This window comes from Corynebacterium sp. NML 120412 (assembly GCF_002285155.1).
Lineage (GTDB): Bacteria > Actinomycetota > Actinomycetes > Mycobacteriales > Mycobacteriaceae > Corynebacterium > Corynebacterium gottingense.
This window is the reverse complement of record NZ_NSGL01000001.1, coordinates 1,391,194-1,448,864: the sequence shown is the minus strand read 5'-3', so window position 1 is coordinate 1,448,864 and position 57,671 is coordinate 1,391,194. Positions and strand designations below refer to the sequence as shown.

43 protein-coding genes, 1 tRNA gene and 3 rRNA genes are annotated in these 57,671 nt (G+C 63.7%); 31 read left to right on the top strand and 16 right to left on the bottom strand.

Annotation, left to right across the window (positions count from 1 at the left end; translation table 11 throughout):
* Positions 1-1,477: 1,477 nt before the first annotated feature.
* From CKJ84_RS06580 to CKJ84_RS06565, 4 genes are all read right to left on the bottom strand, one after another.
* Positions 1,478-2,251, bottom strand: coding sequence for a hypothetical protein (locus CKJ84_RS06580; protein ID WP_095546306.1), 774 nt, complete (start codon positions 2,249-2,251; stop codon positions 1,478-1,480).
* Positions 2,252-2,386: 135 nt separating this feature from the next.
* Entirely contained in the window at positions 2,387-2,866 is a 480-nt protein-coding gene (locus CKJ84_RS06575) for a hypothetical protein (protein ID WP_095546305.1), read from the bottom strand.
* A complete protein-coding gene (locus CKJ84_RS06570; RefSeq protein ID WP_095546304.1) occupies positions 2,860-3,165 on the bottom strand; it encodes a hypothetical protein in 306 nt (101 codons plus the stop codon). The genes CKJ84_RS06575 and CKJ84_RS06570 overlap by 7 nt, the downstream gene beginning before the upstream one ends.
* Before the next feature lie 374 nt (positions 3,166-3,539).
* Positions 3,540-3,613: transfer RNA gene (locus CKJ84_RS06565), tRNA-Leu, on the bottom strand.
* A gap of 75 nt (positions 3,614-3,688) precedes the next feature.
* Between CKJ84_RS06565 and polA the strand changes: the two genes are divergently transcribed.
* On the top strand, positions 3,689-6,331 hold the full coding sequence (gene polA / locus CKJ84_RS06560) for a DNA polymerase I (RefSeq protein ID WP_095546303.1): 2,643 nt from the start codon (positions 3,689-3,691) through the stop codon (positions 6,329-6,331).
* A gap of 573 nt (positions 6,332-6,904) precedes the next feature.
* Here polA and CKJ84_RS06555 read toward each other — a convergent pair.
* On the bottom strand, positions 6,905-7,672 hold the full coding sequence (locus CKJ84_RS06555) for a class I SAM-dependent methyltransferase (RefSeq protein WP_095546302.1): 768 nt from the start codon (positions 7,670-7,672) through the stop codon (positions 6,905-6,907).
* A gap of 211 nt (positions 7,673-7,883) precedes the next feature.
* On the opposite strand from CKJ84_RS06555, the gene rpsA reads away from it, so the two are divergent.
* The 3 genes from rpsA to CKJ84_RS06540 all read left to right on the top strand — a co-directional run bounded on the left by rpsA (position 7,884) and on the right by CKJ84_RS06540 (position 10,472).
* Positions 7,884-9,347, top strand: a complete 1,464-nt coding sequence (gene rpsA, locus CKJ84_RS06550; RefSeq protein WP_095278821.1) for a 30S ribosomal protein S1 — start codon at positions 7,884-7,886, stop codon at positions 9,345-9,347.
* An 84-nt stretch (positions 9,348-9,431) separates the two neighbouring features.
* Complete coding sequence (coaE, locus tag CKJ84_RS06545; protein WP_095546301.1) at positions 9,432-10,040, top strand: dephospho-CoA kinase; 609 nt, start codon at positions 9,432-9,434, stop codon at positions 10,038-10,040.
* Positions 10,041-10,097: 57 nt separating this feature from the next.
* The gene (locus tag CKJ84_RS06540) at positions 10,098-10,472 is read left to right on the top strand and encodes a DUF4259 domain-containing protein (protein WP_095546300.1); all 375 of its coding nucleotides are present in this window, start codon (positions 10,098-10,100) and stop codon (positions 10,470-10,472) included.
* Between the two features lie 16 nt (positions 10,473-10,488).
* On the opposite strand, the gene CKJ84_RS06535 is transcribed toward CKJ84_RS06540, so the two are convergent.
* From CKJ84_RS06535 to CKJ84_RS06505, 7 genes are all read right to left on the bottom strand, one after another.
* Positions 10,489-12,225 (bottom strand): choline/carnitine O-acyltransferase, encoded by a 1,737-nt coding sequence (locus tag CKJ84_RS06535; protein WP_095546299.1) that lies wholly within the window; start codon positions 12,223-12,225, stop codon positions 10,489-10,491.
* A gap of 52 nt (positions 12,226-12,277) precedes the next feature.
* A complete protein-coding gene (locus tag CKJ84_RS06530) occupies positions 12,278-13,933 on the bottom strand; it encodes an ABC transporter ATP-binding protein (protein ID WP_095546298.1) in 1,656 nt (551 codons plus the stop codon).
* Entirely contained in the window at positions 13,930-14,952 is a 1,023-nt protein-coding gene (locus CKJ84_RS06525) for an ABC transporter permease (protein WP_095546297.1), read from the bottom strand. Before CKJ84_RS06525 ends, CKJ84_RS06530 begins: the two co-directional genes overlap by 4 nt.
* A gap of 2 nt (positions 14,953-14,954) precedes the next feature.
* Positions 14,955-15,899: an ABC transporter permease gene (locus CKJ84_RS06520; RefSeq protein WP_095536481.1), complete on the bottom strand. Its 945-nt coding sequence runs from the start codon at positions 15,897-15,899 to the stop codon at positions 14,955-14,957.
* A gap of 4 nt (positions 15,900-15,903) precedes the next feature.
* Positions 15,904-17,457, bottom strand: coding sequence for an ABC transporter substrate-binding protein (locus CKJ84_RS06515; protein WP_095278857.1), 1,554 nt, complete (start codon positions 17,455-17,457; stop codon positions 15,904-15,906).
* Positions 17,458-17,462: 5 nt separating this feature from the next.
* Positions 17,463-18,383, bottom strand: a complete 921-nt coding sequence (locus tag CKJ84_RS06510) for a TetR family transcriptional regulator C-terminal domain-containing protein (protein ID WP_095546296.1) — start codon at positions 18,381-18,383, stop codon at positions 17,463-17,465.
* A 69-nt stretch (positions 18,384-18,452) separates the two neighbouring features.
* Positions 18,453-19,721: an alpha/beta fold hydrolase gene (locus tag CKJ84_RS06505; protein ID WP_158221677.1), complete on the bottom strand. Its 1,269-nt coding sequence runs from the start codon at positions 19,719-19,721 to the stop codon at positions 18,453-18,455.
* Between the two features lie 61 nt (positions 19,722-19,782).
* Here CKJ84_RS06505 and uvrB point away from each other — a divergent pair, with 61 nt between their 5' ends.
* The 3 genes from uvrB to CKJ84_RS06490 all read left to right on the top strand — a co-directional run bounded on the left by uvrB (position 19,783) and on the right by CKJ84_RS06490 (position 22,878).
* The gene (uvrB, locus tag CKJ84_RS06500; RefSeq protein WP_095546294.1) at positions 19,783-21,882 is read left to right on the top strand and encodes an excinuclease ABC subunit UvrB; all 2,100 of its coding nucleotides are present in this window, start codon (positions 19,783-19,785) and stop codon (positions 21,880-21,882) included.
* Between the two features lie 25 nt (positions 21,883-21,907).
* Positions 21,908-22,366 carry a universal stress protein gene (locus tag CKJ84_RS06495; protein ID WP_095536868.1) on the top strand — a complete coding sequence of 153 codons (459 nt, stop codon included), beginning with the start codon at positions 21,908-21,910 and terminating at the stop codon, positions 22,364-22,366.
* A gap of 68 nt (positions 22,367-22,434) precedes the next feature.
* Complete coding sequence (locus CKJ84_RS06490; protein WP_095536867.1) at positions 22,435-22,878, top strand: universal stress protein; 444 nt, start codon at positions 22,435-22,437, stop codon at positions 22,876-22,878.
* 44 nt (positions 22,879-22,922) lie between these two features.
* Here CKJ84_RS06490 and CKJ84_RS06485 read toward each other — a convergent pair whose 3' ends face one another.
* The 3 genes from CKJ84_RS06485 to CKJ84_RS06475 form a co-directional block, all read right to left on the bottom strand.
* Positions 22,923-25,163: an AAA family ATPase gene (locus CKJ84_RS06485; RefSeq protein ID WP_233125524.1), complete on the bottom strand. Its 2,241-nt coding sequence runs from the start codon at positions 25,161-25,163 to the stop codon at positions 22,923-22,925.
* Positions 25,164-25,278: 115 nt separating this feature from the next.
* On the bottom strand, positions 25,279-26,325 hold the full coding sequence (locus tag CKJ84_RS06480) for a DoxX family protein (RefSeq protein WP_095546292.1): 1,047 nt from the start codon (positions 26,323-26,325) through the stop codon (positions 25,279-25,281).
* 131 nt (positions 26,326-26,456) lie between these two features.
* Complete coding sequence (locus CKJ84_RS06475) at positions 26,457-27,053, bottom strand: MBL fold metallo-hydrolase (RefSeq protein WP_095536488.1); 597 nt, start codon at positions 27,051-27,053, stop codon at positions 26,457-26,459.
* Positions 27,054-27,156: 103 nt separating this feature from the next.
* Between CKJ84_RS06475 and uvrA the strand changes: the two genes are divergently transcribed.
* The 21 genes from uvrA to tyrS all read left to right on the top strand — a co-directional run bounded on the left by uvrA (position 27,157) and on the right by tyrS (position 50,481).
* Complete coding sequence (gene uvrA, locus CKJ84_RS06470) at positions 27,157-30,009, top strand: excinuclease ABC subunit UvrA (protein ID WP_095546291.1); 2,853 nt, start codon at positions 27,157-27,159, stop codon at positions 30,007-30,009.
* Between the two features lie 291 nt (positions 30,010-30,300).
* Positions 30,301-30,849, top strand: a complete 549-nt coding sequence (gene infC, locus CKJ84_RS06465; RefSeq protein ID WP_205691350.1) for a translation initiation factor IF-3 — start codon at positions 30,301-30,303, stop codon at positions 30,847-30,849.
* A gap of 31 nt (positions 30,850-30,880) precedes the next feature.
* The gene (rpmI, locus tag CKJ84_RS06460) at positions 30,881-31,075 is read left to right on the top strand and encodes a 50S ribosomal protein L35 (RefSeq protein WP_095278838.1); all 195 of its coding nucleotides are present in this window, start codon (positions 30,881-30,883) and stop codon (positions 31,073-31,075) included.
* Positions 31,076-31,132: 57 nt separating this feature from the next.
* On the top strand, positions 31,133-31,516 hold the full coding sequence (gene rplT, locus CKJ84_RS06455) for a 50S ribosomal protein L20 (RefSeq protein WP_095546290.1): 384 nt from the start codon (positions 31,133-31,135) through the stop codon (positions 31,514-31,516).
* Positions 31,517-31,623: 107 nt separating this feature from the next.
* Positions 31,624-32,127 carry a TM2 domain-containing protein gene (locus CKJ84_RS06450; RefSeq protein ID WP_095546289.1) on the top strand — a complete coding sequence of 168 codons (504 nt, stop codon included), beginning with the start codon at positions 31,624-31,626 and terminating at the stop codon, positions 32,125-32,127.
* 22 nt (positions 32,128-32,149) lie between these two features.
* Positions 32,150-32,962, top strand: a complete 813-nt coding sequence (locus CKJ84_RS06445) for an RNA methyltransferase (RefSeq protein WP_095546288.1) — start codon at positions 32,150-32,152, stop codon at positions 32,960-32,962.
* A 116-nt stretch (positions 32,963-33,078) separates the two neighbouring features.
* Positions 33,079-34,125, top strand: coding sequence for a phenylalanine--tRNA ligase subunit alpha (gene pheS, locus CKJ84_RS06440; protein WP_095278842.1), 1,047 nt, complete (start codon positions 33,079-33,081; stop codon positions 34,123-34,125).
* Positions 34,126-34,158: 33 nt separating this feature from the next.
* Positions 34,159-36,669 carry a phenylalanine--tRNA ligase subunit beta gene (gene pheT / locus CKJ84_RS06435; RefSeq protein ID WP_095546287.1) on the top strand — a complete coding sequence of 837 codons (2,511 nt, stop codon included), beginning with the start codon at positions 34,159-34,161 and terminating at the stop codon, positions 36,667-36,669.
* A 51-nt stretch (positions 36,670-36,720) separates the two neighbouring features.
* A complete protein-coding gene (argC, locus tag CKJ84_RS06430) occupies positions 36,721-37,764 on the top strand; it encodes an N-acetyl-gamma-glutamyl-phosphate reductase (RefSeq protein ID WP_095546286.1) in 1,044 nt (347 codons plus the stop codon).
* 72 nt (positions 37,765-37,836) lie between these two features.
* The gene (gene argJ, locus CKJ84_RS06425; protein WP_095546285.1) at positions 37,837-39,051 is read left to right on the top strand and encodes a bifunctional glutamate N-acetyltransferase/amino-acid acetyltransferase ArgJ; all 1,215 of its coding nucleotides are present in this window, start codon (positions 37,837-37,839) and stop codon (positions 39,049-39,051) included.
* 19 nt (positions 39,052-39,070) lie between these two features.
* Positions 39,071-40,051 carry an acetylglutamate kinase gene (argB, locus tag CKJ84_RS06420; protein WP_095546284.1) on the top strand — a complete coding sequence of 327 codons (981 nt, stop codon included), beginning with the start codon at positions 39,071-39,073 and terminating at the stop codon, positions 40,049-40,051.
* The gene (locus CKJ84_RS06415; RefSeq protein WP_095546283.1) at positions 40,048-41,259 is read left to right on the top strand and encodes an acetylornithine transaminase; all 1,212 of its coding nucleotides are present in this window, start codon (positions 40,048-40,050) and stop codon (positions 41,257-41,259) included. The genes argB and CKJ84_RS06415 overlap by 4 nt, the downstream gene beginning before the upstream one ends.
* A complete protein-coding gene (argF, locus tag CKJ84_RS06410; protein WP_095278848.1) occupies positions 41,256-42,197 on the top strand; it encodes an ornithine carbamoyltransferase in 942 nt (313 codons plus the stop codon). The genes CKJ84_RS06415 and argF overlap by 4 nt, the downstream gene beginning before the upstream one ends.
* The gene (locus tag CKJ84_RS06405; protein WP_095278849.1) at positions 42,194-42,691 is read left to right on the top strand and encodes an arginine repressor; all 498 of its coding nucleotides are present in this window, start codon (positions 42,194-42,196) and stop codon (positions 42,689-42,691) included. Before argF ends, CKJ84_RS06405 begins: the two co-directional genes overlap by 4 nt.
* 109 nt (positions 42,692-42,800) lie before the next feature.
* Positions 42,801-44,021: an argininosuccinate synthase gene (locus tag CKJ84_RS06400; RefSeq protein ID WP_095536499.1), complete on the top strand. Its 1,221-nt coding sequence runs from the start codon at positions 42,801-42,803 to the stop codon at positions 44,019-44,021.
* Between the two features lie 2 nt (positions 44,022-44,023).
* Positions 44,024-45,460 (top strand): argininosuccinate lyase, encoded by a 1,437-nt coding sequence (gene argH / locus CKJ84_RS06395; protein WP_095546282.1) that lies wholly within the window; start codon positions 44,024-44,026, stop codon positions 45,458-45,460.
* A gap of 56 nt (positions 45,461-45,516) precedes the next feature.
* Complete coding sequence (locus CKJ84_RS06390) at positions 45,517-46,683, top strand: hypothetical protein (protein WP_095546281.1); 1,167 nt, start codon at positions 45,517-45,519, stop codon at positions 46,681-46,683.
* Positions 46,680-48,308: a VWA domain-containing protein gene (locus CKJ84_RS06385; RefSeq protein ID WP_095546280.1), complete on the top strand. Its 1,629-nt coding sequence runs from the start codon at positions 46,680-46,682 to the stop codon at positions 48,306-48,308. Before CKJ84_RS06390 ends, CKJ84_RS06385 begins: the two co-directional genes overlap by 4 nt.
* Entirely contained in the window at positions 48,295-48,960 is a 666-nt protein-coding gene (locus tag CKJ84_RS06380) for a hypothetical protein (RefSeq protein ID WP_095546279.1), read from the top strand. Before CKJ84_RS06385 ends, CKJ84_RS06380 begins: the two co-directional genes overlap by 14 nt.
* Before the next feature lie 10 nt (positions 48,961-48,970).
* Positions 48,971-49,147 carry a Trm112 family protein gene (locus tag CKJ84_RS06375; protein ID WP_095278855.1) on the top strand — a complete coding sequence of 59 codons (177 nt, stop codon included), beginning with the start codon at positions 48,971-48,973 and terminating at the stop codon, positions 49,145-49,147.
* 68 nt (positions 49,148-49,215) lie between these two features.
* Positions 49,216-50,481, top strand: a complete 1,266-nt coding sequence (gene tyrS / locus CKJ84_RS06370) for a tyrosine--tRNA ligase (protein WP_095278856.1) — start codon at positions 49,216-49,218, stop codon at positions 50,479-50,481.
* A 13-nt stretch (positions 50,482-50,494) separates the two neighbouring features.
* On the opposite strand, the gene CKJ84_RS12050 is transcribed toward tyrS, so the two are convergent.
* The gene (locus CKJ84_RS12050; protein ID WP_143340323.1) at positions 50,495-51,022 is read right to left on the bottom strand and encodes a hypothetical protein; all 528 of its coding nucleotides are present in this window, start codon (positions 51,020-51,022) and stop codon (positions 50,495-50,497) included.
* A 113-nt stretch (positions 51,023-51,135) separates the two neighbouring features.
* On the opposite strand from CKJ84_RS12050, the gene CKJ84_RS06365 reads away from it, so the two are divergent.
* The 3 genes from CKJ84_RS06365 (at position 51,136) to rrf (ending at position 56,537) form a co-directional block, all read left to right on the top strand.
* A 16S ribosomal RNA gene (locus CKJ84_RS06365) occupies positions 51,136-52,652 on the top strand.
* A gap of 522 nt (positions 52,653-53,174) precedes the next feature.
* Positions 53,175-56,245, top strand: a 23S ribosomal RNA gene (locus tag CKJ84_RS06360).
* A 174-nt stretch (positions 56,246-56,419) separates the two neighbouring features.
* A 5S ribosomal RNA gene (rrf, locus tag CKJ84_RS06355) occupies positions 56,420-56,537 on the top strand.
* The 16S, 23S and 5S rRNA genes sit together here, the layout of an rRNA operon.
* Positions 56,538-57,671: the final 1,134 nt, after the last annotated feature.

Genomic DNA, 57,671 nt, shown 5'->3' with positions numbered 1-57,671 from the left:
CTCACCCATTGATTAGTTGCGACAGGACGATGATGACTCCAATGTCGGGCTGGTTGACACACGCTAGCAGTTCTTGTGAGTAGTACTGGCCCGAGCATGTCGAGCGCTTTAAAGACTTCCGTTAGTTCGAGCCTTAAACAAAGAGGGTGGAACATACTGTCGTCCGAGGCACTATGTCATCTGCAGTACGGGATACTATGAAAAGGGAAGCAAGGTTTTTGGTGCGAGGTTCGATTAGCCTCAAATCACCACTTGTAGTAATCATTGGGATCGAACTCTTGTTCTCTTAGAAAATCGTCAAGTTGTCGCTGCACGTCTTTTCTGCTCCTAATGCTACTTAAAGTGAACTTATCCATATCAGCATCGTCAGGAACACGAAATAGCATTGCGCTTCCAAATGCATGGACGCTAAAGTGTTTAGCCATCCTCAATCTTCTCCTCTGATCTGTGAAGATTAGAATACTTTGGCGGTCATCGTCGCGCAATCTTTAATGATACTTTTTCCTAGAGGAGAAGCCGCTGCTCCGCTGGGTCTGAGAGGGGAGGCAAGGGTGATCACAAAGCATCTTGGTGCTCGAGGGTTATTACGATTTGCTGGTCGGTTAGTCGGTTAAGTTGTGAGACCAGCCGAGTAGCTCGCGGATTTCCCTGAAATGCTGTTGCTCCTAATGCCTTTAGAGGTGGTTCTAGGCGTACGTCGCAATCGATAAGCAGGATCTGAGGGAGGGGCTGTCAAACCCGGCTCCGGTGCTAAGTTCATTGTTGGGCTCAAAATTGTCGTGAGCAGATGCCTGCCTCTCAGCGCATCCATGTCGTTTCAGAGGCCCGATTTTCGGGTTCCTAAGGGAGGCGAGAACTAACAATCGCGGGGAGAGATACCCCGGAACGATGTCTCGAGACTTCATAGCGTGCCCCTGAGAGGCGTGCCCCCGAGAGGGAAGTCGGATAATTCTGAGCCCAGCTGCTTCAAAACCACCCCAGCTAGGTTGCTTCCCATCGTTCTGAGTTTTCTTCTCGTGACCACGTCGCAAAGGTGAACCCCGCCCCCCGATGAGGCCTGGGGTTAGGTCACGGTGTGTGCGACGCCATCCCCCCGGCAGTCCCGCCGTGACCGCCTTAAACTTTTCACCCTGTGAAGCCGGAATCACTTTTCCTCGGGAACGTCGGACGTCTCAGAAATAGATGTACCAGGCCGTAGGCTATATAAGGTTCCCCTGCCGTTAGGCAGTTAAGTAATTACCTCTTCGAGAGGAAATCTTGTGGGGCAAGGAAGTCTAAGCTTTGGTGACTTTGGTTCATTGGTTTGCCACCGACCTCATAGTAGAACGCGCTCAGAATCGATAGTGGGCGGGTGTGAAGATAAGTAAGCCTGAGGCGGGTTATTTGCGCCGTTATTAAGAAGGCGAATTCTGGAAGTCTTTGCCTAACACCGAATTTTCTTCGGTTCTCAGTGGCCTACAGAGCCATGATTTCAGCGTCAGGATTCTTTCTCTTCTGTCCGGTGTCCTGGCTTGGTCAATTCTAAACTTGCGAGGTGCTTTTGTAGACGCTTCGACATCGGGAGGAACGTCCCCAGAGTAAGGCTCCCAGAGAGAACTGCACCGGCGACGGGGATGACCTTAGCTACTCCGTTAGCGAATATTTTCTTAGTCATACTCACCCCGAGATAGCTCGCAACCTTTTTCACGATCGGATAGATCACTCCCTTGGTGAGTGCCTTCTGCGGGAGTTTCCTAGCGACATTGGCTGCGACCATGCCTGCAACTCGCGTCACTCCACCTTGAGCGAGTTGCACCCCAAACATCACACCCACGAACAGGACCAACATGCCCTCGGTCGCTTCGTCCACATCTTCGCCATCATCGGCAAATAAATCAGGCCAGCTGTAGATATAGGCAAGCTTCTGGACAATTCGAAGAATATGCCCCATGTACTGCGCAAGATCTGCCGGCACAGTCCCCGCCATCGCCAGGCCGCCAGGGATGCCTGCGATTGTCGAGAGGCCAGTAACCTTGCTCGTCTCATAGGCAATAGATGTGTTCGCTATCGCAGTAATGACCTTGAGCGGGATGCCTGCCGTTGCCGGGCTGGTATTGATTGCTTCCTCGATTTGCGCCTCAGTGCAGTAACGCTTGAGGGCTTGGCGGAGGTAAGTAGCTCTGTTCATCCTTACCCCAGGGAGCTTCGCTGCAGCTTCCAACACCTGGGTGAAATTCGATCCCGGACTCTCGAGCTCTTGGGGTTGAGTCATGGATTCATTGTACTTATGTTGCCGGTGGCGAAACATTCCGCAAGCCCTACTCGGCCCAGGAGGTTGCAGCCAGTTCGCCAGTTCCTCCATTTTGATGGCCTGAGTGGACAACAGAAAGAGCCCCTAGTCCCAAGGTTATTCTGAAATACGTAACTCTTTCGCAATTGCTAGAACCGAATCGACGGCGAGAACGGCTTCTATACGGTGGACTGGCGTATTAGCCTGGGCCAGCTCCTCGCGAGCATTGGTAAGTCGGCGATATATATCTTCAATGTCACTGTCTTGACCTGCGATTCTCGTGCCTATGCCCCTAGTGTATTTCAGCTTATCCCAGGCGATTAGTTCCTCAGCAATATCAAACGAGGCATCATTGCTAAGCTGCTCAACCTCACCCGAAACTGCTCGAAACACGGCATCTCCCTCCTCGGAGGAACGGAGTATAAGAAATACTCCAACTGCGATCGACCCTAGGGTTACCAAGGAAGCTAAAATGATAAGCGCTATACCATAAAGGCTCATTGCCAAGCCGACAACTATGAATCCGACTAGGCCTAAAAAAGCTTGACGCTCTGTAATGGTTCCGTCATTGGATCCGGAGGAGTTGCTCTTTACCATTCCTCCTCCACGTACTCCATGAAATCTGGCCACAGCAGGTAAGCGCTGTAGAAGAGAAGTGCACCCACAATAATCCCAATAATTAGGATGATGACACCTGCGATCTTCGTGGTCTTTGGGTTTCGCACGGGGGTTGAACGAAGCTCAGCAACTAAATCGCGCATCTGAGAACGTACGTCACTGTACTCTTCTTCGGTTTTCGCAAGTCTTCGTTGACGGCGCACACGTTCAACATCCTCAACGGAAATCGTCGGCTGTGTTTGAGCCGACTTAAGCCGCGCCATGGGGTTCAGGTTCACGCAAGTAAAGATACCATGTCACGAAAGGCCCCAGTGATACATATTTCAGGAGGCAGTAATAAGCTTTATAGATCAGCGACAACGCCCCAGGCGATGAATGTCGCGATAGGGTGCAGCCAAATGAGACGCAGAAAATAGTGCTAGAGAACGTCTCAATAGGGTTGATGAACCTTATAAAATTACACTTATGAAAACATCTATAGAACCTATTGAGACAATCCCCCGCAAGCACTAAAGACAGTTACGGAGGCGGGGTTCTTGTTACGGCATCAGAACCGCAAAGACTCCCGTTTTGCCTATTTTTCCACCCACTATTTTCTATGTAGTAACCCCTGTGACCAGGTTTTACTTAGTCACAGGGGTATGGTTCTTAGTGCCCCAGGTGAGACTCGAACTCACACTGGACGGGTTTTGAATCCGTTGCCTCTGCCAATTGGGCTACTGGGGCTCGCGGAAAAGTGTAGCGGATGCGCACGAGGATCTGGAAATTGCGTGGCGTGGGCGGTCGCTAGACTGGTGCACCGTGACTGATCAAAAACGCCTCCTGCTCATCGACGGCCACTCCATGGCCTTCCGCGCCTTCTACGCCCTGCCTGCGGAGAACTTCTCCACCACGGGCGGGCAGCACACGAACGCGGTGTACGGCTTCCTCTCCATGTTTGCCAACATCCTCGCCGACGAGGCCCCGACGCACGTCGCGGTAGCTTTCGACGTCGGCCGCAAGACGTTCCGCACGGAGCGCTTCCCGGAGTACAAGGCGCAGCGCGAGTCGGCGCCGCCGGAGTTCAAGGGCCAGGTGCCGATTATCGAGGACGTCTTGCACACACTGGGGATTGTCACGCTGTCGAAGGAGAACTTCGAGGCCGACGACATTGTCGCAACGCTGGTCACCCAGGCGCGCGGCGACTACGAAATTGTCATCGTTACCGGTGACCGCGACTATTTGCAGCTTGTCGACGCCCACACCACCGTCCTCTACCCAACCCGGGGCGTCTCCACGCTCACCCGCTTCACCCCGGAAGAGGTGGAGAAGAAGTACGGCCTCACGCCTGAGCAGTACCCGGACTACGCGGCGCTGCGTGGCGACCCGTCGGACAACCTGCCGAGCGTGCCGAAGGTGGGCGAGAAGACGGCGACGAAGTGGATCGTGAAGTACGGCTCGCTCGCGGAGCTCATCGCGCACGCCGAAGAGATCAAGGGCGTGGCGGGGAACAACTTCCGCGAACGCATCGAGCAGGTGCAGCTCAACCGCGAGCTCACCCAGATGGTCACGGACGTCGAGCTGCCGGTCGGCCCGGACGAGCTGGCGCTGACAACCGCGGACGTGGGGGAGGTCTCCAAGGCGTTCGATGACCTGGAGTTCGGCGCCAACCTGCGCGAGCGTGTGCTTAAGGCCGTGCCGACCGCGGGCGATGCGGCCGAGCAACAGGCGCCGGTGGAGCTCGCGGACGTCGAGATTGCGGACGAGCCGCTGGACTCCTGGCTCGAGGCCCGCCGCGGGGAGGGGCTCGCCGTGTACCTGTCTGGTTCCGCTGTGCCGGCGGGTGGTGATGTGACGGGGCTGGGGATCGTCGATAAGCAAAGGCACGGCATCCAGCGAGACACTGCCGAGCTTTCCCCGGCCGAGGACGCGGCGCTCAAAGCCTGGCTGGAGTCGGAGGACCCGAAGTACCTCCACGACGCGAAGGGCGCGTACCACATGCTGCGCGGGCGCGAGATCGAGCTGCGCGGCATCGCGCACGACACGGCGATCGCGGCCTACCTCCTGCGGCCCGGCCAGCGCACGTACGGCCTCGAGGACGTCTACCAGCGTCACCTGCAGCGCCAGCTCACCGTGGGTGGGGACCAGTTGAGTCTGCTCGAGGACACCTCGCTTATCGACGCCGCCGCGGCCGTCCTCGAGCTCGCCGAGGAACTCACCACGCAGCTGCGCGACATCGCGGAGTACGAGCTCTACGCGGACCTGGAACTCCCGCTGGTGCCAATCCTCGCCGAGATGGAACACACCGGCATCGCCGTGGACCGCGACGTGCTCGAGGCGCAGCGCAAGGACTTCGCCGACAAGGTCACCCAGGTGGAGGAGAAGGCGCGCGAGCTTGTCGACGAGCCCGAGCTCAACCTGTCCAGCCCGAAGCAGCTCTCCGTGGTGCTCTTTGACAAGCTCGAGCTGCCGAAGACGAAGAAGACGAAGACGGGGTACTCGACGGCGGCGTCGGAAATCGAGGCGCTGGCGGAGAAGCACCCGCACGAGTTCCTTGACTACCTGCTGCTGCACCGCGAGTACCAAAAGATGAAGTCCACCATCGAGGGCCTCATCAAGGCGGTCGGCGACGATGGCCGGATTCACACGACGTTCAAGCAGACGGTGGCGTCGACAGGCAGGCTCAGCTCCGCGGACCCGAACCTGCAAAACATCCCGGTGCGGACAGACGCGGGCCGCAAAATCCGCTCCGCCTTCAGGGTCGGCGAGGGCTACGAATGCCTGCTGACGGCCGACTACTCGCAGATTGAGATGCGCGTGATGGCGCACCTGTCGCGCGACGAGGGCCTCATCGAGGCGTACAAGGCGGGGGAGGACCTCCACAACTTCGTGGGCTCGCGCGTCTTCGACGTGCCGATCGACCAGGTCACGCCCGAGTTGCGCCGACGCGTGAAGGCGATGAGCTACGGCCTGGTGTACGGGCTGTCGGCCTACGGGCTGTCGAACCAGCTGGGCATCTCAGCGGGCGAAGCGAAGCAGATCATGGAGAGCTACTTCGAGCGCTTCGGCGGTGTGAAGCGCTACCTGGATGAGGTGGTCGAGCAGGCGCGGCGCGACGGCTACACCTCGACCCTGTTCGGCCGCCGCCGCTACCTGCCTGAGCTGAACAGTGATAACCGGGTCGCGCGCGAGAACGCGGAGCGCGCGGCGCTCAACGCGCCGATCCAAGGGACGGCTGCGGACATCATTAAGGTTGCGATGGTCCGCGTCGACAAGGCGCTCGCGGGCTACCAGTCGCGAGTGCTGCTCCAAGTGCACGACGAACTTGTCGTCGAGGTTGCCGCGGGTGAGCTCGACGAGGTGCGCGGGATCGTCGAGCGAGAAATGGATGGGGCGATCTCGCTGCTGGTGCCGCTCGAGGTTTCCGCCGGCACGGGCACGAACTGGAACGAGGCGGCGCACTAAACGCACGGAAAATCGCGGAAACACACGGAAAAGCGCGGGGTGTGCCGTCTCCGTGCAGTTCACCCCGCGCCTTTCACGCTCAGCTGCGGGCAGAGCCGCCGCTGAGGGACGAGGAGGCGGGCACCAGGGCCGTTAATCTCGTGCCCGCCTCTCGCGCAGCATTCCGGGGAATGCTGCATCCCCCTTCCCCCCGATCGCGTGGCGAACCCCCTCCACCACGCTGTGCTTCCCTTTTCACTTAAACCCCCTGTGAGCGGGGAAGGGTTTTCGATGTTTTTCCCGCCTCAGTGGTCTTCCCTTACCAGAGGGGCGAGCTTCGAAAACCAAGAGCGAGTTTAACATGTTGTGAGCGAATTGCCGGGTTCGCCTTACGTGAAACTCAGGTATGAAGAAGCATTTATATTTTATGACGAGTCTCACGATGTGGAAATATCTTGACCTGCAAGTTGGCTGTGTATAGGTCGATTTTCTCGGAAAAGCGGTAAATGGTCATCTCACTTCAAGGAGCGGTGCAAGTGCCCCTATATGGGGGTGTTGGGTTCGGGGAGAAGCTGAGAGTGTGGGAAGTGAAGCTTAGACCGCCTGGGTAGCGAAGATGGCTGTGCCCGGGAAGAGTGCGCCGCGCTCCGGTGACCACTGCCCCCATGTTTCTGTGAGGGTGGGCGGCCAGGTTGGCTCGGTGACGTCGACAAGCGGCAGTCCCGCTGTACGGAGGGCGCGGACCCAGTCGCCGAACGTGCGGTGGTATTCCGCGTAGGTCAATCGGCCCTCGGCGTCGCGCTCCTCGTAAGCGCGGTCGAAGTAGCTGATCTCGGCGGTGGTGGAGACGGGATCGTCGGGGAAGACCCAGCGCATGGGGTGCGTGACGCTGAAGACGAAGCGTGCGCCGGGGCGCAGGACGCGGCGGATCTCGGAGAGGGCCACGTCGAGGTCGGCGACGAACGGCAGCGCGCCGAAGGCGGAGAATGCGACGTCGAAGGCGGCGTCGCGGTACGGGAGGGCGAGCACGTCCGCTTGTGCGAGGGGGAGTCCGGTGGGCGCGCGGCGCAACATGCCCGCGGAAATGTCGAATCCGGTGACAAAACCGGTGCCTTGCTCGGGGCGAGCAAGCCACGCGCTGCACGGGGCGGAGCCGCACCCGATCTCCAGTACGCTGCGCCCGGCGAGGTCGCCGAGGAGGCGTGCCTCCGACTCGTGGAGCATCTCCGGGCACCAGTAGAAACTTGACAGGTACGCCGCGTGATCGGCGTGGTAGCGTGCCGCGTCATCGTCCCAGAATTGGCGGTTTGCCGCGGAGGGGGTGACGGTGGCGTCGATAAGCGAATGATCGGAATTGTGCATGACGGATATTATTTGCTTAAGCAGGTGAAACGGACTACCCTTGCAGGGGCGCATCGACGTATCGGGGCGACACCGGCCGTAATAGGAGGGCCTGGGTCGATCCTCGCGCGAGATCTTTCCCACGTCAAGCCCCCATTGGAAGGTGAACTGGGTGGAGAGATGCGCCCCTGTCCAATTTCGATCTCCTATTCATTTCGGAGCACATATACTTATGCGCACTACTAACGCACCCCAGGTTGCTATCAATGACATCGGTGGCCCTGAGGAATTTCTCGCTGCAGTCGACGCCACCATCAAGTACTTCAACGACGGTGACATCGTCAGCGGCAAGGTTGTCAAGGTTGACCACGACGAGGTCCTCCTTGACATCGGCTACAAGACCGAAGGCGTCATCCCGACGCGCGAGCTGTCCATCAAGCACGACGTCGACCCGGACGAGGTTGTCGAGGTCGGCGACGAGATCGACGCGCTTGTCCTGACCAAGGAGGACAAGGAAGGTCGCCTGATTCTGTCCAAGAAGCGCGCTCAGTACGAGCGTGCTTGGGGCACCATCGAGGAGCTGCAGAACAACGACCAGCCGGTTACCGGTACGGTCATCGAGGTTGTCAAAGGCGGCCTCATCCTGGACATCGGCCTGCGCGGCTTCCTGCCGGCATCGCTGGTTGAGATGCGTCGCGTCCGCGACCTGGAGCCGTACATCGGCCAGGAGCTCGAGGCGAAGATCATCGAGCTGGACAAGCACCGCAACAACGTCGTGCTGTCCCGCCGCGCCTACCTGGAGGAGACCCAGTCCGCGGTCCGCTCCGACTTCCTGCACCAGCTGCAGAAGGGCCAGGTCCGCAAGGGCGTCGTGTCCTCCATCGTGAACTTCGGCGCCTTCGTCGACCTTGGCGGCGTCGACGGCCTGGTCCACGTGTCCGAGCTGTCCTGGAAGCACATCGACCACCCGTCCGAGGTTGTCACCGTGGGCGACGAGGTCACCGTCGAGGTGCTCGACGTGGACCTGGACCGCGAGCGCGTGTCCCTGTCCCTGAAGGCAACCCAGGAGGATCCGTGGCGCGTGTTCGCACGCACCCACGCCGTGGGCCAGATCGTCCCGGGCAAGGTCACCAAGCTCGTCCCGTTCGGTGCGTTCGTTCGCGTCGACGAGGGCATCGAGGGCCTCGTCCACATCTCCGAGCTGGCTCAGCGCCACGTCGAGGTGCCGGACCAGGTTGTCAACGTGGGCGAAGAGGTCATGGTCAAGGTCATCGACATCGACCTGGACCGTCGCCGCATCTCCCTGTCCCTCAAGCAGGCTGACGAGGACTTCACCGAGGAGTTCGATCCGTCCCGCTACGGCATGGCCGACTCCTACGACGAGCAGGGCAACTACATCTTCCCGGAGGGCTTCGACCCGGAGACCAACGAGTGGATGGAAGGCTACGACGAGGCTCGCCAGGAGTGGGAGGCACGCTACGCCGAGGCAGAGCGTCGCCACCAGGCGCACGCCGGTCAGGTGGAGCGTCACCGCGCCGCAGCCGCAGAGGCCGCCGACCAGGCAGCAGACCAGGCAAACTACTCTTCCGACTCCAACGCTGCAGCTCCGGCAGCGGAGCCGGCAGAGTCGTCCATGGGCTCCCTGGCTTCGGATGAGCAGCTCGCCGCACTGCGCGACAAGCTCACCGGCAACTAAATCCTCCATGTGAGGTCGCACGGCGGCCCGCACCCAGTCGCTTATCGACGGGGCGCGGGCCGCTTTGCTCTATCATCGGTGCCCATGTACATGATCGGATTGACCGGCGGCATCGGCAGCGGCAAGTCCACGGTCGCGGCGCTTATGCGCCAGCGTGGCTTTCCCGTCGTTGACGCCGACCAGGTGGCCCGCGACAACATGGAACCCGGCTCGCCCGTCCTCGCCGCAGTGGCGGAGGAGTTCGGCGCCGACCTGCTGGGACCGGACGGCGCGCTGGACCGGGCGGAACTGGCCCGCCGCGCATTCGCCTCGGAGGAGGCGACGCAGCGACTCAACGCCATCACCCACCCAGCGATCCGTGCGGAATCCGCCCGCAGGTTCGCCGTGTTGGAAGCCGCTGGGGAGCGGGCAGCGGTATACGACATGCCGCTGCTCGTGGAGCTCGGCATGGACCAGGACATGGACATGACCGTCGTGGTCGACGTGAATCCGGAGGAACGCGTGCGGCGCCTGGTGGCGCACCGCGGGCTGGACGAGGCCGACGCGCGCAACCGCATCGCGCGGCAAATCCCGGACGTCGAGCGCCGCGCAGCGGCAGACGTGGTGCTGGATAATAACGGCACGGAGGACAAACTTGCACAGCAGGTAGACACGTTGGCAAACCGGATTACCAACATATTGCTTGACGTTTAAGTATTGTTCGCTTTACGGAAAGCAACCTGCAACCAGCCGGTCTTAAGCTAACTGGCCATGGGAACGTGGAACTATGGGCCGTTTGATAATGACCACGCGCGCGACGCCGTGCGTCAGCTTGCCAATGGCACGTTCCGCATGGATAAGTTCCGCTTCGCCTGCCGCGAGCTGCCCCTTGATTCGGGCCAGGCCGAGGTCGTCGTCGCCCTCGTTGCCGTGATGAACGGCAACCTGCCCTCCGAAGACTTCCACGAGGCTCTGGCGTTTGAATTTTCGTTCCGCGACCGACGCTGGCTGGAGCACCAGGTCCGTGAGCTGATGTCCTCGCCCGACTCCGACTTGTACGAGCAATGGCTCGACGCCGGCGAGCTCGAGCAGTGGCTGGCGGCGACGCGCCGCGCCACGGGGTTTACGGGTTTCGCCGGCGCCTAGCCGGCGAGCGGCCCCGCTAGAGGTTCGCGCAGAACTCCAACAGGAGCTCGGCGGCGCGCGTGAGGTTACGGAGAAACTCTTCGGGCCGCTCCGCGGTGTCCGCGTTGAAGGACACGCAGTACTCGGTGGCCTTCGGCAGCGGCGTGTAGGCCACGCCGAAGCCCTCGGGCAGCGTCGGCGCGAAGGCGTACCGCACGATCTGGTCCGCGCCGCCGATCGAGGTGGTTGAGAGGAAGTCCTGGCGCGCCGCGATGGTGGTCTCGTCGGTGAAGAACTCCGCCGGGGGCAACCGTTCGTCGAGGCGCTCGAGCATCTGAATGTGGCGGTCAAACCCGTTACCGGACTTGCAACGCTTCACCCACGCGCGGTGGGCGTCGACAGCGGCCACGAGCTGCTCCTGGGTGGCATCGCCGTCCACCAGGTGGCGGGCGAAGGCGACCGCCTCGGGGGTCGCCGCGCGCAGGCACTCGGTGCGGCCGGCGCGGAACTCGCGCATGTCAACGGCCTCGTACACCGCACGCACGCGGCCGTAGGTGAGCTGCTGCGCGATGGACAGGATGAGCTGTGCGCTCGCGTCGCGGCTGAACTTCAACGGTAGGTCGTCCGGTTGGTTGATGTCTACGGGGACGATCTCGGCGGTGTACGGTTGCGCGTCGTCGCCGGTGATGTTGGTGTACGAGCGCACCTCGCGCGCAATGTCCGAGATGTTGCTGTCTAACTCCCAGCGCAGCTCCTGCGGGGCAAGCGCGGTCAACGACGCGGACTCGGTGACGTCGGCGTTGTGCATCCGCGTAAGCGCCGTGACCAGAGTCGCCCCGTCCTGGCAGCTGTGCTCGACGTGGACTGCGGTCCACGGGCTGTCCACCCCGAACTGGTAGCTCAGCGGCTTGTAGGTCCAAGCGCCGCGCGGGCGGAACGTCAGGTCCGCCAGGAGCGCGGCGTCGCTGCGGCCCGCGGCCTCCACGAGGTCCACGGTGAACAACAGGTCGCGGAGGCGCGCGTAGGTGCCGGGGTTCTGCGTGAAGAGGCCCGAGAGGGCGTCGCCAAGCGGGCCGGACCCGATCAGCGACGCAGCGTTGAAGTCTGCGTTGAAGTCGGCGGCCTCATCGGTGGACAGCAGCTCGTCGAACGCCGCGGAGAGTTGGTCAAGCGGCGCGACGTTGCCGTCAGAGTCGCTGATTGGCAGGGCGAAGAGGCGACCGCGCACGAACACGCCGATTTCCCGATCCGCGACGTCGCGATCGCATACATTGACGTCGTCCACGTCGACGTTCGGGTGGCGGACGCCGCCGTTGTAGACAAACCACTGGTTCATGGTGATGCGGTTGTCGCGCGCGTCAACGTCTTCGGGAACCTGTTGCGCCGCGGCCTGCAGGTGCACAGTGGCGATGCGTTGCACGGCGCTGGCAACCCGGCTCGTGCCTGTGCCGTCGCCGAAGGGCGCGAGCTGGAACCCGACGTTCGTGCTCAGCTGCAGTGGCTCCCGGTTTTCCAGGTACCCCTCGTACCACTCGTCGTGCAGCCAGTTCGTGCCTTCCTTCTCGCGGGCGGCGGCACGGTCGCGCAGGGTGGCGTCGAGAAGCGGCCCATCGCCCTGCGCGAAATCCTCGATGACGCGAGTGGCGTGGGCGAGATCCTCCTCGCTGAGTACCGCGGAGAGTGCGGTGCGGTATGCCCCGAGTGTCTGCCCGAGCGGCGGCAGGGGCAGCGGCTTGAGGTCGACGGTGGCGGGGTGGACTGGCAAGGAGTGCACGGCGGCTCACTTCCTAGGCTGGGGTCAGATCATCCACCAGCCTAGCGGGCCGCTACAGCGAGGGGACGTCCGCGAGCAGGTGCTTGGTGTAGTCGTGCTGCGGGTTCTCCAGGACCTCGTCGACGGTGCCGGCATCCACGATCACGCCCTTGTTCAGCACCGCGATCCGCGTGGCCACGTGGCGGGCAAGCGCGATGTTGTGGGTGACAAAGAGCATGGACAGGCCCCGCTCGCGGCGCAGCTTGGCCAGCAGGCGCAGGATGGAGGCCTGCACGGAAACGTCGAGTGCGGAGGTCACCTCGTCGCACACGAGCACGGACGGGGCGTTGACCAGGGCGCGGCCGATCGCCGCGCGCTGGCGCTCGCCGCCGGAGAGGTCGCCGGGCCGGCGGTCGTAGAAGCTGGGGTCGAGCTGCACGGCCTCGAGTACCTCGTACACCACGTCGCGCTGCTCGCGCTTGGGCAGGCGCTTCGACAGCTGCATCGGCACGCTCAGCGACTCGCCGATCGTGCGCCGCGGGTTCAACGAGGAGAACGGGGACTGGAAGATGTACTGCACCGCCTGGCGCTGGTCCAGTGTGCGCTGGCGGCTACCGTGCGCGAGTTCCTCGCCACCGAGCGCGACCGTGCCGGTGTACCCGGGATTCAGCCCCGCGATGGAGCGCGCGAGGGTGGTTTTGCCCGACCCGGACTCGCCAAGCAGCAGGATCGAGTCGCCCTCGTTGAGCTCGAGGTCGATGCCGTGGAGCACCTTGTTGTCGCCGTAGGACATCTCCAGGTTGCGGACCTGCAGGAGCGGGGCCGGGCCCTTGCTTATCGACGCCCCCGCGCCACCCTTGCCCGCGCCGCCCGCCTCGCGCCCGGCGAGGTTCTTCTTCCCCGCGAGGTCCGGGATGGAGGCGAGCAGCCGCTGGGTGTAGCGGTGCTGCGGGGAGTACAGGACCGATTGGACGGGGCCTTCCTCCACGATGTCGCCGCGAAGCATGACGATGACGCGGTCAACCAGCTCCGCGACGACGGCGAGGTCGTGCGTAATGTAGAGCGAGGCGACGGCGTGGCGGACGGTCATCTTGCGGATCGTTTCCAGCACGTGCGCCTGGGTTGAGACGTCGAGGCCGGTGGTGGGCTCGTCGAGGACGAGCACGTCGGGGTGCATCGCGAACGCCATCGCGATGCCGACGCGCTGTTGCTGGCCGCCGGAGAGCTGGTGGGGCCAGCGCGCGAGGTACGCGTCGTCGTCGGGCAGGTCGACGTCCCGCATGACTTCGCGGACGCGCGCGGTGGCGTCCCCGTCGTAGTTGTGCTGGTCCAGCACCTCGGAGATCTGCTCGCCGATCCGCATGGTGGGGTTGAGGCTCAGTGCGGGGTCTTGGGGGACGTAGGCGACCCGGGCTCCGCGTAGCTGGCGCAAGTCGTCCTCGCCGAGTTCGAGGACGTCGATGGTGTCGCCGTTGCGGGTGTGGAGGGTGACGGTGCCGTCGGTAAGCGAAAGGCCCTCGCGGCAGTGGCCGAGCGCGGCGAGACCCGCCGTGGTCTTGCCGGAGCCGGATTCGCCGACCAAGCCGACAATCTCGCCGCGATGGAGCTCAAAGTCAATGCCGTGCAGAATCTCGGTGCCGTCGTTGGCGCGGATGCGCAGGTCGCGGACGCTCAGTACGGTGCCGGTGGCGTCGGCGGCGTCGGTGGGGGTGGTGATCGCGGTGGTCATCGTTGGGCCTCCTCGGACTCGGTGGCGGTAGGTGCGTCGTGGCGGATGGGCTCGTTCTTCGGCTTCCGCGCGGCGTCGAGCTGCTCGGGCGTGGGGCGCGCGGGCATGGCGGTGGACGCGGTGGCGCGCGCGGTGGCGTCGGCAAGCATGTTGGTGCCGATGGTGAGCAGCGCGATGGCCGCGACCGGCAAGATGACGCCCCAGGGCTGGAGCGAGAGTGCGATGCGGTTCTCGTTGATCATCAAGCCCCAGTCCGCGGCAGGCGGCTGGATGCCTAGACCGAGGAAGGACAGCGAGGCGATGGAGCCGATGGAGTAGGTGAGTCGCAGGCCGGCTTCGACGGCGAGGGGACCGGTGATGTTGGGCAGGATCTCGCGGAGAAGGATGCGCCAGTGCGGCATGGAGTACATCTGGGCGGCGCGGATGTAGTCCTCGTTGGTCACCGACATGGTGGACGCGCGGGCGACGCGGGCGATGCGCGGCGCGTGGGTGAGCCCGATCACCAGCACGAGGACTGTGGCGGAGGGTCCGAAGATGACGATCGCCAGCATGGCGAAGATGAGCTGCGGGAAGGCGAGCACGACGTCGTTGATACGCATGAGGACCGCGTCGACCCAACCGCCCGCGTAGCCGGCGACCATGCCGATGAGCGTGCCGACGAGCATGCCGAGCGCAGTGGCCAAAAACGCGGTGACTAGCAGGACCAAGCCGCCGGCGATGAAGCGGGAGAAGACCGAACGGCCGAGGTTGTCGGTGCCGAATGCGCCCTCGTTGGTGAACGGCAGCCCGAGGAACTCGGTGGAGGAGTAGCCGGTGAGCTGCTCTGCGAAGAGGTAGCCGATGACGGTGCACACGACGATGAGGGAGGTGAGGACGAGCCCGACCTTGCCCTCGGGGATTGCCCAGATGCGGGCGAGCACCGGCGCGGGCTTGGACGCGGATTCCTTGAGCGTCTCGAACTCGTCAGCGGGCTCGTTGCCTGCGGTGCTGTGGGCACCGGTGGTATTCGGTGTGGTCATTGCTAGCTCCTCAGTTTCGGGTTGGCCGTAATGCTGACGATGTCCGCGATGAGGTTCACCACGACGTAGACCGCGGCGATCAGGAGGGACACGGCTTGCACGACTTGGACGTCGCGGTAATTCACGGCGTCGATGAGCGCGACGCCCAAGCCGGGGTAGCGGAACAGGTACTCTACGACGACGATGCCGCCGGCGAGCCACGCAAGCTGGATGGCCACCACCTGCGCGATCGGCCCGACCGCGTGTGGCAGCGCGTGGCGGAAGATGACGCGCCGCTCGGGCACGCCCTTCAGACGCGCCATCTCGACGTAGCCGGAGTCCAGCGTTTCCACCATCGTCGCGCGGGTCATGCGCGCGATGTACGGGCTGACCACCAGCGCGAGCGTGATCGTGGGCAGGATGAGCTGGGACGGGAACTCCCAGACGTGGCTGCCGGGCGGGGACATCGTGACCGCCGGGAGCACCTTGAACACGGAGGTGGCAAACAGCGTGATCAGCGCGATACCGATGACAAACTCCGGCATGGCGGCGAGGATCAGCGTCACCCACGTGATCGCCTGGTCGCGCTTGGTGCCGCGCCACCAGGCGGCGTAGATGCCAACCAGGATGCCAACTGGGATGGCCACGACGGCCGCGAGCACCATGAGCACGAGCGAGTTGGCCAGCGGCTCGCCGAGCAAGTCCGCGACCGGGCCGCCGGTAGACGTCGAGGTCCCCAGGTCCCCGGTGAAGATGCCGCCGAGCCACATGAAGTAGCGCTGCAGCGGTGGCTTGTCCAGGTTCATCTCGGCCTCCAGCGCGGCGATGCGCTCTGGCGTGGCTTGCTGGCCGAGGATCGCCGTGGCGGGGGAGCCCGGCAGCAGCAGCGTGGCACAGAAGATGATGACGGACACGGCGATGAGGATGAAGATGCTCACCGCGAGTCGGCGCAGAATGAATTTGCCCATGATGTTATGCCTCCGCGAGCCAGATTTTGTGGAACATTGCTTGCGACAGCGGCACACCGCTCGGGTGCGGCGTGAGCCCGACCACGTAGTTGTGGTACGCGTCGACCTGGTTGGCAAAGCCCCAGATGATGTAGCCGCCTTCGTCGTAAAGCTCTTGCTGTAGTTCTCGGATGCGTGCCTCGCGCTCGGGCTTATCGACGATCGCGCGTGCCTCATGCACCCGCTGGGTGAAGTCCTCGCGCACCCAATGCGTCTCGTTGAACGGGGAGTCCGCCGTGGCACACTGGTTGACCTGCTGAAGGAAGTTGCGCGTGTACCAGAACGACTGCGCGAGCGGGTATTCCAGGTAGTTTCCGGACGCGTAGAACGTGGAGGAATCCACCTGCTGGATGTTGACGGTGATGCCTGCCTCGCGGGCCTGCTCGGCGAAGACCTGGGCGGTGCGCACGGCGCCAGACTGGATCTCGGAGGTGACCAGGTCCACCTCGATGCCATCCGGGTAACCGGCCTCCGCGAGCAGCTCCTTCGCCTTCTGCACGTCCTGTTCTCGTTGCGGGAAGTCCCGGGGGTAGGCCTCGTCGTAGAGCGCGAACATGTCGTTGCCCAGCTGGCCCTGGCCGGAGTAGACCTGGTCGACCATCTGCTGCCGGTTCACCGCGAGGCGCATTGCCTGACGCACGCGGACGTCGTCAAACGGAGCGACGTCGACGCGCATGGTCAGCGGCAGCCACATGCCGGTTTCAGAGATGAGCGTGCTCAGGCGCGGATCTTCATCGATGACGCGGGCGAGCGCGTGGTTGAGGCTGCCGATCGCATCCACCTGGGAAGACAGCAGCGCGTTGAGCATGGCGTCCTCCTCCTGGAAATCGATGATGCGCACCGCGTCCAGGTGCGCGGGGCCGGCCCAGTAGTTGTCGTTGCGCACGAGTGTGGTGGACTGGCCCGCCGTAAAGTCCTCGAGCGTGAACGGGCCCGCGCCGATTGGGTGTTCCGGGTCGTAGTCTTCGGGGACGATGCCCATCTGGTACTCCGCGAGCGAATCGACCAACGCGGCGTCCGCGACCGCGAGCCGGATGAGCAGCCGCCGGTTGTCCAGCACCTCCATGCTGTCGATGTGGGAGATCGAGGCCGCGCCGGACTTCGGGTCCTGCGGGTCGCGGATGCGGTCGTAGGAGAACATGACGTCCTCGGGCCGGACGGGGCGGCCGTCGGAGAACTGCGCGCCCTCGCGCAGCGTGATCGTCCATTCGGTGGCGTCCGCGTTTGGCTCGATCGCCTCGGCGAGGCGGTACTCCAGGTTGTAGTCGTCGTCGCGGCGCGCCAGCGCGTCGTACAAATTGATCACGCGCGCGGCGTCGCTCGTACTGGTGGGCACGTGCGCGTCCACGGTATCCGTGGACGAGCCGCCGACGAGTCCGATGCGCAGCGTGCCGCCCTGCTTGGGTGGGCCGGAGGTATCAATGTCGTCGACGGGTGCGGTGGAACAGGATGCGAGCGCGAGCGTCGCGCCTCCCATCACCGTGGCCTGCAGCAGCTGCCTGCGGCTCAATTGCAACATGTCGTTCACACCTTGCTTTCGTGTGCTTGGGAATCTCGGGCGGGGGCAACGTCTGGGGGCGAGCTTGCTGGCTCGCGGACTGCGCCGCCGCTATCGCTGTGCGTGATCCAGCCGCGGATGCTGCCGGTGACGACCGCGTGGACGTCGGCCGGGCTGAGGTCGCCCGCGAGCATGCGGATCCCCAGGCCGTCGATGAGCGCGGTCAGCGCCGTGACCATGGTCTGGGGGTCCCCGGCCCGGAAGGTGCCGTTGTCTATGCCCTCTTGCACGACAGGCAGGAGTTCCCGCTGCCAGCGCGAGTACGCGATCTCGGTGGCGTCGTGCGCATCGGTGAAAATGGCGGAGGAGGACCAGAACTGCGCCCAGGTTGCCCACTCGCGATGCGCCTCCGGGGAGCCGTCGAGTTGGACGGCGAAGAGCGCGTTGAGCCGGTCGACCGGGTCTGCGATCGTGTGCGCTGACGCCCGGCGCGCAATGCCCTGCAGCGAACAGGCATCCAAGGTAGCCAGGAAGATCTCGTTCTTGGTGGGGAAGTAGTAGTGCACGGCGGAGGCGGACATGCTCGCGGCGGCGGCGATGTCGGCCACGGTCACTGGCTGGTACCCGTGCGCCGCAAACAGCGGCCACGCGGCGCTGACGATGGCGTGCCGGCGGCTTGATCGCGCCTGGTCGCGCCGTGCCTGGTCGCGCCGTGCGTCGTGCTGGCGCGGCGCGTGCTGCTCACCGCGGACGGCGAGCTCCCGGGCGGGGACGCCGGTGAGGTCGGCCAGCAGGGCCAGTTCCGTTGCAGTGAAGCGCCGCACCCCGGAGAGGGACTTTGAGAGTTTGCTCGCGTCAATACCCAAGTGCTGAGCGACGTCGCGCTGTCGCAAGCCGGAGGCGGCGATGGCGGCACGCGCCGCGTCATATGGGTGGGCTGGAGTCATAACAATGACCGTATAAATAGCTGGAAGGAGTCGCAACTCCCTGACGCAGAGTCAGGGAATCGCTCGCAATTACGTCCTATCCGGGGGCAACGCGTCGCGCACCTGGCGGAACACTTCGTCGCCGTGGAGGTAGATGCCGTCGTGCTGGTACGTCGGGTGCGTGGTGACGGACAGGTTGGGAATCTGCGCCGCTTGGGCGCTGGCGTAGTCAAAGGGGACGAAAAGGTCGTCCTCGTAGAGCAGGACGGCGGCGGGTGTGTCGTTCGCGCGCAGCGCGTCGGCGTCCACGCTGGGCCGCTGGCCGGTGCGCTGCGCAATATCCTCCACCGCCTCGCGGAACGGGCGGAGCGCAGGGTCCTGGTCGAAGTGGAACGGGAAGAAGGCGTTGCCCAGCAGGTAGAAGGGAGCGTTGCTCCGCGGGTCCGCGTGGACCGAAAACCCTTCGGCCTCCTCGTACGTCCGGGCGCCGGGCCAGTTGGTGGGACGCGGGGTCAGGCCGGCGAAAATCTGGTCGTGGACCACGGCCCACAAGGGATTTGGCGCCAGGCTGAGCATCGCGCCCGCCGCAGCGAGGAAGTCGGTGCGCAGCCGCTTGTGCGCGCCGCGGTGGAACGGTGCTTCGAGCAGCATGGCCAGCGTGTCCGCACCAGTTTCCTCGCCGAGCCGCACGCCCACGAAGCGGAAGCGCTCCGGGGTGAGCCGCTCGCCGGTGGGCAGAAGCTCCTCGGTGTCCTCCAGGTGGGCGCACACCTCACGGACACGCTCTTCGGCCCACGGCACCGCGGCGTAGAAGCGCTCGACGCGTTGGGCCATGAGCGCCACCGACTGGCGGTTGAACTCCTCCGGGGTGGTCCCGAACGGCGGGACCACGCCAGTCATCATCGCGCGCCCAATGCCCTCCGGAAAGTAGGAGAGGTAGGCGCCGACACAGATCCCGCCAAATGAGTTGCCCAGGATGTCCCAGGTGTCAAAGCCAAGGTGGCGGCGCAGGTCCTCGGCGTCGGCGGCGATGTCGGGTGGGCGGAGGCGGGAGAGATGCGCGGCGTCGAGAAGCGTGCACTGCGTCGCATCGATCCTGGTGGAACGGCCGGTGCCTCGCTCGTCGATGAGGAAGACGCGGTAGTGCTTGAGTGCCTCGGGGATCCACCCCATGAGCATGCGCGGGCCGGGGTTGCCGGGGCCGCCCTGGAAGTAGGCGAGGGGCGGCGCGTCGGGGTCGGTGTACAGCTCGCGCGCGAAGAGCTCGAGGGTGCCTAGCGACGCGTCAGTGCGGTCCCAGGGGACGCGGATGACGTGCTCGCGGATCTGGAAACCGTGGGGGATCAGCGTAGAAAGCATGTGCCTCATTCTGGCACGGCGGCAGCGGAGCAGTTGGGGAGCGGCGAGTATGCTGACAGCCATGGCTTTCGCTGCAGAACACCCAGTCCTTGCGCACTCCGAGTTCCGCCCCGTCGGCGAGATTGAGCGGCGCGAAAAGCCGTTTGAGGTGGTTTCCGAGTTCGAACCGTCCGGCGACCAGCCCGCCGCGATCGCGGAGCTGGACGAGCGGCTGCGCCGCGGCGAGGAGGACGTCGTGCTCATGGGTGCGACTGGTACGGGTAAGTCCGCGACGGCGGCGTGGCTGATTGAGCAGCAGCAGCGGCCCACGCTGGTGATGGCGCCGAACAAGACGCTGGCCGCGCAGCTGGCAAACGAGCTGCGGCAGCTACTGCCCAACAACGCGGTCGAGTATTTCGTCTCCTACTACGACTACTACCAGCCGGAGGCGTACATCGCGCAGACCGATACCTACATTGAGAAGGACTCGTCCATCAATGATGACGTGGAGCGCTTGCGCCACTCCGCAACCTCCGCGCTGCTGAGCCGCCGCGACGTGGTCGTCGTCTCCTCCGTGTCCTGCATCTACGGCCTGGGCACCCCGCAGTCCTACCTGGACCGCTCGATCGTGCTGCGCGTGGACGAGGAGGTCGAGCGCGATCGGTTCCTGCGCCTGCTCGTGGACGTCCAATACGAGCGCAACGACATCGACTTCAAGCGCGGCACCTTCCGCGTCAAGGGCGACACCGTCGACATCATCCCCGCCTACGAGGAGGTCGCCGTGCGCGTCGAGTTCTTCGGCGACGAGGTCGACTCGCTCTACTACATCCACCCGCTCACGGGCGACGTACTCAGCCAGGAGGACGAGGTGCGCATCTTCCCGGCCACCCACTACGTGGCCACTGAGGAGCGCATGGAAAAGGCGATCCAGGCGATCAAGGAGGAGCTCGCCGACCGGCTCGAGGAACTGGAGAGCAAGGGCAAGCTCCTCGAGGCGCAGCGCCTGCGGATGCGCACCGAGTACGACCTGGAGATGATCCAGCAGGTGGGGTTCTGCTCCGGTATTGAGAACTACTCGCGGCACATGGACGGCCGCGGCCCCGGCTCCGCGCCGGCCACGCTCATTGACTACTTCCCGGAGGACTTCCTCACCATCATTGATGAGTCCCACGTGACCGTGCCCCAGATCGGCGGCATGTTTGAGGGCGACATGTCGCGCAAGCGAAACCTCGTGGAGTTCGGGTTCCGCCTGCCCAGTGCCGTCGATAATCGGCCCCTGACCTTCGACGAGTTCGAGGCGCGCGTAGGGCAGACCGTGTACATGTCGGCGACCCCGGGCGACTACGAGCTCGAGGCCGCGCAGGGCGAGTACGTCGAGCAGGTGATCCGCCCGACCGGACTGGTGGACCCGAAGGTGACCGTCAAGCCGACGAAGGGGCAGATCGACGACCTCATCGACGAGGTGCGCCAGCGCGTGGACAAACAGGAGCGCGTGCTCGTGACCACGCTGACCAAGCGCATGGCCGAGGACCTCACCGACTACTTGCTCGACCACGGCATCAAGGTGCGCTACCTGCACTCCGACATTGATACGCTGCAGCGCGTCGAGCTGCTGCGCCAGCTCCGGCTTGGCGAGTTCGACGTGCTCGTGGGCATCAACCTCCTGCGCGAGGGCCTCGACCTGCCCGAGGTCTCGCTCGTGGCCATCCTGGACGCGGACAAGGAGGGCTTCCTGCGCTCCACGAAGTCGCTCATTCAGACCATCGGCCGCGCGGCCCGCAACGTCTCCGGCGAGGTCATCATGTACGCCGACACAATCACCGAGTCCATGCAGGAGGCAATCGATGAGACCGAGCGCCGCCGCGAGAAGCAGCTGGCCTACAACAAGGAGCACGGCATCGACCCGCAGCCGCTGCGCAAGAAGATCGCCGACATCCTCGACCAGGTCTACGAAAACGGCGATGCCGAGGAGCAGGCGAGCCTGAGCTCGGATGCCGCGGTGGCGGAGAAGCCGGACGTGACCACCATGGCCTCCGACGAGGTGCAGAAGCTTATCGACGACCTCACGAAGCAGATGGGCGACGCAGCCCGCGAGCTGAAGTTTGAGCTCGCCGGCAGACTCCGCGATGAGATTGCAGATCTGCGCAGGGAACTCCGTGGTATGAAAGACACAGGAAACTAGAACGAGAAAGGGCGCAATACCCATCATGCACACTTACACATCCATCGCCGTGGGCACCGACGGTTCGCCGACCTCCCTGGTGGCCGTCCGCGCCGCAGCCAGCCTGGCCCGCGTGTACGACGCCCAGCTCACCGTCATCTGCGCGCACTACACCGCCTCCGGTTCCATGCTGAACTCCACGAACGCCGAGCTGAGCAAGATCGACATCGTGACCGAGACCGGTGCCCAGGAGATCCTGACCCGCGCCCGCGCGATCGCGGAGGAGGAGCAGGCCCCGAAGGTCAACGTCGTGTCCAAGGCAGGCCAGCCGGCGAACGTGCTGCTTGAGTCCGTCTCGGAGTACGAGGTCGACCTGCTCGTGGTGGGCAATAAGGGGATGCGCTCGCTGGCTGGCCGGGTATTTGGCAACATCCCCGGGAGCGTGGCAAAGAAGGCTCCGGTGGACGTTATGCTGGTAGATACCAGGGCCGAGGGGCATAACTAACCTCCCCGGAGTACCCGGAGTACCATGTCCACAGATTCCTAAACTCAATGAAAGGTCACCCAGACACTATGGCTGAGTACTACAACACCATCGTCGTCGGCTCCGACGGCTCCAAGTCCTCCCTCCTCGCTGTGGAGCGGGCGGCACGGATGGCAGCGGCCTTCGGGGCAACGCTGGTCATCGGCACGGCGTACTACCGCACCGAAGAGGACGCCTCCAAGGCCTTGCGCCAAGACTCGGTAACCATTCTGGGCGACGAGCAGGCGCTGAAGAACCTCGAGGAGGCCGCTGAGCACGCTCGCTCCTTCGGCGTCGAGGACGTGCAGACCGCGACCCGCCCGGGCACCCCGGTCGAGGCGCTCATGGCGATCGTGAACGACAACAAGGCTGAGCTGCTGGTCGTGGGCAACCGCGGCATCAACTCGCTGACCGGCCGCCTGCTGGGCTCCGTGCCGGCTGACGTTGCACGTCAGTCCGACTGCGACGTGATGATCGTCCACACCGTTAAGTAACGGTGACCCCGCCGCGCTGCGCGGCGGGGCGCTGACGGTGGCGCTTAGCCGATCACCGTCAGGCTTTGAGTCGCCCGCGTAGCGGCAACGTAGAGGTCTTGCCACCCCTGTGGCGAGGCCTCTACTACTTTGTCCGGATCGACCACGATGACGTGGTCGAACTCCAACCCCTTCATCTGCGCCACGTTCGCGGCATCGATCACGGCAACGGTGCGTTGTTCCCCTTGATCCGCGCCATCATCGTGGTGCAGCTGCCCGCGCACGCCCTCGGGGTCCGTACCGGCGGGCAGGCGCCGCACCGGAACACCGGTCTGGCGGATTGCCACAGAGGCTTGCGCCTCCGGGTCGATCTGCGCCAGGACGTCGCCCGCGTACTCCATGATTTCCGCGGGGGTGCGGTAGTTTACCGTGAGCTCGTGGGTGACAAACCGCTCGCCGACGAACGGCGCGAGTGACGCGGCCCAGTCGTCCGTGCCGGCGGGCGCCGACGTCTGCGCGGGGTCGCCCACCAGCGTCATCCACCTTGACGGGCACCGGCGGAACACCATTCGCCACTCCATGGGGGAGAGCTCCTGCGCTTCGTCGACGATCACGTGGCCGTAGGCCCAGGTGTGATCCGCCCGCGCGCGCTGCGCGGTGGAGCGGATGTCGGTGACGCGCTGGCGGCTTGCCAGGGTCTCCGCGTCGATGACGTCGGCAGCGGAAAGGATTTCCGCTTCGAACTGGTCGTCGTCGTTGTCCGTGGACTCGGAGGACGCGAGCACGTCAAGGGCGTCGGCGGCCTCCTCGACCTGCTGGCGCCACTGCGCGTCCTCCTTCGCGCGCTGGTCCTCGGGCGCGACGACGCCGATGAGGACGGACAGCTCGTCGATAAGCGCGGTGTCCGACGCGAAGAACCCCGAACCCGGCGCGCGGTAGAGCGCGTCTTGGGTGTAGGCGTCGTAGTCCCCGGCGACCTCTGCGATGCGCGCGCGGTCCGTGAGCGTGACGTCGAGGACCTCGGCGGGGTCGAGCTCCGGGAAGTACTCGTCCACCAGGGCGATTACCTGCGGGTCGTCGGCGAGGTCGTCGTGCAGCTGGTCCACGTCTGCGGCGGAGAGGAGGTTGCGGCCGCCGAGCGGGTCCGCGCCGATCTTCTCCGCCAGGGCCTCCGCGAGCGACTGCGTGAGGTGCTCGGCGAAGTACTCGCGGGCCTGGTTGTGCGGCTTGCGCGAACGCCGGGCGCGGGTGCGCGCCGCCTTCACCATCGCCGGGGTGGCCTCGATGTCGACGGAGTCGATCTTCAAGGTGACGGGGCGCTCGGGCACCGTCTCAAAGGCCTGCACGGCACGCTTGAGCACCGTGACCATCTCCTCCGAGCCCTTGACCTCGCGCGCAGCCAGCGGCTCCGCGGCACGCGCCGGTGTGAACCCGGGGACGAGGTCTTCGATGGTGGACAGGACAACGCCGGTTTCGCCCAACTCGGGCAGGACGCGGGAGATGTACTCCAGAAACGTCGGGTTCGGGCCGATGATGAGCACGCCGGTGCGCGAAAGCTGCTCGCGCCAGGTGTACAGCAGGTAAGCCACGCGGTGCAGCGCCACCGCGGTCTTGCCGGTGCCGGGGCCGCCCTGGACGACCATGACGCCGCGAGTGGCGTCACGGATGATCTCGTCCTGCTCGCGCTGGATCGTTTCCACGATGGACTGCATGTGGCCGGTGCGTGCGGTGTTCATGGCGCGGCGCAGCGCGGCCTCGGAGCCGACGTTGCCGCCGTCGGTCGCTGACTCCGCGGCGCCAGGCTGATCGGCATCGGTGCTGTCTCCAGACAGGACCTCGTCATCCACCGCCGTCACCTTGCGGCCGCGCATGCGGATGTTGCGGCGCTGTTCCACGCCCTCGGGGTGCGCCGTGGTTGCTAGGTAAAACGGCCGCGCCAGCGGCGCGCGCCAGTCCAGCAGGAGGGTGCGGTAGTTGTCCGCGCGATCGTCCATCCCCATGCGACCGATGTAACGCCGCTCGAGCCCAGGACGCCCCGGGACCGGATTCTCCACGTCCGTGTCGGCGACGTCGATGCGGCCGAAGACCAGCCCCACCTCGGCGATGTTGAGTGCATCGAGTTTGGCGTTGAGCCCGTGGTACTCCGTTTCGCGGCGCACGAGTGCGTCCGAGTCCGGGTTGTCTGGGTCGACGTCGCGCTGCACCGCAGCCAGCTTCTCTTGGGCTGCGGTGACCTCCGCATCCAGGTGCCGGAAGAGCTCATCGACGTAAGCCTGCTCGGATGCGATGTGTTGGGGATTTCTCACCCGCGTGTACCTCCTCACGATTCTCCGCGGTCAAACCGCGCCGTGTAAGCAACAAACGGCCCCGCCGCCCGGATTATTCCGGGGTGGCGGGGCCGCGGTGCGCGAAAGCGGGGGATTAGCCCAGCTTCTTCTGCAGCTTCTTCACCGACTTCTTGGCGCGCTTCTCGGCCTTTTTCGCCTTGCGCTTCCACTTCAGCTTCTGAATCCAAGACGGGTCAGCGTCGAGCTTGTCAAACGCAGCCTGCAGCTTATCGACGGAACCCTGTGCCTTCTTTTCCAGCTTCGCATGGTTCTTCTTCACCTTGTGCTTTGCGGAGAGCTTCTCCAGGGTGCTCGGGCGAAGGTCATCGATGGAGCCCTGCAGGTCGCCGACAATGCCGTGGACCTTGCGCTTGGCCTGGAAATGCTCGAGCTTGGACGGGGTAGACTGCTCGATCAGCTTCTCCGCGTCGAAGTCCTTGTACGCGTCCTGCGCGCGGTCGGAGGTCTCAGCGAGGAACTTCGAGGTCTGCTTCTTTGCGTCCTCGAACCAGTCGCCGGCTACCTCGGTGGCGTGGGAAGCAGCCTTCTTCCAGTCGTCCTTGTTGTCATCGACGTAGCTGGTGACCTGGCTGGTGACCTGGTCGGTGGTGTCGGACAACCAGTCGCTGGCCTTGCTCATGGTCTTCTCGGTCTCGGACTGAGTGGGCAGCGCCTGCTGGACGTTCTTGCGCGCAACCTTTGCGGCATTCTGCGCGCGCCACTGCAGGCCCGGCTTGCCGGCCGTGTCGACGGTAGCCAGCAGGACGCCGCCTGCGAGTGCGACATCGGTCAGCGCGCCGGTGCGGCGGCGGGCCTTGTCGTCCGCATCATCTGCCTCCCAGAACGCGTTGCGCCCGATTAGGGACGGGACGGTGGAGAGGGCGAGCAGGGACGCGGAGGTGCGCGGCATCTTGCCGATGGCGAAGAGGCTACCGGCACCGGCCTTGACGCCACCCACGATCTGGGCGGCGGTCTCCGGGTCCTTCGGCAGGAAGCTGCGGTACTGACGCGGCAGTACGGAGCGCACCTTCTTCAGTGCGGAGTCCGCAGCGTCCTTGTGCGACGCCGGGTTCAGCGCGGTCTCAACGCCGTCAATGATGTAAACGGACGCCAACATCGGGCGAGCGATCTTACGGATCATCTTGCAAACCAGTCCTTTTCATTTGATCGTGGTTTATTCAGGTTCATGCTGGAGCCCACAGCGGGACTCTTCTGGGCACAACTGTACTTACGTTCCGGTCTCATCGGGGAAACTCGGTGAAAAACGCTCGGCTACCAGCGACGCTGCCACCACTCATCCAGGTGGGGTCGTTCCTCGCCCAGCGTCGTCGGCTTCCCGTGGCCTGGGCGGACGATGGTGTCGTCCGCGTAGGCGTCGAACAGCTTGGTTTTCACCTCGTTGAACAGGCGGACAAAATCGCCCTCGGAGGCCGTCTTGCCCAGGCCGCCGGGGAAGAGGGAGTCGCCGACGAAGAGGTTCGTCGCGCCGTCGATCTCCGCCGCGAGCGCCGCGCCGCCGGGGGTGTGGCCGCGCAGGATCATGACGGGGAACTGCTGGCCGTCGAACTCGAGGGTGTCGCCGTCCTTGAGCTCGCGGTCCACCGGCGCCGGCAGTGCGGGCGCGTCCAGGAACGGCGCCCAGTGCGTCGCGCCGGTCGCTTCGAGGACCTCCTTGAGCGCGCGGACGTGGTCGTGGTGGCGGTGCGTGGTGAGCACGTCGGTGATCTCTACGCCTGCGTCGCTGGCGAGGGAGAGGAGTGCGGCGGGGTCGGCGGCGGCGTCGATAAGCAGCCCCTTGCCCTGGGAAGCGATGAGGTAGCAGTTGTTGTCCATCTCGGAGACGGAAATCTGGTGCAATGAAAGCGTCATGGCGCCCCAGCGTAGCCGGGCGGGAATAGCTCGGGGGTGGCCCGAGTTGGTAGTTTCTAGGACTGAACCCCACAGAGAACCGCTAGGGAAGGGACGTGGTGACGTGGCTGAATGGCTGACCGTGCGCGGCGCGCGCGAACACAACCTCAAGGGCGTCGACATTTCGCTACCGCGAGACAAGATGGCCGTGTTTACCGGGCTCTCCGGCTCGGGCAAGTCTTCCCTGGCGTTCGACACGATCTTTGCGGAAGGCCAGCGCCGGTACGTGGAGTCCCTGTCCTCGTACGCCCGCATGTTTCTGGGGCAGATGGACAAGCCGGACGTGGACTACATCGACGGGCTCAGCCCCGCGGTGTCCATCGACCAAAAGTCCACGAACCGCAACCCGCGCTCGACCGTGGGCACGATCACGGAAATCTATGACTACCTGCGTCTGCTGTACTCGCGCGCGGGGACGCCACACTGCCCGGTGTGCGACGCGGTGATCCAGCGGCAGACGCCTCAGCAGATCGTCGACCAGGTCCTTGAGTACGAGGAGCGCACGAAGTTCCAGGTGCTCGCGCCGATCGTGCGCAAGCGCAAGGGCGAATTCCAGGACCTGTTCGCAGACCTGGCCTCCCAGGGCTATTCTCGCGTGAACGTGGACGGGGAGACCTACCAGCTCTCCGAACCGCCGAAGCTGGAGAAGCAGATCAAGCACACGATCGACGTCGTCGTGGACCGCCTGCAGGTGAAGGAGAGTCAGAAGCAGCGCCTCACCGACTCCGTCGAGACCGCGCTGAAGCTGGCCGACGGGCTCGTCGGGTTCGACTTCGTCGGCCTGGACGCGGACGACCCGGATCGCGTGCAGATCTTCTCGGAGAAGATGGCCTGCCCGAACGGACACAAGCTGGACGTGGAGGAGTACGAGCCCCGCGCATTCTCGTTCAACTCCCCGTTCGGCGCGTGCCCGGCCTGCGACGGACTGGGGATGCGCAAGGAGATTGACACCGACCTGGTCATCCCGGACCCGGACGCCCCCGCGGTCGACGCGTTCCAGCCGTGGAACTCGAGCCCGAACAAGAAGTACTTCGTGCGGCTCATCGAGGCGCTGGCCAAGGAAGAAGGCTTCGACGCGCACGTCCCGTTCTCCTCGCTGACCAAGACGCAGCAGAAGCACCTGGTCAACGGTTCGAAGACCAAGGTGAGCGTGCGGTATAAGAACCGCTACGGCAGGCAGCGCTCCTTCAGCGCCGCGTACGAAGGCGTGATTGGCTACCTGGAGCGCAAGCTCGAGCAGGCGGAGACGGACACGCAGAAGGAGCGGCTGCTCGCTTACACCCGCGAGGTCCCGTGCCCGACGTGTAAGGGGGCGCGCCTGAAGCCGGAGATCCTGGCGGTGCGCTTGGACTCCACGACGCACGGCGAGCGCTCGATTGCCGGGCTGACCGAGCTGTCCATCGAGGACGCGTCGGAATACCTGGACCACCTGGTGCTGGGGTACCGCGAGGAGATGATCGCCGGTGCCGTGCTGCGCGAGATCCAGGCAAGGATCCACTTCCTGCTGGACGTGGGCCTGAACTACCTCACGCTGTCGCGTTCCGCCGGGACGCTCTCCGGCGGCGAGGCGCAGCGTATCCGCCTGGCCACGCAGATCGGCTCGGGACTTGCTGGCGTGCTGTACGTGCTGGATGAGCCCTCCATCGGCCTGCACCAGCGCGACAACAACAGGCTCATCGCCACGCTGAAGAAGCTGCGTGACCTTGGCAACACACTCGTGGTGGTGGAGCACGACGAGGACACGATCCGCGAGGCGGACTGGCTCATCGACATCGGCCCGCGCGCCGGTGAGTACGGCGGCGAGGTGGTCTACCAGGGCGAGCCCGACGGACTCGTCGAGGCGGAAGGCTCGCTCACCGGCGACTACATCGCCGGCCGCAAGAAGATCGAGGTGCCTGCGCAGCGGCGACCGCTGGATAAGGACCGGAAGATCAAGGTGGTCGGGGCCCGCGAGAACAACCTGAATAACGTCAGCGTGGAGATTCCGCTCGGCCTGCTCGTCGCGGTGACGGGCGTGTCCGGCTCCGGCAAGTCCACCCTGGTCAACGAGATCCTGGCCAAGACTCTGCAGAACGAACTGAACGGCGCCCGCCAGGTTCCCGGCCGCGTCAAGCGCGTGGAGGGGCTGGACTCGTTGGACAAGCTGGTCCAGGTAGATCAGAGCCCGATCGGGCGCACGCCGCGCTCGAACCCGGCGACGTACACGGGCGTGTTTGACAAGATTCGCAACCTGTTCGCCGAAACGCAGGAGGCGAAGGTGCGCGGGTACAAGGCGGGCCGCTTCTCCTTCAACGTCAAGGGTGGCCGGTGCGAGGCCTGCCGCGGCGACGGCACCATCAAGATCGAGATGAACTTCCTGCCCGATGTGTACGTGCCCTGCGAGGTGTGTGGCGGCGCGCGCTACAACAGGGAGACCCTCGAGGTCCGCTACAAGGGGAAGACGATCGCGGAGGTGCTGGAGATGCCGATCTCCGAGGCCGCCGAGTTCTTCGAACCGATTTCTTCCATTCACCGGTACCTCGCCACGCTTGTCGACGTCGGCCTCGGCTACGTCCGCCTGGGACAGTCCGCGACGACCCTGTCCGGCGGCGAGGCGCAGCGCGTGAAGCTGGCAACCGAGCTACAAAAGCGATCCAACGGCCGCACCATCTACATCCTGGACGAGCCGACGACCGGCCTGCACTTCGAGGACATTCGCAAGCTGATGCTCGTGCTCAACGGCCTGGTGGAGAAGGGCAACACCGTCCTGGTTATCGAGCACAACCTCGACGTTGTAAAGTCCGCCGACTGGATCATCGACATGGGCCCGGAGGGCGGCTCCGGCGGCGGCACCGTGGTTGCGCAGGGAACGCCCGAGGACGTGGCAGCGGTGGAAGGTTCGTTTACGGGCGAGTACCTGCAAAAGGTCCTGCACTAGCTGCCGGGGCGGGGTGCGGAGAATCGAAATAGCCCGTCTCGGCGTGCGATTTGGTGTCTCTCGCAACGGCTGCTAGCATATGCACCACTACCGCCCAGTGCTCCTGATTCAGGTGTACGGGCCGCAAGTGGAGTTACTCCCACCCCACGCCGCGCAGCAGCGCAGGATACGGGTCAACGGTATGGCGCACGCGAGACGTGTGTTGTGCTGAACGGATGAACTCCCGCTGGCGTAAACGCTAGCGGGTTTTTCGTGTGGGATGACGTCGCTTGGGGCTTGGTAGCGATCACATTGTCATTCTCGTCTTTAGGAGTTCTCATCAGCGCTGAAGCTCGGATCAACGAACGAATCCGCGTACCGGAAGTTCGCCTCGTCGGCCCGTCCGGCGAGCAGGTGGGCATTGTCCGCACGGATGATGCCCGCAAGTTGGCGTACGACGCGGACCTCGACCTGGTCGAGGTCGCGCCGAAGGCCAAGCCGCCCGTGGCCAAGATCATGGATTACGGCAAGTACAAGTACGAGCAGGATCAGAAGGCCCGCGAGGCTCGCAAGAACCAGCAGCAGACCGTGGTGAAGGAACAGAAGTTCCGCCCGAAGATCGATGAGCACGATTACCAGACGAAGAAGGGCAATGTCGAGCGCTTCCTGGAGAAGGGCAACAAGGTCAAGGTGACCATCATGTTCCGTGGCCGCGAGCAGTCGCGTCCGGAACTCGGCTACCGCCTCCTCGAGCGTCTTGCAGACGACATCGGTGAGCTGGGCGTGGTCGAGTCTCGTCCGAAGCAGGACGGTCGCAACATGACGATGGTCTTCGGGCCGGCTCGCAAGGGCAAGAAGTAGCACACATTTTCAACTCTGAAGGGCTTTTACCATGAAGCAGAAGACCCACAAGGGCACCGCAAAGCGCATCAAGGTCAACGGCAAGGGCAAGCTGCGCCGCGAGCAGGCCGGCAAGCGCCACCTCAACGAGTCGCTGTCCTCCAAGCGTCGCCGCAAGCTGTCCGGCACCACCGACGTCGCACGGGCAGATCAGAAGCGCATGAAGCGCCTTCTTGGCCGCGCATAGTTCAACCAGCGCCCCGTAACCAGCACAAATACCGAATAAGTAAAGGAAGTTTGACTCATGGCACGTGTGAAGCGTTCAGTCAACGCCAAGAAGAAGCGCCGCGCAATCCTCAAGTCCGCGAAGGGCTACCGCGGCCAGCGCTCCCGCCTGTACCGCAAGGCCAAGGAGCAGTGGCTGCACTCCCAGACCTACGCGTACCGCGACCGTCGTAAGCGCAAGGGTGAGTTCCGCAAGCTGTGGATCCAGCGCATCAACGCCGCTGCTCGTCTCAACGACATCACCTACAACCGCCTCATCCACGGCCTGAAGCTGGCCGAGGTCGAGGTCGACCGCAAGATCCTCGCCGAGCTTGCCGTCAACGACTTCGCTGCGTTCACCGCGATCTGCGAGATTGCCAAGAACGCCCTCCCAGAGGACGTGAACGCTCCGAAGGCTGCGTAAGCACCCTTCGCTTATCGACGCCCACCTTACCCTCGCACTTGCGAACGGGTCGGGGTGGGCGTTTCGCGTGCCCGGGCGTGTTCGGGTGCCTGAGTAAGGTGTGAGACATGACGAACCCCTATGACAACGGCACCAACAACAACACCGGTGGACCCTACGGGAGCGGGTACCCCAGTGGACACGGCAATGGTGCAGATGACTGGTACTGGGACGAGCAGGGCGCGGCTGCCAACGAGTGGGCGCGCACCCGGCAGTTCTACGGCGGCAGACCCGGTAGCGCGAGCGCTCCCGCGCTGTCGGATCACTTCGAAACACTTCGCTCCTCAACCGCATCCGTGCAGCCTGTGAGGCAGCCCCGCGCATGGCCCCTTGCTGTCCTGCTGTGCCTTTTCTTTGGGCTTTTCGGTGTGCACAATTTTTACTTGGGGTACACCAAGCGGGGGCTTGTCCAATTGGGGCTCCACTTCTTCGGCTGGTTGACGACGTTCTTCTTGGTTGGCTTTGTCGTGTTGGGGGTGCTGGGGATCTGGGTGCTGTGCGACCTCGTCAGAATTTGCACGCGCAGCGGCTTCTACTCCACGGACGCGGACGGCGTGCCGTTGTTGCGGTAGCACGCCGGTAGAATCTAAGGCCATGAGCCTTGATTTCACGCAACCCTTTACTGAGCGCACCCCCCGAGTCGTCAACGCGGCGAAGCTGCACCGGGCGCAGGCCCGAAAGAAGGCGAACCGCTTCTTGGTGGAAGGCGCAAACTCAGTGGAGGCGGCCGTGGCGACGGGCGCGGCCACCGATCTTTTTGCCACAGAGCGTGCCGCAGACGAGTTCGCGGACATCATCACCACGGCGGACTACATGGACGTGTTCACCCACGCCATTACTGATCAGGCGGCGAAGCACATGTCTGATACGGTCCACACCACCGGGCTCTTCGCCGTGTGCAAGCCGTCGCTGTGGACTGTCGGAGCGGCGCTGCGCGGGACCCCAGAGTTCGTCGCCGTAGGCGTGGAAACGAACGACCCAGGCAACGCGGGCACCATCATCCGCATCGCTGACGCTACCGGCGCGAACGCCGTCATCTTCGCCGGCGAGACGGTGGACTCGGAATCTTCCAAGGTTGTGCGCGCTTCCGCAGGCTCGCTGTTCCACCTCCCCGTGGCCCGCGAACGAAACATCAAGGACGTCCTGGGACAGTTGCGTGCCAAAGGCCTGCAAATCGTCGCAACGGCCATGGACGGCGAAGTCTCCCTCGACGCAGCGGGGGAGGTGCTCGCGAAACCCACTGCGTGGCTCTTCGGCAACGAAGCGCACGGGCTCCCCGACGAAATCCTGGAACTGGCTGACCACCGGGTAGCAATTCCAATCAAGGGAAGCGCGGAGTCATTGAACCTCGCCACCGCTGCGGCAATGTGCATGTGGGAGTCGTCCAAGGTGCTCGGCCAGGAATAGGCATTGCGGCCGGTGGTGGTGGCTCGCTTGGCTTTGGGGCGCGTCAGGGGTCGTCGGGTGCGCCCGGGTATGCTTGTGTGCGCTGAAATATCACCAGACAAGTGGAAGGGACGAGCGTGTCCGAGACCCCGGAGATTCAACTGACCGAGGAGGCGCTAGACAGCGCTGCCGCGGCGGCGATCGAAGCGTTTGAGAACGCGGCAGACTTGCCGGCGCTGGAAGAGGCGCATAGGCAGCATCTGGGGGAGAAGGCCTTTATCCCGCAGGCGCGGCGGGCCCTGGGCACCCTTCCGAAGGACCAGCGCAAGGACGCTGGTCGGATGGTGAATATGGCGCGCGGGCGCGTAGAGAAGCGCTTTGCGCAGCTGCGCGAGCTGCGCGAGGCCGAGTACCGTGCGCAGCAGCTCAAGGAAGAAGCGGTGGATGTCACGCTGCCGACGACTCGCGGTCAGGTCGGGGCGATGCACCCGATCACCACGCTGAGCGAGCAGATCGCGGACATCTTTGTCGGCATGGGCTGGGAAATCGCCGAGGGACCGGAGGTTGAGGCGGAATACTTCAACTTCGACGCGCTCAACTTCATCCCGGATCACCCCGCGCGCACCCTGCAGGACACCTTCTACATTGGTGAGCCGGGCTCCAAGCAGGTCATGCGTACGCACACCTCGCCGGTGCAGGTGCGCTCCATGCTGGATCGTGACGTTCCGCTGTACATCGCGTGCCCGGGTCGCGTCTTCCGTACCGACGAGCTTGACGCCACGCACACCCCGGTGTTCCACCAGATTGAGGGCCTGGCCGTGGATAAGGGGCTGACCATGGCGCACCTTCGCGGCACCCTGGACCACCTGGCCAAGACGCTGTTCGGGCCGGCGGCGAAAACCCGCATGCGTACGAACTACTTCCCGTTCACGGAGCCGAGCGCTGAGGTGGACGTGTGGTTTGAAAACAAGAAGGGCGGCGCAGGTTGGATCGAGTGGGGCGGCTGCGGCATGGTCAACCCGAACGTGCTGCGCGCTGTCGGCGTGGATCCGGAGGAGTACCAGGGCTTCGCCTTTGGCATGGGCCTGGAGCGCACCCTGCAGTTCCGCAACGGGCTGACGGACATGCGCGACATGGTCGAGGGCGACGTGCGTTTCACCCTGCCGTTCGGCGTGCAGGCGTAAGCAGGCAATAGGAGAGAAGGGACAAGGACAACAATGCTGATTTCCAAGAACTGGATCACTCGCCTGCTGCGCAACGCGGGCAACGAGGGCTGGACCGTCACCGACGAGGAGCTGGACGCAGGCTTCGTCCGCGTGGGCTTCGAAACGGAGGGCTACGCGCCGATCGAGGAGACTACCGGCCCGCTCGTGCTGGGACGCGTCGCCGAGATTGAGGAGCTCACCGGGTTCAAGAAGCCGATCCGCTACTGCCAGGTCGACGTCGGCGACGCGAACGGCACCGGCGAGCTGCAGGGCATCATCTGCGGTGCGCGGAACTTCGCGCTCGGCGACTACGTCGTAGTGTCGCTGCCGGGCGCGGTCCTGCCGGGTGGCTTTGCCATCTCCGCGCGCAAGACCTACGACCACATCTCCAACGGCATGATGGCGTCCGCCGCGGAGCTCGGCATGACCACGAAGAGCGACGGCATCATCACCCTGCCCGAGGGCATGGGCAAGCCGGGCGATGATGCCCGCGAGATCCTCCAGCTCGATGACACGATCTTTGACGTCAACATCACCCCAGACCGTGGCTACGCGCTTTCCGCGCGCGGCCTGACCCGCGAGATCGCCTCCGCCTTTGACCTCACGTTCACCGATCCCGCCGCAGACCCGCAGGTCGCAGCCGTGGACACCTCGCAGGTCCCCGCAGCGCAGGGTTCGCTTATCGACGTCACCGTGGACGACTCCACCCGCGCTCGCCGCTTCGGGCTGGCCAAGGTCGAGGGCATTGACCCGGCAGCGAAGGCCCCGTTCTGGATGCAGCGCGAGCTCATGCTCTCCGGCATCCGCTCCGTCAACGCGGCGACTGACGTGACCAACTACGTCATGCTGCTCCTCGGCCAGCCGATGCACGCCTTTGACGCGGACAAGATCTCCGGCAACCTGCACGTGCGCAACGCGTCGGTGGGCGAGGAATTTGAGACGCTGGACCACACGAAGCGCACCCTGCTGGACTCCGACGTGGTCATCACCGACGACGCGGGCATCCAGTCCCTCGCGGGCGTGATGGGTGGCGTCACTTCTGAGATCTCGGACGAGACGGTAAACGTGTACTTCGAGGTCGCCAGCTGGGACGAGCTCACGGTGGCGAAGACGGCGCGCCACCACAAGCTGAGCTCGGAGGCGTCGCGCCGGTTCGAGCGTGGCGTCGACCCGGCCATCGTGGAGGTAGCCCTGGACGTTGCGTGCGCGCTGCTGACCAGCATCGCTGGCGGCGAGATCGCGTCCGGACGCACCCTCGTCGGCGCGGTCCCGCAGCGCGAGGCCATTGAACTGCCGGTGGCCGCGCCGTCCAAGCTCATCGGCGTCGAGTACGCCGAGGAGACGGTCGTGCGCCGCTTGGAGGAGGTCGGCTGCGTCGTGGAGAAGGCGGCCGAGGGCATCCTGGCTGTCACCCCGCCCACCTGGCGCGGCGACCTCACCGTCCCGGTCGAGCTGATCGAGGAAATCGTGCGCCTGGAAGGGTTGGACGACATCCCGTCTCTCCTGCCCACCCCGCGCGGTGGCCGCGGTCTGACTCCGGCGCAGCAGCGCCGCCGCGCCGTGACGCACGCGCTGGCCTATGCCGGTTACGCCGAGATTATCCCCACCCCGTTCATGGCAAACGGCACCTTCGACACCTGGGGCCTGGACGAGGACGACCCGCGCCGCAATACCGTGAAGGTGCAGAACCCGTTGGATACTGACTACGGAGTGCTCGCCACGACGCTGCTGCCGGCGATGCTCGAGGCCGTAGGGAAGAACGTGGCACGCGGTCGCGCTGACATCGCGATCTACTCGGTGGCGCAAACGGCGTTCAGGCGCGCGGAGGCCTCGCCGCTGCCCAGCGTGGAAGCTCGCCCCGACGAGGCGACCATCTCGGGCATCCTGGATTCGGTGCCGCATCAGCCGCTGCATGTGGCAACCGTCGCGCTGGGCAACGCCGAGGAGGCAGGCCCATTCGGCCAAGCCCGCGCCTACACCTGGGCAGACGCGCTCGAGTCAGCGCAGGTCGTGGCCCGCGCCGCAGGCGTTGAGCTCACGGTTGCCTCTGCGGAGTACCTGCCGTGGCACCCCGGCCGCTGCGCCGAGCTGCGCGTCGGCGAGACCGTCGTGGGGCACGCCGGCGAGCTCCACCCGCAGATCTTGGAGGCGCTCGAGCTGCCGCCGCGCGTGTGCGCGATGGAGCTCGACCTCTCCGCACTGCCGTTTGCGGAGGTCCTCCCGGCACCCATCCTCTCCGTCTACCCGGCACTGCACCAGGACATCGCGCTCGTCGTCGACGAGGCAGTGCCGGCCGAGGAGGTCCGCAGGGTCCTCGAAGAGGGGGCAGGTGAGCTGCTCGAGGGCGTCACGCTTTTCGACGTCTACCGCTCCGAACAGCTCGGCGAAGCCAAGAAGTCCCTGGCCTTTGGCCTGGTGTTCCGCGCACCGGACCGCACGCTCACCGAGGACGAGGCTTCCGAGGCCCGCCTCGCGGCGGCGGAGGCAGCCAAGGATCGCTTCGGCGCCGAGATGCGTGGCTAAACCAAGAATGAATAATTTGCAGCCGACTGCATAAAAGCGTAGGGTGTCTGTATGACACTGAACGTAGCAGTCGCCGGGGCGACGGGGTACGCAGGCGGAGAAATCCTCCGCCTGCTCCTGCGCCACCCCCTGTACGAGTCGGGCGACCTCACCATCGGCGCACTGACCGGAAACTCCACGGCGGGGCAGTCCGTCGCGGAGCTGATGCCACACCTGCCGCAGTTGGCGGATCGGGTCATCGAGCCGACCTCTGTGGAGGTGCTCGGCGGGCACGACGTCGTCTTCCTCGGGCTGCCCCACGGGTTCTCAGCCGAAATTGGCGCGAAGCTGCCGGACACAACGATCGTGATCGATTGCGCGGCGGATTTCCGTCTCCGTGATGCCGGCGCGTGGCAGCGCTACTACGGCTGCGCGCACGCGGGCAGCTGGCCCTACGGTATTCCGGAGATGCCCGGCCACCGCGACCAGCTGCGCGGCGCGACCCGCGTCGCTGTACCCGGCTGCTTCCCAACGGGTGCGACCCTCGCCGCCTACCCGGCCGTTGCAGCGGGGTTGGCGGCGCCCGACCTCCGCGTTGTGGCTATCACCGGGGTCTCGGGCGGCGGCAAGAAAGCGTCCGTCGCCATGCTTGGCGCAGAGACGATGGGCTCGCTTAAGACGTACAAGACCGCAGGCGCGCACCGGCACACCCCGGAGATCGCGCAGAACATCGCCGAGGCCACGGATGAGGACGTCACCGTGAGCTTCACCCCGGTCCTCGCACCGCTCCCGCGCGGCATTCTCACCACCGTGACCATGCCGCTGCGAAGCGGGGTCGACGCCGCCACCGCTCGTGCGGCGTACGAGTCAGCGTACGGCGACGAACCGTTCGTGCACGTCCTCCCGGAAGGCGCGCACCCGCAGACGCAGCACGTCGTGGGTGCAAATACGTGCCACGTTCAGGTTGAGGTCGACGAGGGCGCCGGAGTACTGCTCGCCACGTCCGCCATTGACAACCTGACTAAGGGCACCGGCGGCGCGGCAGTGCAGTGCATGAACCTCGCCCTCGGACTGGACGAGACGGCCGGCCTGCCACGACAGGGCGTCGCCCCCTAGCCCAGGCACACCTGGAAGATCATCCCTACAACGCCACCCGCGCGGCGACCTCTACACAGAAAGCGAGACACCATGGAAACCCCACACCCATCACCGAGTACCCACAATGCCGCCGAAGCGCCCCGACTGAGTGTGACCGCCCCGCAGGGGTTCCGCGCCGCGGCGACTGCGGCGGGCATCAAGCCGTCGGGGAAGTCGGACATGGCACTCGTGGTCAACGACGGCCCGAATGACGCCGCGGCCGCGGTATTTACGCGCAATCGCGTGAAGGCGTCGCCGGTCAAGCTGTCGCAGGCGGCGCTGGCAGACGGTGCGCTGCGCGTGGTGCTGTACAACTCCGGGAACGCGAACGCATGCAACGGCGCGCAGGGCGACGCGGACGCTCGCGAGTCCCAGGCGCTCGCCGCAGCGGCGCTCGGCGTCGAGCCCTCGGAGGTGGCCGTGTGCTCGACCGGGCTGATTGGGGAGTTGCTGGACATGGGGAAGGTGCGTGGTGGCGTCGAAAAGCTGCTGCCCCTGCTCGGCGACGACGAGGCGCTGGGCGAGGCGGCGGCTGACGCGATTTTGACGACGGACCTTGTGCGGAAAGAGGCTGGCTACCACGGCGAAGGCTGGACGGTCGGGGCGATGGGCAAGGGCGTGGGCATGATGGCGCCCTCGCTCGCCACGATGCTGGTGTGCATTACTACCGACGCTGCCGCGACACCCCAGGCGCTGGACGCCGCGCTGCGCAAGGCGACGAAGGTGACGTTTGACACCGTCGATATTGACGGCTCGACCTCCACCAACGACACGGTCATCGTGATGGCCAACGGCGCGAGCGGGGTCACACCGAGCCAGGACGAGCTAGATCGCGCGATCCACGCGGTGTGCGATTCGCTGGCGCGCCAGATGCAGGCCGACGCCGAAGGCGTAACCAAGCGCGTCAACATCACGGTGACCGGCACCGCGAGCGATGACGACGCACTCAACGCCGCCCGCACGCTGGGCCGCGACAGCCTGTTCAAGTGCGCCATGTTCGGCTCCGACCCGAACTGGGGCCGCACACTCGCGGCGGTCGGCATGGCGGACGCAGCGATGGACCCCGAGAACATCGCCGTGTACTTCAACGGGCAGCCGGTGTGCGAGCGCTCTACCGGAACGCCCGGCGCGCGCGATGTCGACCTCTCCGGCGTGGACATCGACGTCCGCGTGGACCTGGGGACCGGGGGCCCGGGCACCGCGACGGTCCACACCACCGACCTGTCCCATGACTACGTGGAGATCAACTCCGCGTACAGCTCCTAGTTGGAAGGGCAACGAAGCAATGAGCGAACCAACTCCGGCGCAGCCGCTGAAACCCCTGAAGCATCTCAGCAGCGAGGACCGCGCACACGTCCTCGCGGAGGCCCTCCCGTGGCTGCAGCACTACCGCGACAAGATCGTCGTGGTCAAGTACGGCGGCAACGCCATGATTGATGAGCAGCTGAAGGCCGCGTTCGCCGCGGACATGGTGTTTCTGCGCACGGTTGGCGCAAAACCCGTCGTCGTGCACGGCGGCGGGCCGCAGATTTCGGCGATGCTCAAGCGGCTGGGCCTCGATGGGGGGGAGTTTGTTGGTGGCTTTCGCGTCACCACGCCGGAGATCCTCGACGTGGTTCGCATGGTCCTGTTCGGCCAAGTCGGCCGCGACCTGCTGGGCAAGATCAACTCGCACGGCCCTTACGCGGTGGGGACCTCCGGCGAGGATGCCGGGCTGTTTACCGCGGAGCGCAGGCTTGTCGACGTCGACGGGCACCCCACCGACATCGGTCTGGTCGGCACGATCACGGACGTGAACCCCTCGGCAGTGATGGACATCATTGAGGCCGGCCGGATCCCCGTCGTCTCCGGCATCGCGCCAGGTGAGGGCGGCGACGTGTACAACATCAACGCCGACGAGGCAGCCGGCGCGCTGGCCAAGGCGATCGGCGCGGAGCGCCTGGTTGTGCTCACCAACGTGGAGGGCCTCTACACCGACTGGCCGGACAAAGACTCGCTCCTGTCCAAGATCCAGGTGCGCGAGCTCGAGCGCATGATGCCAGACCTGGATTCCGGCATGATCCCCAAGATGGGGGCCTGCCTGACGGCGGTGAAAGGGGGAGTGCGCGCTGCCCACGTGATTGACGGCCGTATTGCCCACTCCGTGCTGCTGGAGCTGCTCACCGAGGGCGGTATCGGCACCATGGTGTTCCCGGATGCTTTTGACGTGAACAACTACCCAGAGGGCACGGCCACCACTGTGTTCAGGAAGGATGAAAACGCATGACCGAGCAGACGCACTCCACGCAACCAGCGCTCGCGGCCTGGGGCGACACGCTCATGAACACCTACGGCACGCCGCCCGTGGAGCTCGCCCACGGCGAGGGCGCGCGGGTCTTTAGCTCGCAGGGCGCCGAGTTCATCGACATGTTGGCCGGCATCGCGGTCAACTCCTTGGGCCACGCCCACCCGGCGGTGATCGACGCCGTCACCGAACAGATTGGCAAGCTGGGCCACGTCTCCAACCTCTTCGCCTCCGAGCCGGTGGTGCAGGCCGCACAGAAGCTCAAGGCGCGGTGTGGCGACGATGCTGCGCGACTGTTCTTCTGCAACTCGGGCGGCGAGGCGAACGAGGCTGCGTTCAAGCTTGCTCGCTTGACTGGGCGCTCGCGCGTCCTCGCCGCGGTGAACGGTTTCCACGGCCGCACGATGGGTTCGCTCGCGCTTACCGGCCAGCCCGAGAAGCGCGCGCCGTTCGAGCCCCTGCCCTCCGGCGTGGAGTTCTACCCCTACGGCGACATCGACTACCTGCGCAAACTCGTGGCCGTAAACCCGGGTGACACCGCGGCGATCATCCTCGAGCCGGTCCAGGGCGAAACCGGCGTCATCCCCGCGCCCGAGCATTTCCTCACCCAGGTCCGCCAGCTGTGCGACGAGTCCGGGGCGCTCATGCTTATCGACGAAGTCCAGACCGGCGTCGGACGCACCGGAGACTTCTTTGCGTTCCAGCACGAAGGCATCGTCCCGGACGTGGTGACCATGGCTAAGGGGCTCGGCGCCGGCCTGCCCATCGGCGCGGTCCTGGCGCGCGGGAAGGCCGCGGAGCTGTTCACCCCGGGCTCGCACGGCACGACCTTTGGCGGCAACCCCGTCGCGTGCGCTGCGGCGAACGCGGTGCTGGACACTGTTGATGACGCCTTCCTCGCGGAGGTGCGCCGCAAGGGGGAGAAGCTCGCTGCGTCGGTCGCGGCGTTGGACGGCGTGCAGGAGGTGCGCGGCCGCGGCCTTATGCTCGGGGTGGTGCTCGACCGGCCCGTGGCCAAGGACGTGGTGGCGAAGGGGCTGGAGCGGGGAGTGATTGTGAACGCTCCGTCGACAAGCGTGGTGCGACTTACGCCGCCCCTCATCATCACGGACAATGACATTGATGCGGCCGTTGAGCGCATCGCGCTCGCGCTTGCCGACGCCACCGAGAACGAAAGGAACGACTCATGACCAGGCACTTTTTGGCTGATGACGATCTGACGCCGGACGAGCAGGCCGAGGTGCTTGCGCTCGCCGCCGAGATGAAGCGCGACCCGTATGCGAAGCGCCCGCTCGAGGGGCCGAAGTCTGTGGCCGTGCTCTTTGACAAGACGTCCACACGGACCCGCTTCTCCTTCGACGTGGGCATCCACCAGATGGGCGGGAACGCGATCATCACGGACACGTCCAACTCCCAGATGGGGAAGGGGGAGACGCTGCAGGACACGGCGGCGGTGCTGTCCCGGTTTGTTGACGCGATCGTGTGGCGCACCTACGCGCATGACAACTTCCACGCGATGGCCGAGACCGCGACGGTCCCGCTGGTCAACGCGCTGTCGGATGACCTCCACCCCTGCCAGATCCTCGCGGACCTGCAGACTATTCAGGAAAACTTCGGCCGCCTCAAGGGGCTGCGCGCCGCGTACCTGGGCGACGGCGACAACAATATGGCGAATTCCTACATGCTCGGGTTTGCCACCGCGGGTGTGGACATTGCCATCGTCGCGCCCGAGGGGTTCCAGCCTAAGGAGCAGTTTGTGCAGCGGGCGCGCGAGCGCGCCGAACAGACCGGCGCGACGGTCACGGTGAGCGCCGACCTGGCCGCGGTGGACGGCGTGGACGTGGTCATCACCGACACGTGGGTGTCCATGGGCATGGAGGACGACGGGTTGGATCGTCGGACCCCGTTTTTGCCCTACCAGGTCAACGCGGAGGTCATGGCACGCGCGTCGGAGGATGCCGTATTCTTGCACTGCTTACCTGCGTACCGCGGCAACGAGGTCACGGCGGAGGTGATCGACGGCGCGCAATCGCGCGTGTTCGACGAGGCGGAAAACCGGCTGCACGCCCAGAAGGCATTGCTGGCGTGGCTTATGGAACACCAAGACGAGGAGGAACACCAGGTATGACCCAACCCGTATCGCGCACGGCGCGACAGGCCCGCATCCTTGAGATCATCGGGAGCACACGGGTGTCTTCGCAGGCGCAACTCTCCGAATTCTTGCAGGCCGACGGCATCGACATCACCCAGGCGACGCTGTCGCGCGACCTGGACGAGCTTGGGGCGAAAAAGATCCGTCCCCTTGGGGGCGGCCGTGCGTATTACACGGTGACCTCTGACACGGGGTCGCTCTCCGTCGTGCAGACCGGGCCGCGGGACAAGCTGCGCCGCATGATCGAGGAGCTCGTCGTCTCGGTGGACTACACCGGCAACACCACGGTCTTGCGCACGCCTCCCGGCGCCGCGCAGTACCTGGCCAGCTACATCGACCGCGTCGGCCTCGACGAAGTCGTGGGTTGCATCGCGGGCGACGACACGATCTTTGTCCTGGCTCGGGAGCCGCTCAGCGGCAAGGAACTGGGCGAAAAGATCTTCGGCCACGCGCACCCCGCCAACGAATAGCGTGTTCCGCAGCAGCGGGTCACAGGAAACGCACATCCCCGGGTAACCTCAGTAACCGGGTGTGTCACAACTTGAACAACCTCGAACATTATTGAAGGAGCTACTTCTCATGAGCAATCGCGTCGTACTCGCATACTCCGGCGGTCTGGACACCTCCGTCGCCATTTCCTACCTGGGCGAAATGCTTGATGCCGACGTCGTCGCAGTCGCCCTCGACCTGGGCCAGGGCGGCGAGGACATGGAGTCCGTCCGCCAGCGCGCGCTGGATTGCGGCGCCGTCGAGTCCATCGTCGTTGACGCGAAGGACGAGTTCGCTGAGGACTACTGCCTGCCCACCATCAAGGCGAACGGCATGTACCAGGGCGAGTACCCGCTGGTCTCCGCGATTTCGCGCCCGCTGATTGTCAAGCACCTGGTCAAGGCCGCCCAGGAGCACGGCGGCACCCACGTCGCCCACGGCTGCACCGGCAAGGGCAACGACCAGGTCCGCTTCGAGGTCGGTTTCCTCAACCAGGACCCCGACCTGGAGATCGTGGCCCCGGCTCGGGACTTCGCCTGGACGCGCGATAAGGCAATCGAGTACGCCGAGGGCAAGGACCTGCCGATCGAGCAGTCCGCCGCGTCCCCGTTCTCCATCGACCAGAACGTGTGGGGCCGCGCCGTCGAGACCGGCTTCCTCGAGGACCTGTGGAACCCGCCGACAAAGGATCTCTACGCATACACCGAGGATCCGGCGATGGGCAACGCGCCGGACGAGGTCATCATCTCCTTCGAGGGCGGCAAGCCCGTGGCTATCGACGGCCGTAAGGTCACCGTGCTCGAGGCCATCGAGGAGCTCAACCGGCGCGCCGGCGCGCAGGGCATCGGCCGCCTGGACATGGTCGAGGACCGCCTGGTGGGCATCAAGTCCCGCGAGGTCTACGAGGCACCGGGCGCGGTTGCGCTGATCACCGCGCACAAGGCGCTTGAAGACGTCACCGTTGAGCGTGAGCTTGCGCGCTACAAGCGCCTTATCGACGCCCGCTGGTCCGAGGAGGTCTACGACGGCCTTTGGTTCGGCCCGCTGAAGCGCTCGCTCGACGCCTTCATCGACTCCACCCAGGAGCACGTCACCGGCGACATTCGCATGGAGCTGCACGCGGGCAAGGCGACCGTCAACGGCCGCCGCTCCAACCACTCCCTCTACGACTTCAACCTCGCCACCTACGACACCGGCGATACCTTCGACCAGACCCTGGCCAAGGGCTTCGTGCGCCTGCACGGACTGTCCTCCCAGATTGCCAATAAGCGCGACCGCGAGGCCGGCGCCCAGGAGAAGCAGGAAAAGTAGGCATGGAACAGCACAAGACCAACGAAGGCGCGCTGTGGGGCGGCCGCTTCTCCGGCGGCCCCTCGGAAGCGATGTTCGCGCTCTCCGTGTCCACCCACTTTGACTGGGTCCTCGCGCCCTACGACGTGCTCGCGTCCAAGGCGCACGCGAAGGTGCTCAACAAGGCAGGGCTGCTTTCCGACGCTGACCTGCACACCATGCTCGACGGTCTCGACCAGCTCGGACGCGACGTGGCGGACGGCTCCTTCGTCCCGGCCCCGACGGACGAGGACGTCCACGGCGCCATGGAGCGCGGACTGATCGAGCGGGTCGGCCCCGAGGTGGGCGGACGGCTGCGCGCTGGCCGGTCCCGCAACGACCAGGTCGCCGCGATGTTCCGCATGTGGTGCCGTGACGCGCTGCGCGGCGTGGCCGTCGAGGTCAGCGTGCTCATCGATGCGCTCGTCGACCAGGCCGCCGCGCACCCGGACGCGATCATGCCGGGCAAGACCCACTTCCAGGCGGCGCAGCCGATCCTGCTTGCGCACTCGCTGCTGGCGCACGCGCAGCCACTGCTGCGCGATCTCGAGCGTATCCAGGACGCGGACAAGCGCCTCGCTGTCTCGCCCTACGGCTCGGGCGCGCTGGCGGGTTCGTCGCTGCACCTGGACCCTGAAGCGATCGCGGCCGAGCTCGGTTTCGACTCCGCATGCGACAACTCGCTGGACGGCACCGCGTCGCGCGACTTCGCGGCGGAGACCGCCTACGTGCTCACCCAGATTGCCGTGGACATTTCGCGGCTGTCCGAGGAGCTCATCGCGTGGTCGACCCCTGAGTTCGGCTACATCACGCTTGACGACGCCTGGTCCACCGGGTCCTCGATCATGCCGCAGAAGAAGAACCCGGACGTGCCGGAGCTGGCTCGCGGCAAGACGGGCCGTCTTCTGGGCAACCTGACCGGCCTGCTCGCCACGCTGAAAGCGATGCCGTTGGCGTACAACCGCGACCTGCAGGAGGACAAGGAGCCGGTGATCGATTCGGTCAACCAGCTGCGGGTGTTGCTGCCCGCGATGACCGGGCTCGTCTCCACGCTCGTATTCCACGAGGACCGCATGCGCGAGCTCGCGCCCGCCGGCTTCACGCTGGCGACGGACCTCGCGGAGTGGATGGTGCGCCAGGGCGTGCCGTTCCGCGAAGCGCACGAGGCGTCGGGCGCGTGTGTGCGCATCGCCGAGGAGCGTGGTGTGGACCTCATCGATTTGCCGGATGAGGAGCTGGTGGGCGTCGATAAGCGACTGACCCCCGAGGTCCGTGAAGTCCTCACGATCGACGGGGCCGTGGCATCCCGCGATACCCGCGGCGGTACCGCCAAGGTGCGCGTGGACGAGCAGCGGCAGCGCGTTTCCGAGGCGAACGCGGCATTCCGTGCGTGGGCGGAGGCGCCGGTGCGGGGCGCGTAACCTCGGCATTGGCGCAATGACCTGCGCCACAACCGCCCAGCCCTTATGCTGAGTGCATGAGCGACACCAACGGAGGGAAGCGGTCTTTCTCTGCAATAGTCTCGATCATCATCGCGGTTGTGCTCATTGTGATGATCGGGCTTGCGCTGAGCGACGCCCGCGGCGAGAACAACGCGATACGCTGGCTGAACTTCGGAGGCGGCGAAGGTGGTGGCGCCGGAACCACCACCGTAGAGGGCATCATCGGCTCGGAGAAGCGCGACTACTTCGAGGACCCGGAAGTGAAAAGCCGGCTCGCGGAGCTCGGCTACACCGTGAAGTTTTCCACCGCGGGCTCGCGCCAAATCGCGACGAACACTGACCTGGACAAGCAGGACTTTGTCTTCCCGTCGTCCGGACCGGCAGCCCAAAAGGTGAAGAGCCAGGGCGGCAGCTACTCGGTGGACTACCCATTTTTTACCCCGATGGCCATCGCCTCCTGGCAGCCGATCGTGGACCTGCTCGAGCAGGAGGGCGTGGTGCGCAACACGGGCGACGGCTACGCCTTTGACATGGGTGCGTACGTCAAGCTCGCGGAAAGCGGGAAGCGGTGGCGCGACCTCGGCGACACTTTCCCGTCCCCGCGCCAGGTGCAGGTGAGCACGACGGACATTCGCACCTCAAACTCCGCTGCCATGTACCTCTCGCTGCTGACCTGGCAGTTTGAGCAGGAAAAACCGGGGATGAGCACCGAGGAACTGGTGGACAAGATTTCGCCGTTCTTCGTGGGGCAGGGGTACTCGGAATCGTCTTCTTCCGCGCCCTTCCGCGACTACCTGAGCCAGGGCATGGGCTCGACGCCGCTGGTCCTGGTCTACGAGGCCCAGTTCCTTGGCGAGCAGATGAAGGACAACTCGCGCGTTCGCGACGACATGGTCCTCCTGCGCCTCGAGCCGACCGTGGTGGCAAACCACGGCATCGTCGGCATCTCGGACAAGGGCAAGGAGTTCGGCCACCTGCTGAGTACTGATCCGGAACTGCAGCGGCTCGCTGCGAAGCACGGCTTCCGCCCGGCTGAGAGCGGCTCGCTCGCGGACGAGCTCCAAGCGCACGGACTGCCCGCGCCGTCCGACTACGTCAACAGCGTCGACCCACCGACCTTCGATCGCCTCGAGCAGCTTCTCGACGCCGTCGGGCAACGCTACAGCGGACAACCACCAGCCAATGAGGAGGCCACCCTATGAAGAAGTTACTTGCCGTTCTTTCCGCGCTGTTCATGGTGACTGCGACCGCCGGCTGCATGAACCTCGGCGGTGAATCAGGCGGCCTGGGAGGATCGGGTGGGTCCGGTGGGAGTGGTGATGCATCGCTGCGCATTCTCGCCGCGACTGAGCTGAAGGATCTTGAACCGCTGATCCAGCAGGCGGCTGATGACCTAGGTAAGGACATCAGCGTGAGCTACGACGGCGGTACCCTGGAGAACTCACAGGGCCTGAAGGACGGTGGGTACGACGGCACGTACGACGCCACCTGGTTTGCCACCAACCGCTACGCGGACCTGATCGGCGCCTCTGACGCGCTGGCGGACCAGTACCCGTTGGCCAATTCCCCGATCGCGCTAGGAGTTCGCAGCGATCTGGCGCAACAGAAGGGCTGGGTTGACAACCCGCCGACCTGGGACGACCTCGTTGCCGCCGCGGATGCCGGCGAGCTGTCCTTCGGAATGACCGACCCCACGGCGTCGAACTCCGGCTTTTCCACGGTGGTCTCTGCCGCGACGGCGCTGGCCGATACCGGGCTCGCGCTGACGGAGGAGGACATCAACCGGGTCGCCCCGCAGCTGCAAACGTTCTTCTCCTCCCAGACGGTTTCGTCTGGGTCCTCCGGCTGGCTCGCGGACACGTTCGCGCAGGATCCGACGAAGGCGGACGCGATCTTCAACTACGAGTCGACGCTCTTCCAGTTGAAGAAGGCAGGGCAGGACATCGAGGTGGTGGTCCCCGCCGACGGAACCATCACCGCGGACTACCCGCTCAGTGCGCTCAAGCACCCGCAGAATACGGGCTCGGGCGAGGCGGTCCGTGAGCTTGCGGATTGGTTCCAGGAACACCAGCAAGAGGTGGCGGATACGTACCGGCGCCCGGTGCAGGGCGTCGATACTCTGCCCGCTGAGCTCGCGCGGCACACGCCGATCGAGCTGCCGTTCCCGGCCACGGAGAACGTCACGACGCAGCTGCTGGACAAGTACAACGGCGAGTTCCGCATGCCCGGCCAATCGACATTCCTGCTGGACACCTCCGGCTCGATGGAGGGCGAGCGCCTTGCGTCGCTGAAGCGGATCATGCACGAGCTCATCGGCGGCACTGCTGCCACGTCGACCGGTGATGTCTCCTTCCGCGACAGGGAAAGCGTCGAGCTCCTGCCGTTCAATGATGCACTGGAGGAAGGCACCTCGAGCGTCATTGCTGATGCGGACCCCGCGTCCCGCGAAAACCTTGACGCCTTTGTGAACAACCTCGAGCCGGGCGGGTACACCGCGACCTACGCCGCGCTTGAGCAGGTGCTTACCCAGCAAGCTGCGGCGAAGGCGAAGAGCGAGTCGACGCAAAACCAGAACGAGAAGACCCGGACGCCCACGGTCGTGCTCCTGTCCGACGGGCAGGCGACCGCCGAACCGTTCTACGACCAGTTCGTTACGGACTACGGGCAGCACCCCGAATGGTCTGGTATCCCGGTCTTTGTGATCCTGTACGGTGAAGCGAACCGGGGCGAGATGGAGCAGTTGGCTCAGCTCACCGGCGGTAAGGTATTCGACGCCCAGAACGGCGACTTGGCCGAGACGTTTAAGGAGATCCGTGGCTACCAGTAAATGGGACTATTTCGCCTCGCCGAAAAACCAGGTCGGCATGATCGCGGCCGCGGTCACCACCGGGGCGTTCGCCGTCTTCGGCCTGGTGGGGGCGCTCGGAGTGATTCCCTGGGCGGTCGCCGCCGGAGTCGCGTACGGGGCGGGCGCGTTGCTCACGCCGTCGAAAAGCCAGAAGGCGCTCCCGGCGGCTGAGACGACTTCGACCGAGTCGATGATTGATGAGTCAATCAAGGAAAACCTGGCCAAACTGCACCGCGCGAACGTGCCAGCGCCGGTGTACAACGAGGCGATGAAGCTGCAGTCGGTCACCCGCTTCGTGCTCTCGCAGTGGGAGAGCCTGACGCCGACTCCTGAGCACCAGCAGACCGTGTACAACGTGTCAAAGGTCTACCTCCCCGAGGTTGTCGACACCTACCTCAAGGCGCCTCAGTATCGCGGGCGTGAGGCGTCGATGCGCTGCATCGATTCGCTGCGTACGATGTACGACGCGGTCGACCGCGTCAAGCACGGCATCCTGGACAACAACCTCCGCGCCCTGGATTCGCAGGCTTCGTACCTCAAGGAGGCGCTGCAGGGGCCCGTTTCGCTTGACGACGCCGCCGTTGACCCTCCCTCCGATCCCGACACGTCGGGGACGAGCCCGTACAAGTAGGATGAACCCCATGAGTCTCGATCCGAAACTCCTTGACGTCCTGGCCTGCCCGAAGGACAAGGGCCCACTGACATACAAGGAAGACGAACAGCTGCTGGTCAACGAGCGCCTCAACATCGCGTATCGCATCGACGACGGGATCCCGGTGCTGCTTATCGACGAAGCCGAGCCCTATCCCGCAGCCTAAGACCTCACCCCATCAGCTGAATTCAACTACCCGAGACAACTGCGCTTTTCCACGCGCGAAGGACACCGATGAGCACAAACATTGTTGAAGAACTCGAATGGCGCGGACTGATCAACCAGTCCACCGACCTGGACGCACTGCGCGCCGCGACGGAATCTCCGATCAGCCTGTACTGCGGCTTCGACCCGACTGGCCCGTCGCTGCATGCCGGCCACCTGGTGCCGTTGCTCATGCTGCGGCGCTTCCAGGAGGCTGGGCACCGACCGATCGTGCTGGCGGGCGGCGCCACCGGCATGATTGGTGATCCCCGCGACGTAGGGGAGCGGACCATGAACTCCTCCGACACAGTTGCGGATTGGGCTGGACGTATCAGCGGTCAGCTCAAGCGGTTCGTCTCCTTTGAGGGCGAGAACGGCGCGTTGTTGGTGAACAACAACGACTGGACGAAGGACATGTCGGTCATCGACTTCCTCCGCGACGTGGGCAAGCATTTCTCCCTGTCCACGATGCTTGGCCGCGACACGGTGAAGCGCCGCCTGGAAAACGACGGCATCTCGTACACCGAGTTTTCCTACATGCTGCTGCAGGCGAATGACTACGTGCAGCTTCGCCGCAACCACGACTGCGTGTTGCAGGTTGGTGGAGGTGACCAGTGGGGCAACCTTGTCGCTGGTGTGGACTTGAACCGTCGCATGGACGGCGAGCAGGTGCACGCGCTGACGGTGCCGCTGGTCACCGACTCCGAGGGCAAGAAGTTTGGCAAGTCCACTGGTGGCGGCTCGCTGTGGCTCGATCCCGAGATGACCAGCCCGTACAAGTGGTACCAATACTTTGTGAACACCGCTGATGCCGACGTGATCCGCTACCTGCGCTGGTTTACGTTCCTGGACCAGGAAGAACTCGATCGCCTTGCGGTTGAGGTGGAGGAGCGACCGTTCAAGCGTGAGGCTCAAAAGCGTCTTGCACAGGAGATGACGGACCTCATTCACGGCCGCGAAGCCCGCGAAGCTGTTGAGCTGGCTTCGCAGGCGCTGTTCGGGCGGGCGGAACTGACCGACCTGGACGAGAAGACGCTCGCTTCCGCGGTTTCGGAGACCCAGGTGTTCGAGTTCCGCGATGCGGAGACCACCATTGTTGACCTGCTCATTGGCGCAGGCCTTGCCGATTCGAAGGGCGCTGCCCGTCGCTCGATCAAGGAGGGTGGCATCTACGTGAACAACGAGCGGGTGGCATCCGAGGAATGGAAGCCCGGAAGTGACGACTTGTTGCACGGCGCGTGGCTGGTCCTCCGCCGCGGGAAGAAGAACTTCGCCGGTGCCAAGAAGGTGGGATAGCTCCTCACCGCTACTAACCGCCAACAGTTTTCGTGTAAGCGAGCTGTTGGCGGTTTTCGTTTGCCCAAAAACCTGTTGTGTGCTGGGGGTTTGCGTGTTTGTGTTGTTCGTGGTTAAGTATTTCCTCGTTGCCGAGAGCGAGTGAGTCGCTCGGAGGGAACGAGATAATTTCACAGTGTTGCGGGCTTGGTTGCTTGAGTTTGGTTGAGGTTTTCCTCGATTTTGACTTTTGTTTACCTTGTGTGTAACGTTGTTTTCCGCTGCCGAGCACTGATTGGTTGTGTTTGACTGGTTGGTCTGGTGTGCGTGTGTTGTTTGAGAACTCGATAGTGTGCCAATGTACTTTTGTTTGTGGATTGGTTGCGTGCCTGTGTTGTGCTGGCTGCACGTTTTGTGTGGTTGGTGTGTGCCGGTGGCGCTGCTTGTGAACCTCTAGTTGCAGGTGGTGTTTGCTGGTTATGGTGCGTGATTTGATTCGCGTTTTGTAACTATTTTTTTTGTTGTGTCGGCCTGTTTTTGCCCCGTCGGGTTGGGTCGGCATGAGAAGGTAATTTGAGGATTTGCCAGTCCTGCACTGCATTTGGTTGTGGTGTGGGTTGGTTTGTTTTTGGTTAGGTTTGGGCTTTTCACGGCCTTTGTTTCTTGCTGAAACTTTTTGTGGAGAGTTTGATCCTGGCTCAGGATGAACGCTGGCGGCGTGCTTAACACATGCAAGTCGAACGGAAAGGCCCTGCTTGCAGGGTACTCGAGTGGCGAACGGGTGAGTAACACGTGGGTGATCTGCCCTGTACTTTGGGATAAGCCTGGGAAACTGGGTCTAATACCGAATATGACCACTTCTTGGATGGGGTGGTGGAAAGCTTTTGCGGTATGGGATGAGCTCGCGGCCTATCAGCTTGTTGGTGGGGTAATGGCCTACCAAGGCGTCGACGGGTAGCCGGCCTGAGAGGGTGTACGGCCACATTGGGACTGAGATACGGCCCAGACTCCTACGGGAGGCAGCAGTGGGGAATATTGCACAATGGGCGCAAGCCTGATGCAGCGACGCCGCGTGGGGGATGACGGCCTTCGGGTTGTAAACTCCTTTCGCAACCGACGAAGCTTTTGTGACGGTAGGTTGAGAAGAAGCACCGGCTAACTACGTGCCAGCAGCCGCGGTAATACGTAGGGTGCGAGCGTTGTCCGGAATTACTGGGCGTAAAGAGCTCGTAGGTGGTTTGTCGCGTCGTTTGTGGAATACCGCAGCTTAACTGCGGGGTTGCAGGCGATACGGGCATAACTTGAGTGCTGTAGGGGAGACTGGAATTCCTGGTGTAGCGGTGGAATGCGCAGATATCAGGAGGAACACCGATGGCGAAGGCAGGTCTCTGGGCAGTAACTGACGCTGAGGAGCGAAAGCATGGGGAGCGAACAGGATTAGATACCCTGGTAGTCCATGCCGTAAACGGTGGGCGCTAGGTGTGAGTCCCTTCCACGGGGTTCGTGCCGTAGCTAACGCATTAAGCGCCCCGCCTGGGGAGTACGGCCGCAAGGCTAAAACTCAAAGGAATTGACGGGGGCCCGCACAAGCGGCGGAGCATGTGGATTAATTCGATGCAACGCGAAGAACCTTACCTGGGCTTGACATACACTGGATCGGGCTAGAGATAGTCTTTCCCTTTGTGGCTGGTGTACAGGTGGTGCATGGTTGTCGTCAGCTCGTGTCGTGAGATGTTGGGTTAAGTCCCGCAACGAGCGCAACCCTTGTCTTATGTTGCCAGCATTTGGTTGGGGACTCATGAGAGACTGCCGGGGTGAACTCGGAGGAAGGTGGGGATGACGTCAAATCATCATGCCCCTTATGTCCAGGGCTTCACACATGCTACAATGGTCGGTACAACGCGTGTGCGATCCTGTGAGGGTGTGCTAATCGCTGAAAGCCGGTCGTAGTTCGGATTGGGGTCTGCAACTCGACCCCATGAAGTCGGAGTCGCTAGTAATCGCAGATCAGCAACGCTGCGGTGAATACGTTCCCGGGCCTTGTACACACCGCCCGTCACGTCATGAAAGTTGGTAACACCCGAAGCCCATGGCCCAAACTTGTTAGGGAGTGGTCGAAGGTGGGATCGGCGATTGGGACGAAGTCGTAACAAGGTAGCCGTACCGGAAGGTGCGGCTGGATCACCTCCTTTCTAAGGAGCTTTTTATTGTTGTGCCCACGGTTGTGGGTTGGTGGTTGATGTCGCCTAAGGTGTGACTGCCACGTATTTGTTTTGTATAAATTCCGGGTGGATGCGCACCGGCAGGGTTGGATGCTTCTGCTTTGTGTGGCGCGGGTGTGTGACCAAGTGTTCCGCAAACATGGTTTTGGGTATGTTGGCATGCTGTTGGGTGTCTGGGGCAGCACATGGCCTGCGCACGACGTTTATGTTGTGTGTGGTTGTGGTTGTCTTGTTGGCCTGCACGTGAATGATCACTGCGCTGTTTGTGGTGTGTGGTTGTTGTGGTGTGGGTGTGTTGTGTGAGAACTGTATAGTGGACGCGAGCATCTTTCTTCTTTGCCGCATCCTTGTGCGCATGTTTGTGTGTGCTTGGGGTGTGGTGTTGTGAAGGATTTTTTGTTTTGTAAGTTTGCAAGACTGTTTTTGTGTTTTGTGTATCTGAGCATGCGCCGCCCGTTGTGTGGTGGTGTGTGTTTGTGTGTGTTGGATAATTGTTTGGTTATTCAGGGCGTACGGTGGATGCCTTGGCATGCTGAGCCGATGAAGGACGTGTGAGGCTGCGTTATGCCTCGGGGAGTTGTCAACAAAGCGTTGATCCGAGGATGTCCGAATGGGGGAACCCAGCACCGGTTGTGTGGTGTTACCTGCAGATGAATGCATAGTCTGTGTGGAGGTTGACGCGGGGAAGTGAAACATCTCAGTACCCGTAGGAGAAGAAAACAATTGTGATTCTGCTAGTAGCGGCGAGCGAACGTGGATGAGGCTAAACCATGTGCGTGTGATACCTGGCAGGGGTTGCGTGTGTGGTGTTGTGGGGTGCAGTGTTTCTGGGCTGCTGACCAGGAGCGTGCGCGTGCGTGTTAGCGGAAGCATCTGGGATGGTGCGCCGGAGTGGGTGAGAGTCCTGTACGTGAAGGCGTGTGCGTGTGTGTTGTTGTTGCCCCGAGTAGCAGCGGGCTCGTGGAATCTGCTGTGAATCTGCCGGGACCACCCGGTAAGCCTAAATACTCAGTGTGACCGATAGTGGATAGTACCGTGAGGGAATGGTGAAAAGTACCCCGGGAGGGGAGTGAAAGAGTTCCTGAAACCGTGCGCTTACAATCCGTCAGAGCACTTCTTGTGTGTGATGGCGTGCCTTTTGAAGAATGAGCCTGCGAGTCAGCGGCATGTCGCGAGGTTAACCCGTTAGGGGTAGTCGTAGCGAAAGCGAATCCTCATTGGGTGTTGTTAGTGGCATGTCCTGGACCCGAAGCGGGGTGATCTACCCATGGCCAGTGTGAAGCAGCTGTAAGAGGTTGTGGAGGCGCGAACCCACGTAGGTTGAAAACTGCGGGGATGAGTTGTGGGTAGGGGTGAAAGGCCAATCAAACTCCGTGATAGCTGGTTCTCCCCGAAATGCATTTAGGTGCAGCGTTGTATGAGCTTGCCGGAGGTAGAGCTACTGGTTGGTTGAGCGGGACTATCATCTTAGCAACATCAGCCAAACTCCGAATGCCGGTGTAAGTGTTGTACAGCAGTGAGACTGTGGGGGATAAGCTTCATAGTCGAGAGGGAAACAGCCCAGATCGCCGGTTAAGGCCCCTAAGGGTGTACTAAGTGGAAAAGGATGTGGGATCGCGAAGACAGCCAGGAGGTTGGCTTAGAAGCAGCCATCCTTGAAAGAGTGCGTAATAGCTCACTGGTCGAGTGGTTCCGCGCCGACAATGTAGTGGGGCTCAAGTACACCGCCGAAGCCGCGGCAACAATGTTTTGTTGGGTAGGGGAGCGTCGTGCATGGTGTGAAGCAGTACCGTGAGGGGTTGTGGACTGTGTGCGAGTGAGAATGCAGGCATGAGTAACGAGTGTAAGGTGAGAATCCTTACCGCTGGATGACTAAGGGTTCCTGGGTCAAGTTCGTCTTCCCAGGGTGAGTCGGGTCCTAAGGCGAGGCCGACAGGCGTAGTCGATGGTCAACGGGTTGATATTCCCGTACCCGTGTGTGTGCGTCAAGTGATGAAGCGGTGATACTAACCACCCTGATCGCTGGCCATGGGGTAACTTTGTTGCCCTGGGTTGGTGTGATGCGTGGGGCCTGAGTCGTTGTAGTCAAGTGATGGGGTGACGCAGTGTGGTAGCCAAGCCACTTATTGGATTGTGGTGTAAGCGTGTGGCACGACGGTGTGTGAAATGCCATCGTTTTTGTGTGTGAGGCGTGATGCGTAGCCCTTTTTTGGGTGATGTTGGTGATCCTGTGCTGTCGAGAAAAGCCTCTAGCGAGTGTGCATACGGCCCGTACCCGAAACCGACACAGGTGGTCAGGTAGAGAATACTAAAGCGGTCGGGTGAACTGTGGTTAAGGAATTCGGCAAAATTCCCCCGTAACTTCGGGAGAAGGGGGACCTGTGCTGGTAGCTGCATTGTCGTGTGGTGTGCTGGTGTGGGTCGCAGAGAAGAGAGGGGAGCGACTGTTTATCAAAAACACAGGTCCGTGCGAAGACGGTTAAGTTGATGTATACGGACTGACGCCTGCCCGGTGCTGGAAGGTTACGAGGACCTGTTAGATCTTTTTTGGGTCGAAGCGGAGAATTTAAGCCCCAGTAAACGGCGGTGGTAACTATAACCATCCTAAGGTAGCGAAATTCCTTGTCGGGTAAGTTCCGACCTGCACGAATGGCGTAACGACTCCCCTGCTGTCTCAACCACAGGCCCGGTGAAATTGCAGTACGAGTAAAGATGCTCGTTTCGCGCGGCAGGACGAAAAGACCCCGGGACCTTCACTATAGCTTGGTATTGGCATTCGGTGCGGTTTGTGTAGGATAGGTGGGAGACTGTGAAGCATTGACGCTAGTTGGTGTGGAGTCGTTGTTGAAATACCACTCTGACCGTAGTGGATATCTAACCTTGGCCCATGATCTGGGTTGGGGACAGTGCCTGGTGGGTAGTTTAACTGGGGCGGTTGCCTCCCAAAATGTAACGGAGGCGCCCAAAGGTTCCCTCAGCCTGGTTGGCAATCAGGTGTTTAGAGTGTAAGTGCACAAGGGAGCTTGACTGTGAGACTTACAAGTCGAGCAGGGACGAAAGTCGGGACTAGTGATCCGGCACCTACTTGTGGATGTGGTGTCGCTCAACGGATAAAAGGTACCCCGGGGATAACAGGCTGATCTTCCCCAAGAGTCCATATCGACGGGATGGTTTGGCACCTCGATGTCGGCTCGTCGCATCCTGGGGCTGGAGTAGGTCCCAAGGGTTGGGCTGTTCGCCCATTAAAGCGGCACGCGAGCTGGGTTCAGAACGTCGTGAGACAGTTCGGTCTCTATCCGCCGCGCGCGTTGAAACTTGAAGAAGGCTGTCCCTAGTACGAGAGGACCGGGACGGACGTACCTCTGGTGTGCCAGTTGTTCCGCCAGGAGCATTGCTGGTTGGCTACGTACGGGAGGGATAACCGCTGAAAGCATCTAAGCGGGAAGCCTGTTTTGAGATGAGGTTTCTTAGGCGCCCAGGAGATGACTGGGTTGATAGGCCAGATCTGGAAGCATCGTAAGGTGTGGAGGTGACTGGTACTAATCCGCCGTTGATCAAACACTTTTGCACACACGTGGATACACTTGTGGTGTTGTAGGTTTGCGAAACGATTTGTTTGCGTCCACTATGCAGTGCTGGCACAGCACACTGTTGGCTAACTGTTCATATTGTTGAATATTTTGACTGTCGCATCACCAACCGTTGGTGGTTGGTGGCTGGCATGCCCCCTTGGGTGTGTCGGTGGTTGATGGCGGCGGGGAAACGCCCGGTCCCATTCCGAACCCGGAAGCTAAGCCCGCCCGCGCTGATGGTACTGCACTCGGGAGGGTGTGGGAGAGTAGGTTACCGCCGACCCTGAACATGAGAGATAATTGAATACTGTTTGTGCGCCCCGGCCCCGGGGGTGGTGGGACCTGTTGTTGGTCCCTACCCGGCGGGGCGTTTTTTCTATTCCCGCGCGGGGTGGGGTGCAGTGCGGGGGCCGGTGGTGCTTGTGCGTGTGCGGGGCCTGGGATCTTCGCTGGGTGTCTGGGGTTGCCGTGGATCACTCTGCCACCGCAGAGTGGACAGGGGGTTGGGAAATCCGTGGCGCGTACCGTGCCGTCTTAGGACGGGGCGTCCCGTGTTCTACTCTGTGGCCGCAGAGTGACTTGGAAGAGTGGCACACCGAGACGCCTACTCTGCCACCGCAGAGTTGGAGCGGCCGGGAAGGCCGAGGCGCGTCCTTTAACGAGTCGTGGATCCAGGGGGCCGTTTTACTCTGCCAACGCAGAGCGCAACCCGGCTAAACACCCGGGCAAAGGTTTTGCTGTTACCCTCGTCGCGCGATCACCGGGCGCTGTTGCTGTCACCCGGATCCCACACATGCTGGCGCACCCCCAACGCCTGCGTGTGTAGCCGGCGGGGTGCTTGTTGACGAGATCTCCTTGGCGAAGATGCGAGACGGAGGGGACCGCGGACAAATAGTTGGAGTGTCCCCGGGGGCGGAGAGGGTTTCTGATGTCCGCGCATTTTCCCCGTGAGATCCGGGAGCAAGCAGTTGATAAGTTTCTTGAAGGCATGCCGTACAAGCGCATCGGCGATTGGCTGGAAGAAAGCTATGGCCAACGCCCTTCTCGGTCAACGGTCGGGTTATGGGTCAGGCAAAGACGTCACGGTCGCCCTCTTAGCCCGCAGCCGGGTATGCATGCCCCGGAAACAGTCGCTGATGCGGTTGCACGTCGTGTGACCTCAACACAGTCGTTTGCAATTATCGGCGACCAAGTTGGCGTCGCCAGTGGGTCAGTGCGGAAATGGACTTCGCGGTACTGGCCCGACGCGCAAGAGGTTGCCGCTGCCGCGTCGGCCTCGACGAAGTCTACGCGATCACAATGGAACGTGTGAGCAAAGATCGCAGAAACAAACGCACCAAACAGCAACAGCGCATCGCTGATAAGCACAACGCCGCCACCCGTCCGGCACCGGCAGATTCCTGGTTGCCAGGCCCAG

Bases quoted from the DNA above. Each gene is read 5' to 3' on its own strand.
- CKJ84_RS06580 (WP_095546306.1), bottom strand. From the start codon at position 2,251: ATGACTCAACCCCAAGAGCTCGAGAGTCCGGGATCGAATTTCACCCAG.
- CKJ84_RS06575 (WP_095546305.1), bottom strand. From the start codon at position 2,866: ATGGTAAAGAGCAACTCCTCCGGATCCAATGACGGAACCATTACAGAG.
- CKJ84_RS06555 (WP_095546302.1), bottom strand. From the start codon at position 7,672: ATGCACAATTCCGATCATTCGCTTATCGACGCCACCGTCACCCCCTCC.
- rpsA (WP_095278821.1), top strand. From the start codon at position 7,884: ATGCGCACTACTAACGCACCCCAGGTTGCTATCAATGACATCGGTGGC.
- coaE (WP_095546301.1), top strand. From the start codon at position 9,432: ATGTACATGATCGGATTGACCGGCGGCATCGGCAGCGGCAAGTCCACG.
- CKJ84_RS06540 (WP_095546300.1), top strand. From the start codon at position 10,098: ATGGGAACGTGGAACTATGGGCCGTTTGATAATGACCACGCGCGCGAC.
- CKJ84_RS06530 (WP_095546298.1), bottom strand. From the start codon at position 13,933: ATGACCACCGCGATCACCACCCCCACCGACGCCGCCGACGCCACCGGC.
- CKJ84_RS06525 (WP_095546297.1), bottom strand. From the start codon at position 14,952: ATGACCACACCGAATACCACCGGTGCCCACAGCACCGCAGGCAACGAG.
- CKJ84_RS06520 (WP_095536481.1), bottom strand. From the start codon at position 15,899: ATGGGCAAATTCATTCTGCGCCGACTCGCGGTGAGCATCTTCATCCTC.
- CKJ84_RS06515 (WP_095278857.1), bottom strand. From the start codon at position 17,457: ATGTTGCAATTGAGCCGCAGGCAGCTGCTGCAGGCCACGGTGATGGGA.
- CKJ84_RS06510 (WP_095546296.1), bottom strand. From the start codon at position 18,383: ATGACTCCAGCCCACCCATATGACGCGGCGCGTGCCGCCATCGCCGCC.
- CKJ84_RS06505 (WP_158221677.1), bottom strand. From the start codon at position 19,721: ATGCTTTCTACGCTGATCCCCCACGGTTTCCAGATCCGCGAGCACGTC.
- uvrB (WP_095546294.1), top strand. From the start codon at position 19,783: ATGGCTTTCGCTGCAGAACACCCAGTCCTTGCGCACTCCGAGTTCCGC.
- CKJ84_RS06495 (WP_095536868.1), top strand. From the start codon at position 21,908: ATGCACACTTACACATCCATCGCCGTGGGCACCGACGGTTCGCCGACC.
- CKJ84_RS06490 (WP_095536867.1), top strand. From the start codon at position 22,435: ATGGCTGAGTACTACAACACCATCGTCGTCGGCTCCGACGGCTCCAAG.
- CKJ84_RS06480 (WP_095546292.1), bottom strand. From the start codon at position 26,325: ATGATCCGTAAGATCGCTCGCCCGATGTTGGCGTCCGTTTACATCATT.
- CKJ84_RS06475 (WP_095536488.1), bottom strand. From the start codon at position 27,053: ATGACGCTTTCATTGCACCAGATTTCCGTCTCCGAGATGGACAACAAC.
- rpmI (WP_095278838.1), top strand. From the start codon at position 30,881: ATGAAGCAGAAGACCCACAAGGGCACCGCAAAGCGCATCAAGGTCAAC.
- rplT (WP_095546290.1), top strand. From the start codon at position 31,133: ATGGCACGTGTGAAGCGTTCAGTCAACGCCAAGAAGAAGCGCCGCGCA.
- CKJ84_RS06450 (WP_095546289.1), top strand. From the start codon at position 31,624: ATGACGAACCCCTATGACAACGGCACCAACAACAACACCGGTGGACCC.
- CKJ84_RS06445 (WP_095546288.1), top strand. From the start codon at position 32,150: ATGAGCCTTGATTTCACGCAACCCTTTACTGAGCGCACCCCCCGAGTC.
- pheT (WP_095546287.1), top strand. From the start codon at position 34,159: ATGCTGATTTCCAAGAACTGGATCACTCGCCTGCTGCGCAACGCGGGC.
- argC (WP_095546286.1), top strand. From the start codon at position 36,721: ATGACACTGAACGTAGCAGTCGCCGGGGCGACGGGGTACGCAGGCGGA.
- argJ (WP_095546285.1), top strand. From the start codon at position 37,837: ATGGAAACCCCACACCCATCACCGAGTACCCACAATGCCGCCGAAGCG.
- argB (WP_095546284.1), top strand. From the start codon at position 39,071: ATGAGCGAACCAACTCCGGCGCAGCCGCTGAAACCCCTGAAGCATCTC.
- CKJ84_RS06415 (WP_095546283.1), top strand. From the start codon at position 40,048: ATGACCGAGCAGACGCACTCCACGCAACCAGCGCTCGCGGCCTGGGGC.
- argF (WP_095278848.1), top strand. From the start codon at position 41,256: ATGACCAGGCACTTTTTGGCTGATGACGATCTGACGCCGGACGAGCAG.
- CKJ84_RS06405 (WP_095278849.1), top strand. From the start codon at position 42,194: ATGACCCAACCCGTATCGCGCACGGCGCGACAGGCCCGCATCCTTGAG.
- CKJ84_RS06400 (WP_095536499.1), top strand. From the start codon at position 42,801: ATGAGCAATCGCGTCGTACTCGCATACTCCGGCGGTCTGGACACCTCC.
- argH (WP_095546282.1), top strand. From the start codon at position 44,024: ATGGAACAGCACAAGACCAACGAAGGCGCGCTGTGGGGCGGCCGCTTC.
- CKJ84_RS06390 (WP_095546281.1), top strand. From the start codon at position 45,517: ATGAGCGACACCAACGGAGGGAAGCGGTCTTTCTCTGCAATAGTCTCG.
- CKJ84_RS06385 (WP_095546280.1), top strand. From the start codon at position 46,680: ATGAAGAAGTTACTTGCCGTTCTTTCCGCGCTGTTCATGGTGACTGCG.
- CKJ84_RS06375 (WP_095278855.1), top strand. From the start codon at position 48,971: ATGAGTCTCGATCCGAAACTCCTTGACGTCCTGGCCTGCCCGAAGGAC.
- tyrS (WP_095278856.1), top strand. From the start codon at position 49,216: ATGAGCACAAACATTGTTGAAGAACTCGAATGGCGCGGACTGATCAAC.
- CKJ84_RS12050 (WP_143340323.1), bottom strand. From the start codon at position 51,022: ATGCCGACCCAACCCGACGGGGCAAAAACAGGCCGACACAACAAAAAA.